Origin of the sequence: Streptomyces sp. NPDC090083, assembly GCF_044747445.1 — a bacterium.
GTDB lineage: Bacteria > Actinomycetota > Actinomycetes > Streptomycetales > Streptomycetaceae > Streptomyces.
Genome location: NZ_JBIVED010000011.1, coordinates 227,552 through 282,300 on the forward strand (window position 1 = coordinate 227,552; position 54,749 = coordinate 282,300).

Below are 54,749 nucleotides of genomic sequence, written 5' to 3' on the forward strand. Positions count from 1 at the left end.
CCGGGCACCGTGGACCGCTCGCGTCCGCCTGATGCGTTCTAGGCTCTATTGCATGACCGAAATGTCCAGTCCGCACATCTCCAGCCCGCGGATCATGGTGCTCAAGGTGCAGCCCGGTACCCCGCCGTTCCGCATCGTGGAGATCGACGGGGAGATGGTCGCCGAGGCCAGGGGGATCACCGACGTGCTCCAGGTCGCGGCCGTGTGCGGCATCACGGTCCGCGACCTGGACGACCCGGACGTGGTCCGCTGGGTCGGTGGGGACAAGTTCACCTGGTTGCCGCATTAGGACCTACGGAGTCAGCCGACGGTCCACTTCTGGTTGGCGGCGCCCGAGCAGGTCCAGATCTGCAGCGGGGTGCCGTTGGCGGAGGTGTTGCCGGTGACGTCCAGGCACTTGTTGGCCTGCGGGTTGACGATGTCGTTCGCCGAGCTGACGGCCCACTTCTGGGCGGCGCTGCCGTTGCAGTCGTAGAGCTGCACCTTGGTGCCGTCCGCGGTGCCGCCGGCGGTCACGTCCAGGCACTTGCCGAGGGCGCGGATCGTGCCGTCGGAGCCCACGGTCCACTGCTGGGCGGCCGTGCCGTTGCAGTCGTAGAGTTGTACGGCGGTCCCGTTGGCGGAGTTCGCGCCGTTGACGTCGACGCACTTGCCGGCCAGGCCCCTGATCGCCGCTCCGGTGGCCGTGCTGCTCGTGGTGACCGAGACCGAGTCCACCACCAGCTGGGCCGGGAAGGCCGTGGCGCTGTTCGGGTCGCCGGGCCAGTCGCCGCCGACCGCCAGGTTGAGGATCAGGAAGAACGGCTTGTTGAAGGCCCAGGTGTTGCCGCCCACGTCGGCGGGGGTGCGGGTCTCGTAGACGACCCCGTCCACCGACCACTTGATCGAGTTGGGCGCCCAGTCGACGGCGAAGGTGTGGAACGCGTCGGCGAAGGCCTGGCCGCCGGGCAGTGTGTAGCCGGCGCCGATCCCGTTGGCGCCGGAGTAGCCGGGGCCGTGGATGGTGCCGTGGACCGTGGAGGGCTCGAAGCCGACGTTCTCCATCACGTCGATCTCACCGGAGTTGGGCCAGCCGACCGAGCCGATGTCGGTGCCGAGCATCCAGAACGCGGGCCACATGCCCTGTCCGCGCGGGATCTTCATCCGCGCCTCGACGTGCCCGTACTGGGCGCTGAACTTGCCCGAGGTGTTCAGCCGGGCCGAGGTGTACTGGCATGTGCCGTACCAGCACTGGTAGTTGGCCGGGTTCTCCTTCTTGGCCGTGATCACCAGATGGCCCTGGCCGTCCAGGGCCGCGTTGTTGGTGCCGGACGTGTAGTACTCGCGTTCGTGGTTGTTGACGTTGTCGCCGGTCTCCTGCGTCCACCTGGAGGAGTTGACGGCCGAACCGGCCGCCCCGTCGAAGGTGTCGGAGAACGTGACGGCGTCGGCCTGGGCGGCCGACGTGGAAGCCGCCCGCGCCGGACCGATCGCGGCGGACGCGACCAGTGCGGCGGACAGGGCGGCGAACAGACATCTGCGGAGCATGCGCGGGGAGGCCACGGCATTCCCTTCTGTACGGCGGCAGTGGAGACCGGCACGCCGACTGAGGTGGGGGGTGAAAGCGTCGCCTCTTGATTTAAGAAGTGAGATAAGGGCAGCGTCAATACTTTGGTACGGACCAGTAGTTGACGGCTGCGGACCGGCGGGCGGAGGTCATGACGCGGCCTTCGGCGCTTTGGGTGCCTTCGCCGTCTTCTTGGACGCCCTCGACGCCTTCGACGCCCTCGTCGCCCTGGGCGTCCGCTCCGCCTTCTCCACGGGCTTCCGCGCGTGCACCGCCCGGCCCAGCCGACGGCCCAGCAGGACCCAGCCGACCAGCGCACCCGAGGTGTTGAGGATGACGTCGTCGATGTCGAAGGCCCGCCCGGTGATCAGCGCGCCCTGCGCGAACTCCACCAGGAGCATGACCGTCGCCGTCAGCAGCAGCACCCTCAGCATGCCGCGTGCCCGCGGCGCGAGCACGGGCACCAGCACCCCGAACGGGATCCCGAGGACCACGTTCCCGCCGATCTGCTTGACCGCGTCGCGCAGGGCCGGCTGGTCGAGGTACGCCTTCAGGGAGCGGCCCGGGTGCAGATTGGTGTGCACGAGGGCCTTGGACGCGGGGGACGGCTCCAGGGTGAGCTTGGCCAGTACGACGGCGAACGCCACCATGAGGACGAAGCCGAACAGCATCGCCAGCAGCCGCACGGGCAGCGACATCTGATGGCGTCCGCGGTCGGGTCGGACCGGCCTCGGCTCGGGTTCCGGCTTCGCCTTCTTGGCGGTGAGCAGGCGCGGAAGGGTGCGGGCCATGCGGTGGGCCTCCAGCTTTCGATGGTTCAGCAGCGTCCGGTCAGGAGCTGTACGAGATGTTGACGTCGGTGAAGCCGAGCGAGCCGAGCAGGCCCTTGAGCATGTTGGTCGTGTTGGTCTCGGCGCGGGAGGTCAGCCCACTGGTCTTGGCCGCCTCGCCGATGTGCTTCGACGCGAGCTTCTGCACGGCCTGCTCGCTGTTGGGGTTGTCGGAGAAGATGTCCCCGATGCGGTCGAGCAGACCCCGCTGCTTGGAGACCGTGTAGGAGTGGTCCGGGTCGAGCGCCGGCTTGCCGAGCGTGGCGTGCGGCAGCTTGATGCTGGCCGACGTGCGGTCGGCGTTGACCGTAACGTCCTGCTTGCCGAGCTTGCCCAGGTCGACATAGCCCTCGACGGTGCCCGCGCCGACGTACAGCGTGCGGGTGCCGCGGATGGCGTCCGGCAGGTACTTGGCGTCCTTCTCCAGGTCCACCACGACCTGGAAGTTGCCGGAGGCCGCGTCGTAACGGCTCATGTCCTGGATGGACTTGAGCAGGGCCGGGCCCGAGCGGTCGGTCGTCTCGGTGCCGAAGATGTCCCGCAGACCCGGGAGCACGGCGAGCCGGAGACCGGCGAACAGCACGGCGATCACGACGACGACGGCGGTGAGCACCTTCGCCCAGCCCGGCATACGCCGGTTTATACGGCTGATGGAAGTCGTCATGGGGACGGCCCTCCCTTCCTCGGTATGCGCATGCCCCCCAAATGCCCTGTCAGACAGACCTGTTGGCCGAACGGTCCATCTGCTGGGGGCACGGAGGGCGCACAGGGGTGAAAAAGCACTGTTCCGGCCGGTCGGGACTCCCGGCCGGCCGATGACAGCATTTCCCGGACGCCTGTTCCCATGCGTCCCGTGACCTTTCCGGAGCACGGTCCGTTCCGTGTCGTGACACTGGCCCCGGACACCCCGGCCCCACGGTCCGTTTCCTGCCCCCGAGGGCGTGAACACCCCTCAGTTGGAACGCAGTTCACGATCGCCCGACGGCCGCGACCACCACACTCCCTCACCGCGCGTGAGCCCGGGCAGGGCCACTTCCACCTCGCGCACCCGCCGGGCCGGCAGCTCCCCGGTGATCACCCAGGAGCCGACACCTCCCGTGGTCCCCGCGAACTCCGCGCGACAGGACGCGAGCCGCGCGGTCACCGGCGCGAGCGCGTCCACCGGGACCTCCGTCTCGAACACGACGTACGGCTCGTACAGCCGTGTCCGCGCCAGCCCGAGCGCCCGGCGCAGCACGATCGGGGTGAGACCGCGGAAGTCGGCTGCCGTGCTGAGCGGTGCCGCGTACCCGGAGCGGGTGAGGGTGACCCGGTAGTCCGTCACCGGTGCGCCGTGCAGACCGCTGAGCAGCGTCGTGTGGACCGTGTCCTCGATCGCCTGGTGCAACGCCCTGGGCAGCGCGCCGAGTTCGGTCTCGTAGGCGAAGACCCCGCCGGAGCCCCGGCCGCCCGGGTCGACGCGCAGCCCGATCGTCGCCCAGTAGTGGGTGTGGTCGTGCCACGGGAACTCCTCACAGGCCTCACCCGTCCCGGCCGGGCGTTCCAGGAACCGCACCCGGCTCGGCTCGAAGGCGGCCTCGATTCCGAAGTCCTGGACCAGCGTGGCCGCGACGACCTCCTTCTGGACCTCCCCGTACAGCAGCAGCACGGTCGCCCCGGACGCGGTGGGCCGCGCGTGCAGCAGCGGGTCCTGGTCGGCCAGCGCGAGCAGCGCGGACCGCAGCGCCGCCGCTCGTTCCGGCTGCCTCGCCCGGACCACGGTCTCCAGCGTCGGCGGCGCGAACTGCGGTGCCCGCTCGCTGAGTTCACCGAGCCGGTCACCGACCCGGATGTCCTTCGGGCCGGTCAGCGCCCCGATGTTCCCGGCGGTGAGCGGCCCGGCGCGGCCGATCACGTCGAGCCGCGTGACCCGCCCGGAGACCTCGGCCGTCCGCCCGTCCGCGCCGTGGCGGCGGAACGTGAGCCGCTGCTGCGGGGCCACCTCACCGGCGTAGAGCCGCAGATACGCCGTCCGTTCGCGGCCGGGGCCGGGGCGGACCGCGAAGACCGTGCCCCTCGGGGTGCCCGTGCCGGTGGGTGAGGGCGGGATCAACTGGACGATCCGCTGGACCAGTTGGGGGACACCCTGGCCGCCGAGCGCCGAGCCGTGCAGGAGGGGGTGGACCGAGCCGTCGGCGGTGCGGGTGACGAGAGACGCGGACAGGTCGTCCGGGGTGGGGCGGGGGCCGTCGACGAGGGCCCTGAGGATGTCCGGGTCGACATCCGCGAGCGCCTCGGCCAGGTCCGGGTCGCCGGGCGGCCTGAGCCGCACCCGGGCCGCGGGCGTGCCGGGGCCGGTCACGTCCGTGAGGGGCACGACGTGCGGGGTGAGCCGGCGTCTGACCTCCGCGACCAGGTCCTCGGCGCGGGCGCCCGCCCGGTCGATCTTGTTGACGAAGACGAGCGTGGGCAGCCGGAGCCGCCGCAGGGTCCGCATCAGGACCCGCGTCTGCGCCTGGACGCCCTCCACGGCGGAGAGCAGCAGGACCGCGCCGTCGAGCACCTCCAGGGCGCGCTCGACCTCCGCGATGAAGTCCGAGTGGCCCGGGGTGTCGATCAGGTTGATCTGGGTGTCGCCGGACGTGAACGCGGCGACGGCCGAGCGGATGGTGATCCCGCGCTGCCGCTCGATCGCGCCGTCGTCCGTACGGGTGTCGCCGGCGTCGACGCTGCCGAGCCGGTCGATGGCGCCGTGGTCGAACAGCAGCCGCTCGGTGAGGCTGGTCTTACCCGCGTCGACGTGGGCCAGAATGCCGATGTTCAGGGTGCGCATGTGTGGTCGAGTCCTCGAGAACCGTCGTCCAGTGGGGGAGCCGGTGGATTCCGAGGAGTCGGCGCATCTGAGGGTTCCTGACGGGAGAGGACACGGACCGCGCCATCATGCCGCCCGCCGCCCGGCCGTCCGCAACCGGTTTTCGGGGTCAGTAGCATGAGGCACGGCCGGGAATGATCATGCGAGGAGCGGATCGTGCGAGACATCGCCGTGTTCAGCGGGAGTGCCCACCCCGAGTTGGCGAAGGAGGTCTGCGCGCATCTCGGTGTTCCGCTCAGCCCGACCCGGGTCAGCCGGTTCGCCAACGACTGCCTTGAGGTGCAGCTCCAGGCCAACTGCCGGGAACGGGACGTCTTCCTGATCCAGCCGCTCGTCAAGCCGGTGCAGGAGAACCTCGTCGAGCTGCTGCTGATGTGCGACGCGGCGCGCGGCGCCTCCGCCGCGCGGATCACCGTCGTCATGCCGCACTACTCCTACGCGCGCTCCGACAAGAAGGACGCCCCGCGCATCTCGCTCGGCGGCCGGCTGGTCGCCGATCTGATGGTCGCGGCGGGCGCGAGCCGCGTCCTGGCGATGACCCTGCACTCGCCGCAGGTGCACGGCTTCTTCTCGGTGCCGGTCGACCATCTGCACGCCCTGCGCGAACTGGCCGCGCACTTCCGGCAGTACGACCTCTCCCGCACCACCGTCGTCTCCCCGGACCTCGGCAACGCCAAGGAGGCCGCCGCCTTCGCCCGGCTGATCGGCGCCCAGGTGGCCGCCGGTGCCAAGCAGCGGTACGCGGACGACCGGGTCGTCATCAGCTCCGTCATCGGCGACATCGCCGACCGGGACGTCATCGTCCTGGACGACGAGATCGCCAAGGGCAGCACCGTCCTCGAACTCCTGGACCGGCTGCGGGAGTTGGGGCCGCGCTCGATCCGGGTGGCCTGCACCCACGGCCTGTTCGCGGCGGGCGCGCTCAAGCGGATCGGGGAGCAGCCGGACGTACTGGAGATCGTCTGCACCAACACGGTGCCGGTGCCCGAGGCGGAGCGCACCGAGAAGCTGCGCATCCTGTCCATCGCCCCGGCGCTCGCCGAGGCCGTCCGCCGCATCCACAACGGCGAGTCCGTAAGCGCCCTGTTCGACGCGCCGCCGAACGAATAGACATGAGGGGACGGAGCAACGCTCGGCAGCACCGAGGCGATCAGGAGGACTCGCCGTGGCGAAGGCGAAGTTCGAGCGGACGAAACCCCATGTGAACGTCGGCACCATCGGTCACATCGACCACGGCAAGACCACCCTCACGGCGGCCATCACGAAGGTGCTGCACGACCGGTTCCCCGACCTCAACCCCTTCACGCCGTTCGACCAGATCGACAAGGCGCCCGAGGAACGGCAGCGCGGCATCACCATCTCGATCGCCCACGTCGAGTACCAGACCGAGCACCGGCACTACGCCCACGTCGACTGCCCCGGGCACGCCGACTACATCAAGAACATGATCACCGGCGCCGCCCAGATGGACGGCGCGATCCTCGTCGTCGCGGCCACCGACGGACCCATGCCGCAGACCAAGGAACACGTCCTGCTGGCCCGGCAGGTCGGGGTCCCGTACATCGTCGTCGCCCTCAACAAGACGGACATGGTCGACGACGAGGAGATCCTGGAACTCGTCGAGCTGGAGGTGCGGGAGCTGCTCACCGAGTACGAGTTCCCCGGCGACGAGCTCCCGGTCGTCAGGGTGTCCGCGCTGAAGGCCCTCGACGGCGACCCGGAGTGGACCGCGTCGGTGCTCGAACTCCTCGCCGCCGTCGACGAGTTCGTGCCCCAGCCGGTACGGGACGTGGACCGGCCCTTCCTGCTGCCGGTCGAGGACGTCTTCACCATCACCGGGCGCGGCACGGTCGTCACCGGCCGGATCGAGCGCGGGGTCCTCAAGGTCAACAACGAGGTCGAGATCATCGGCATCCACGAACAGAAGACGAGGACGACCGTCACCGGCATCGAGATGTTCCGCAAACTCCTCGACGAGGGCCGGGCGGGCGAGAACGTCGGACTGCTGCTGCGCGGGGTCAAGCGCGAGGACGTCGAGCGCGGCCAGGTCGTCATCAAGCCCGGATCGGTCACCCCGCACACGGAGTTCGAGGCCCGCGCCTACATCCTGTCCAAGGACGAGGGCGGCCGGCACACGCCCTTCCTCCACAACTACCGCCCGCAGTTCTACTTCCGCACGACCGACGTGACCGGAGTGGTGACCCTGCCGAAGGGCACCGAGATGGTCATGCCGGGCGACAACACGACCCTGCACGTCGAGCTGATCCAGCCCATCGCCATGGAGGAGGGGCTGAAGTTCGCGATCCGCGAGGGCGGCCGGACGGTGGGCGCGGGTCAGGTCACGAAGATCCTCAAGTAGTGTCCCGCGTACGGCTCATGACGTGCCGGACGCGGCCTCCGGCTGCTCCAGGGCCGCGTCCAGTGTGGGCTGCGGCGGCAGCAGCCGGTTGAGGCCGGTGACCCGCAGGATGCGCAGCGTCAGCGGGTGCGTGCAGACCAGGCGCAGCCGGCCGGCGCGCTCCAGCACCCGGTACCGCGCCCGGTACAGCAGGCGCAGCCCCGAGCAGTCGAAGAACTCGACCTGCCTCAGGTCGATCACGATCCGCGCGCGGGGCCGCGCCGTCACCCGGTCCAGGTACGGCAGGATCTCCGTCGCCGCGGCGATGTCGATCTCCCCGCGGAACTCCAGGACCGTGAACCCGCGGTCCGTGTGGATCCGCAGATGCCGGGTCAGCGGCGCGGGTTCCTGCTGCACGACCACATCGCCTCCAACCGGCCCTCGGTGAAGCGGGGCTGAGCGTAGAAGCGCTCCCCGCCCTGCAAGTTACCCTCGATGGAGTGAATTTGAGCATGTTCGATTGACATATGTCTTCGAATCGAGCCAGAGCTTTCTGTGATGTGCGCGGCAGTCACGGACCGGCGCACGCCCGGGCCTACGACAGGGCGTGCCACGCCTTGGACAGCGCCTGCCGGAACTGCTCGCTCTGATGTGCCGTGAGCTGCGCGACCATCCGCTCCTCCAGCTCCCGGACCGGTTCTGCGCAGTCCGCCAGCAGCGCGCGCCCCTCCCCGGTGAGCAGGATCAGCAGCTCGCGCCGGTTGTGCGGATTGCGCTCCCGGCGGATCAGTCCGCGTCCCTCCAGGGAGCGCACCAGATCGGCGATGGACTGCGCGGTGACGAAGGAGTCCCGAGCCAGCTGGGCGGCGGACAGGCCGTCGTGCCGCTCCAGGACGGTGAGCGCGGTGTACTGGAGCGCGGTGATCCCCTGCGGCCTGACCAGCTCGTCGAGCCGGGAGCGGACGACCAGCTCCACCTGCTTGACCATGTACAGCAGGGAGGGGGGTGCCTTGGTCGGGTGGGCGCCGACGAGAGATCCAGCCTGGGGTTCAGCCATGGATTCACCCTAGAGCATTGACAGGAAACCTGTCCGTAATGAGACTGCGGAACAGACGCTGAACCAACAGGAATCCTGTTTGTTGAAGTCTTAGCGACGAGAGTCCTGGCAACGATGCTGAGGAGTGGCGATGACCGCCTTCGAGACCGGACCCGGCCGCCTGTTCATCGGAGGCCAGTGGCGCGAGGCCGCCGACGGAGCGCGCACGGAGGTGGTCGACCCGTCCCGGGGCCGGGTGATCACCACGGTCGCCGAGGCGGGCCCCGCCGACGTGGACGCGGCCGTCCGTGCCGCCCGAGAGGCCTTCGACGGCGGCCACTGGTCCGGGCTCAGCGGCCGGGAACGCGGCCGGATCCTGCACCGCGTCGCCGAGCTGATCCGCGAGAACGCAAACGAACTGGCCGAGCTGGAGAGCCTCGACGTGGGCAAACCCATCACCCTGTGCCACGCCGTCGACGTCACGAACGCGGCCAACGACTACGAGCACTACGCCGCCCTCGCCTTCTCCCTGGACGGCTCGACCCGGGACACCCCCCTCAACGCGCTCGCCTACACCCGGCGCGAGCCGCTCGGGGTCGTGGCCGCGATCACGCCCTTCAACTTCCCGCTGATTCTGGCCGGTTCGAAACTCGCCCCCGCCCTCGCGGCCGGCAACACCGTGGTCCACAAGCCCGCCGACGAGACCCCGCTCAGCGCCCTCCACATGGCCGGGCTGCTCCAGCGGGCCGGAGTGCCGGACGGCGTCGTCAACGTCGTCACGGGCGCGGGGCCGGTCGCCGGCGAGGCCCTGCTGCGGCACACCGGCGTCGACAAGATCGCCTTCACCGGCTCCACCGCCGTCGGCCGGCACGCCGCGAGCGTCGCCGGCGAGAACCTCACACCCGTCACCATGGAACTCGGCGGCAACGCGGCCCACCTCGTCTTCGAGGACGCCGACCTGGAGAAGGCCGTCGCCGCGGTCATCAAGGGATTCGTCTTCAACAGCGGGCAGTTCTGCATGGGCGGCCCCCGCCTGCTGGTCGCACGCCCGGTCCACAACACCCTCCTCGGCATCCTCGCCGACGCCGTCCCCGGCGTCCCGGTCGGCGACCCGCGGCTGCCCGGGACCGTCGTCGGACCCATGGCGGGGGAGCGGCACCTGCGCAAGGTCGAGGAGTACGTCGACCTCGCCCGCAAGGAAGGCGCCCGCATCGTCTGCGGCGGCGAACGCCTCGACCTGGACGGCGGCTACTACTACAAGCCCACCGTCCTCGCCGACCTCGCCGCCGACTCCCGGGTGGTCCAGGAGGAGATCTTCGGCCCGGTCCTCACCGTGCAGCCCTTCGACACCGAGGACGAAGCCGTCGCGCTCGCCAACTCCACGCCCTACGGCCTCGCCGCGGGCGTCCAGACCGGCAACCTCGCCCGCGCCCACCGCGTCGCCGCCCGGCTCCAGGCGGGCATCGTCTGGATCAACGACTGGGCGATGCTCGACCCGAACGTCCCCTTCGGCGGCGTCAAGGCCTCCGGCTTCGGCCGCGAGTACGGCCCCGAGGGCCTCGCCGCGTACACCCGTACCAAGTCCGTCGTCGTCTCCCTCGACTGACCGGACACCTCGCACCGGCCGGCCGGGCCGGCCACCGCGACCATGGCAGCCCGTCACCTCAACTCACCACGCATACATAGGAGTTCGTACGATGCCCACCACCACGCGCGCGGCCGTCGTCGAGTCGGGCGGCGCGCCCTTCACCCTCGCCGCCGTCGAACTGGCCGAGCCGGGACCGCACGAGGTGCTCGTCCGGGTCGTCGCGACAGGGCTGTGCCACACGGACCTCGGCGTGGCGAGCGGCGGACTGCCCTTTCCGCTGCCGGGAGTTCTCGGCCACGAGGGCGCCGGTGTCGTCGAGGAGGTCGGTGCGGCCGTCACCCGGGTCGCGCCCGGCGACCATGTCGTCCTGTCGTTCACCTCGTGCGGCGACTGCCGCAACTGCCGTGGCGGGCACCCCGCCTACTGCGCGACCTGGCTCCCGCTGAACCTCGTCGGCGGTCGCCGCGCCGACGGCAGCAGCACCCTCAGCCGCGACGGCGAGCCGCTGGGTGGCCACTTCTTCGGCCAGTCCTCCTTCGCGGAGCGGGCGTTGGCCGACGAACGCGGCCTGGTGAAGGTCGACCCGGACGTGCCGCTGGAGTCGATCGCCCCGCTGGGCTGCGGAGTCCAGACGGGTGTCGGCGCCGTCTGGAACGTCCTGAAGCCCCGGCTCGGCGATGTGATCGTCGTGCTCGGCGCCGGAGCGGTCGGACTCTCGGCGGTGATGGCCGCGGCGCTCACCCCGGCCACCACGATCATCGCCGTCGACCGGGTCGCCGAACGGCTGCAACTGGCACGGGAGTTGGGCGCCACCCACACGGTCGACCCCGCCGAGGAGAGCCTTCCGGAGGTGCTGCGCGGCCTCACCGGGGACGCGGGAGCCGACGGCATCGTCGAGACGACCGGCAACGTCGGTGTCCTCCGTCAGGGCGCCGACGCGCTCGCCGCCCGGGGCACGCTGGTCGTCGTGGGGGCGCCGCCGTTCGGCAGCGAAGTCGCCCTGGACGTCAACGGGTTGCTCCCCGGGAGGCGGATCGTCGGCCTCACCCTCGGCGACAGCGAGACCCAGAGCTTCCTCCCCGCGCTGGTGCGCCTGGTGAAGGCGGGGCGGCTGCCGCTGCACCGCCTGATCACCACGTATCCGTTCGCGGAGATCGACCGGGCCGTGCGGGACATGAGCGCGGGCAGGGCGATCAAGCCGGTGCTGACCTTCTGACGTACCGGCCAGCACCGGCCCGCGCCGTCCTGGTGCGTCAGTCGACCGTCAGCACCAGCTTGCCCGCGGTGCGGCCGGTGGCGCCGAGCGCGTGTGCCTCGGCGGCCTCGGCCAGCGGGAACGTCCGCGCCACCGTCGCCCGCAGCTTGCCCGCCTCGACGAGTTCCGCGACCGACTCCATGTCGGCGCGGTCGGCGTCGACGAGCATCCTGACCGCCCGCACACCGAGCCGCTCGGCCTCCTCGGGGAACTCCGCCGAGCCGACCGGGATGATCGACACGACGACCCCGCCCGGCCGCAGCACGCGCAGCGACTTGACCGCCGTCTCGCCGCCGAGGGTGTCCAGGACGACGTCGATGTCCTTCACGGCCTCCGCGAAGTCGGTCTCCCGGTAGTCGATCGCCTCGTCGACGCCGAGTTCACGCAGGAAGTCGTGCTTGCCCGCGCTCGCCGTGCCGATCACGTGGGCGCCGTGCGCCTTCGCGATCTGCACGGCCACATGGCCGACCCCGCCGGCCGCCGCGTGGATCAGCACCCGCTGGCCCGGCTGGAGCCGGGCGTTCTCGACGAGTGCCTGCCACGCGGTCAGCGAGACCAGGGGCAGGGCGCCCGCCTGGACGTGGTCGATCCCGGCGGGCTTGTGGACGAAGGCGCGGGCCGGGGCGGCGACGTACTCGGCGTGGGAGCCGTGGCCCCACGGGTACGACAGCATCCCGAAGACCTCGTCGCCCGGCTGGAACCGGGCGACCCCGACGCCGACGGCCTCGACGACGCCGGAGACGTCCCAGCCGAGGACGAAGGGGGGCTCGCCGAGGAAGCCGCCGTTGGCCCGGTGCTTCCAGTCGGTGGGGTTGAGTCCGGCGGCGCGGACCCGGATCAGGATCTCGTTGGCGCGCGGCGCGGGCCGCTCGACCTGTGCTTCTTCCAGGACCTCGGGACCGCCGAGGACGTTCTGTGTGATGACGCGCATGGTGTTCACAGTGCTCATGGTCAGTCAGCCTGCCGGGTCCCGCACGACAAGAAAATGGCACGATGGCCAACATTCGATACGATCGTGCCATGCAGCGTGTGGAACGAGTCGTGGTCCTGGCGCTCGACGGCGTCTACCCCTTCGAGCTGGGCATCCCCAGCCGTATCTTCGGCGCGGCCGGCGGCCGCTACGAGGTGCTGACCTGCACGGTCGACGGCCGTCCGGTGCGCACCAACGCCGACTTCTCCGTCGCCGTGGAGCACGGACCCGAGATCCTGGAGACGGCGGACACGGTCGTGGTCGCCTCGATGGCCACCCCGGACATCCCGGCCGGGCTGCCCGCCGAGGTCGCCGCCGCCCTGGCCCGGATCCGCCCGGACGCGCGGATCGTGTCGATCTGCACGGCCGCGTTCGTGCTCGCCGCCGCCGGACTCCTCGACGGCCGCCGGGCCACCACCCACTGGCAGGTCGTCGACCGCTTCCGGGCGCTGTACCCGCAGGTCGACCTGGACCCGGACGTGCTGTTCGTGCGCGACGGCCGGATCCTCACCTCCGCGGGTGCGGCCTCCGGCGTGGACATCTGCCTGCACATCGTGCGCACGGACCACGGCAGCGAGGTCGCCAACGCGGTCGCCCGCAGCTGTGTCGTCCCGCCGTTCCGCGACGGCGGCCAGGCCCAGTACATCCAGCAGCCGGTGCCCGAACCCGGGGTCACCAGCACGGCCGCCACCCGCGACTGGGCCCTCACCCGGCTCGACGAACCGCTCGCCCTGTCCGACCTGGCCCGGCACGCCGGGATGAGCCTGCGCACCTTCGCCCGCCGCTTCAACGACGAGGTGGGCCTCAGCCCCGGCCGCTGGCTCATCCAGCAGCGGGTCGCCCGGGCCCGCGACCTCCTGGAGGCGAGCGACCTGTCGGTCGACCAGATCGCCGGCCGCGTCGGCTTCGCGACGGGCGCGTCCCTGCGGCAGCACCTGCACGCGGCGATCGGAGTGTCCCCGCAGGCGTACCGCCGTACGTTCCAGGAGGCCCGCTGACCGTCGGGCCCGCGTCACCGGCTCCTGTGCAGAGTGACCAGCAACTGCCAGACCTGGTCGGCGATTTCCTCCGGTGTGCCCTCCAGCAGCCCGTGCAGCCAGTCGGCGAGGACCCCGCCGAACGTGCCCGCGACGGCGGAGGCGACCAGCGGGGCGTCCGCCGCGCCCGCGAGTTCGCGCTCGCGCAGGCTGTAGGCGCGCAGGTCCCGGTGCAGCACCCGGCCGAGCGGGCCACCGCCGCCGGGGCTCAACAGGGCGCGGTACAGAGCCGCGTGGGGTTGCAGCCCGGCGAAGAACTCCGGCAGCGCGGGCGGCGCGTGCACCGGATCGGGCCGGCCGCGCCACGCGTGCAACGCCTCCACCGCCTCCCGTACGACATCCGCGCAGGCGTCGACCGCAAGCGCTTCCAGGCCGTCGTAGTGGACGTAGAACGTGGCCCGGCCGACCCCGGCCCGGCGTACCAGGGCGGCGACGCCGACCTCCGCCAGGGGGTGTTCGGCGCACTCGTCGAGGAGGGCCTGGCGCAGCCGTGCCCGGGTGCGGGCGGCCCGCCGGTCCTCGGGCTCGGCGCGGCTCACCGGGCGATCAGGACGGCGGCCAGGGCGACCGCGCCGGGCAGTGCCTGGGCGAAGAGGATGCGCCGGTTCGCCGTCGCCGCGCCGTAGACGCCCGCGATCACGACGCAGCCGAGGAAGAACACCTGGGCGCGGAAGCCCGTCGGGTCGGCGGCGATCAGGCCCCAGACGAGGCCCGCGGCGAGGAAGCCGTTGTACAGGCCCTGGTTGGCCGCCAGCGGCGCGGTGGCTCTCGCCATGTCGGCATCGAAGCCGTGCAGTCCGCGCCCGGGCTTCTTCGTCCACAGGAACATTTCCAGCACCAGGATGTAGACGTGCAGCGCGGCGACCAGTCCGACCAGTACGTTCGCGAGCGTTTCCATGATCGATCGACTCCTCGTAGTCTTGGACAGGTGTCCACTATAGCTGGACACCTGTCCATGTTCGGACTTCTCGGAGCGTGACGGAACCCTCACTTCCGCACGGCATCGAGGTTGATCTTTTGCTGTTCAAACCCGATAAGCTCCCCTGCGGCGCAGCGAGTTGACGTGATCGTGACCGGTCGGCTCGTGGTGCGTCCTCCTGAGTGCGTTCTGTCCTCGCACCCCCGTACGTTCGTGTCGCTTCGAAGGATGCAGATGGAACTCGCCACTCCGCCACCGGCGGCGCGGGCCCCTGTCGCCTGGTACGGCTGGTGGCTGATGCCGCTGGCCCTGGGCGGTGGGACGGTCGCCGCCACGTTCATGAGCCCGGAGCGGATCACCGCGACCGCGGCCGGAGCGGCGGCCACGGCGGCCAGTGCCGTCTGTGTACGACTTCTCGTCCGGAGCCAGGCTCGACTGCGCCGAACCGAAAGCGATTTCCGCACCGCGCAGGCCGAGCACTCCCGGCAGTGGCAACAGCATGTGACCGTCCTGGAGCGGAAGTTCAGCGCCGAGCGCGCCGCGCTGGAGGCGCAGCTGACCGAGCACTCCGGCGTGTACGAGGCGCGGATCGCCGACCGGTCCGGCGCCTACGAGACCCAACTCGCCGAACAGCAACGGGCGTACGAGGAGCGGCTGACCGACCAGGCCGCGTCCTACGAGGCGCAGCTCGCCGACCAGGCCGAGGTGTGGCAGGAACAGCTGGCCCACCAGCTCGCCGCCGTGGCCCGGCTCGCCGACGAACAACTCCCGGAAGCGCTGGTGCAGTTACGCGCCGGTGACGCCATCGACGACCTGCTGCCGGCTGCGAGTGGGTGCGCGAAGGTCGGCGCCGAACTCCAGGCCGAACTGCGCAAGGTGCTGCGGACCTCGCTCATCGGCGTCGAGGAGGAGTTCAACCGCTCCACCGCCGCCGAGCAGGCCGTCATCAGCATCGGCAACCGCATCCACGTACTGACCAGCAAGCTGCGCGGCCGGCTGCACGAACTCCAGGGCGAGCACGGGCGGTTGCCCGCCGTCGCCGGCGGTCTGATGGAACTGGACCAGGAGATCGGCCCCGCCGACTGCCTCGCCGCCAGCATCGGTGTCCTCGGCGGCTCGGACCGGCCCGGCCGGCAGTGGCAGGAACCGCAGCGGCTGCTGAGCGTGGTGCGCGGCGGCATCGGCCGCGTCAAGGACTTCCACCGCGTCGACGTACGCCATCTGCCCGAACTCGGCGTCGACGGCGGGCTGGTGGACCACCTCACCCTCATCTTCGCCCACCTCCTCGACAACGCGGCCCGCTACTCGCCGCCCACCGAGCCGGTCATCGTCTCCGGCAAGGAGGTCCCGAACGGCGTCGGCATCGAGATCCAGGACTCCGGCAAGGGCCTCAGCGAGGAGTCCCGGCGCGAGGCCGAGCAGGCCCTCGCGGGCACCGGTGCCGGACCCGGACTCGGCGGTGTCTCGGAGGACGCCAGCATCGGCCTGCGCGTCGTCGGCACCCTCGCCCGCCGCTACGGCATCCGCGTCACCTTCGCGGACTCGCCGTGGCTCGGCACCTCGGTGGTCGTCGTCGTACCGCACAAGTTCTTCAGCCGGCTGCCCCCGTCCGCCCCGACCGGAACCGCGCCGTCCCAGCCCGCCGGAACCGCCGCGACGACACGCGTACCGGGCGACGGGAGCCCGGCCGGGACCGCCGGGGCGGAGGACACCACACCCGGCGGGCTGCCCAGGCGCCGCAGCAGGCGCGGCGAGCCGACGCGGGCCCAACAGGCAGCGCGGACCGGGGAGATGGCCGTCTCCGTCGTGCCGCCGGACGCCTCCTTCGCCGGTCTGGCGGCCTTCGCCACGGCCGGCCGGGAGACCGCGGGGGAGGAACCGGCGTCCGCAGGCCGCGAGTTCACCGAGCACAGCACTGAAGAGAGCGACGAGTCCGCATGACGCAACAGGGAACCGACGTGAGCTGGGCACTCCGCGATCTGGTGGAGAGCATCCCGGAGATCCGCTTCGCCCTCGTGGCCTCCAGCGACGGCAAGGCGATCACCTCGTTCGGCGCGGAGGACCCCGACGACGTGGACCGCTTCGCGGCCGTGGTGGCCGGACTGCAGGCGCTGGCCCAGCCGGTCGCCGAGCAGTTCCCCACCTATGCCGGGCAGTTGCGGCTGGCGATGATCGAAGTCGACGGCGGCCATCTCTTCGTCGTCCGCGCCGGTGTGGAGACGTATCTCGGCGTCCTGGCGCGGGAGGGCCTCGACCAGGGCCTCCTCGGACACCAGATGCGGGACATGGCCCGCAGGATGGGTGAACTCCTCGGCACCACCGCGCGCCTGGACGAGCACTCTGGATGAGTGCTCCCCGCCCTCCGACCGATCCGTCCGGTCTGGAGCGTTACTACGTCCTCACCGGGGGACGCAGCGGACCGGGCGGCTCGGCGTCGAACCTCGACGTGGCGACCCTCATCGTCTCCCGCGCCACGCCCGTCCCGGGCATGCAGCACGAGCACGAGGAGATCCTCCGGCGCTGCCGCCAGCCGCTGTCGGTGGCCGAGCTCGGTGCCCACCTCGGGCTGCCCTTCAACATTCTCGCGGTGCTGCTGGCGGACCTGCTGGAGGCGGACCGCGTCGAGGCCCGCCACCCCGTCCCGGCGCACGACACCGGTGGCGGGCCCGCCCTCGCGCTCCTTGAGGAGGTACTCAGTGGACTTCAAAGGCTTTGACCGGCCCGGGTTCCCGGCCGGTGGCGGCACCCGCTCGGTGAAGGTGATGATCGCCGGCGGTTTCGGTACCGGGAAGACCACGATGGTCCGGTCGGTCAGTGACATCAAGCCGCTCACCACCGAGGAGACCCTCACCGAGGCGAGCGCGGGCGACGACCGGCTGATCGGGGTGGCCGACAAGGCGGAGACCACCGTCAGCCTCGACTTCGGCAAGATCGGCATCAGCGACGAACTCGTCCTCTACCTGTTCGGCACGCCGGGCCAGGAGCGGTTCTGGTTCCTGTGGAACGGCCTGTTCAAGGGCGCGCTCGGCGCGGTCGTCCTCGTCGACACCCGCCGGCTCGCGTCCAGTTTCCGGGCGATCGAGGAGATGGAGCGGCAGGACGTCCCGTTCGTCATCGCGCTGAACATCTTCCCGGACTCCCCGGAGTTCCCGGTCGACGAGATCCGGGACGCCCTCGACATCGCGCCGGACATCCCGGTCGTGGCCTTCGACGCCCGCGTCCGTTCCTCAAGCCGCGATGTACTCGTCGCGCTGATACGGCACTTGAAGGACCGCGCGGCCGTCGTCGCACTGGAGCCCCGATGACCGAGCAGGCTGTGAACGGCCCGGACGCCCCGCGCGGCTGCCCCGTCGCGCACGGCACGGGCGACGGCCTCACCCGGCTCTACGGGCCGGAGGCGGCGACCGATCCGCGCGCCATCTACGAGCGACTGCGCGAGGAACACGGCTCCGTGGCACCGGTGTTGCTGGAGGGCGACGTCCCGGCCTGGCTGGTCCTCGGGTACCGCGACAACCGGCGGGTGCTGGACACGCCCCGGCAGTTCACCCGGGACGCGCGGATCTGGCGGGACTGGCGGGAGGGACGGGTCGCGGACACCTCACCGATCATGCCGATGGTCGGCTGGCGGCCCGACTGCGTCTCCCAGGACGGGGAACCGCATCGCCGGCTGCGCGGTGCGGTGACCGACGGGCTGCTGGCGGCGTCCGGGCGGGGCGTGCGGCGGCACGCGACCTACTTCGCCAACAGGCAGATCGACGCGTTCGCGGACGCGGGCCGGGCCGATCTGGTCGCGGACTACGCCGAGTACCTGCCGATGCTCGTGCTGACCCGGATTCTGGGACTTCCGGCGGCGGACGGGAACCGGCTCGTCGAGTCCAGCGCGCAGGTGCTGAAGGGCGGGGAGGACGCCCTGCTGCACAACGACCGCATCATCGAGATCCTCGCCGGACTCGCCGAGCGCAAGCGGGCGGAGCCGGCCTCCGACTTCACCACCGCGCTGCTCCAGCACCCCGCGGGGCTCGACCCGGACGAGGTCGTCATGCATCTGCGGCTGGTGCTGATCGCCGCGCACACCACCACGAGCAATCTGCTGGCCCGGGTGCTGCAGCGGATCCTCACCGACACCTCACGGCTCTCCGGGCTGGTCAGCGGGCAGCTGACCGTGTCGGCGGTGGTGGAGGAAGTCATGTGGGACTCACCGCCGTTGGCCGTGCTGCCGGGGCGGTTCGCCACGGCGGATCTCGAACTCGGCGGGCATCGGATCGAGGAGGGGGATCTGCTCGTCCTCGGGCTCACCGCCGGGAACGTCGATCCCGAGGTGCGGCCCGACGCGGAGGTCTCCGTGCAGGGCAACCAGTCGCATCTGGCGTTCAGTTCGGGACCGCACGAGTGCCCGGGGCAGAGCATCGGGCAGGCGATCCTGGAGGTCGGAGTGGATGTGCTGCTGCACCGGCTGCCGGGGCTGCGGCTGGGCGTGCCGGTCGAGGAGCTGACCTCCACGGCGTCCACGTGGGAGTCCCGACTGGACTGTCTGCCGGTCGAGTTCGCGGTGTGAGCCGCCGGTCCGCCGCACTCCGAGAGAAGCGGCTGCCCGGCCCCCGGCCGGGCAGCGTGCCCTCGGATCAGACGGCCAGCAAGTCGTCCACCGAACCCCTGCCCGCCCGTTCGGCCGTTGCCGCCGGGCCCTCCTTCCCCGCCGTGTACCTGCCCGAGACCAGTGCCCATTCGTAGTTGCCGTTGATCCAGTGCTGGATGGCCTCCACACCCTGGCGGACCCGGACGCGCTCGTCCTGGGTGAGGCTCAACTCGTCGCACATCTGCGGGACTTGGGCCTCCAGCTCCAGGTACTCGGTGAGGCGGGCGTTCGTCATGCGGTAGGCCTCGTCGGCCGCCGCCTCCCAGGACAGGCCGCGCTCCCGGTGGAGCACGGCTATCAGGTTGTGGCCGTCCCCCCGGCGCCGCTCGCGCTCGAAGGAGTGGATGTCGTTCATGAAGCCGATGGTGTCGGCGGCCAGGTCACGCATGCGTTCCATCAGCGGGTGGGCCTGCACCTGGGCCGGGACCTCGAAGCCCCGGCTGCGTTCGCCGGCGTCGATGCTGTGGTGGATGCCGACCGTGCGGCGCCGGAACTCGGTGTACTCGGCGAGGTCCAGGGTGCCCGCGATGCCCCGTGCCGCGAGGTCGACCTCCTCGCAGTGGGCCACCAGGAACCGGCCCCAGGACGCGGCGAACCGGGTCTGCCAGGTCAGGGACATGCCATCCGAGAGGTGGTCCCACACCTGCGCCCAGGCCACGGTGATCGGGCAGACCACCCGGGGCCTGCTGCCCGTCGGACGCAACGGCGTGACGATCAGCTCCCGCGCCACCTCCAGCACGCGGTCGGCGCGGTCCGGCCGGCTCGCGTCGAACTGGTCGTCGAAGAGGAACGCCAGTGAGAACCAGTTCATCAGGACGACCATGTCCGCGGGCGACGCGTGCGGATAGGTGCGGGCCGCGGCCTGCGGGAGATCCCACGACCGGTACTCCTCGAACCCGGCCTGACTGCGCACCAGGCCCATGTCCCAGATCCAGCGCAGATGGCGGGCCCGGGCGTACTCCAGGTGATCGCTGACGGGGGTGTCGAAGGGGAGGTCGAAGGTGACGTCCTGGGGCATGCGCTTTCCTTTCGGGAGACGGAACACTGAGTCCCCCCTGCGAGCGGGCGGTCCTCTCGACCGCCCGCGCCCTCGAACTACGCCTCCTGGTGCGCGAGTTGGCTCCGCAAGCGGAACGAGACTGCCCAGAGCCTAGATGATCGACACCGCGTCCCGATCGTGATCCCCGTTACTGCTCACGCCTCCTGAGCTGCGTACACTTCTTCGCCGCCGACGTAGGTAAGCGCTACCCGCGTCGTGCCGATCTCCTCCGGCGGAACGTCGAACGGATCACGGTCCAGGACCACCAGATCCGCCAGCGCCCCCGCCGCGACCCGCCCGGTGTCGTCCAGGTGGTTCGCGTACGCCGAACCCGCCGTGTACGCGGTGAGCGCCGCCGCGAGGTCGACGCGCTCGCCCGGCAGGAACACAGGACCCGTGCCCCCGGGCTCGACCCGGTTGACCGCGACATGGATGCCCTGCAGCGGATCGGGGCTGCTCACCGGCCAGTCGCTGCCCGCCGCGAGCCGCGCCCCGGAGTGCAGCAGGGACGCGAACGGGTACTGCCACACGGCCCGTTCGGGCCCGAGGAACGGGATCGTCAGTTCGTCCATCTGCGGTTCGTGCGCGGCCCACAGCGGCTGGATGTTCGCCACCGCGCCGAGCCGCGCGAAGCGCGCCACGTCGTCCGGGTGCACCACTTGGAGGTGCGCGAGATGCGGCCGGGTGTCGCTGGGCCCGTTCGCCGCCCGTGCCGCCTCCACGGCGTCCAGCGCGTCCCGTACGGCCCGGTCGCCCAGCGCGTGGAAGTGGCACTGGAAGCCGAGCGCGTCCAACTCGGTCACATAGGAAGGGAGTTGCTTCGCGTCGATGAAGCTGGTTCCCCGGTTGGCGGTGGCGCAGCCGCACTTGTCCAGATAGGGGTCGAGCAGGGCGGCGGTGCCGGTCTCGGCCACCCCGTCGAGCATCAGCTTCACACTGCCCGCGCTGAACCGGCCGTGGCTCAACCGGGCCCGCCGCTCGACGAGTTCGGGGATCTGCTCGGCGCCGCGCTCCCGGTCCCACCACAGCGCGCCGACGACCCGCGCGGTGAGCGAGCCGTCCCGGGCGGCGGCGAGATACGCGTCCGAGGGATCGTCCATGCCCAGGAACTCCCCGACCAGCGCGTCCTGCCAGGCGGTGATGCCGAGCGCGTGCAGATGGCGCTGGGCGTGCAGGAGCGCGGCGAGCCGGTCGGCCGGTGTGGCCGGTGGGGTCAGGCGTCCCACCAGCTGCATCGCCCCTTCCTGGAGCGTCCCGGCCGGCTCGCCCGACGCGTCCCGCTCGATGCGTCCGTCCGCCGGGTCGGGCGTGTCCCGGGTGATGCCCGCGAGCCGGAGGGCCCGGCTGTTGACCCAGGCGCCGTGATGGTCGCGGTTGGGCAGATACACCGGGCGGTCCGGTACGGCCGAGTCCAGCAACTCCTTGGTGGGCGTGCCCCCTTCGAACGCCTCCATCGACCACCCGCCCCCGGTGATCCACTCCCGCTCGGGATGCGCGTCGGCGTAGGCCCGTACGGCGGCGATCGTCTCCTCGGCCGTCCTGGCCCGGGTCAGATCGCACTGGGTCAGCTCCAGTCCCGCCGGCACCGGGTGCACATGCGCGTCCTGGAACCCGGGCAGCAGCAGCCGCCCCGCCAGATCGACGACGTGGGTGTCCGGCCCGGCGACGTCGTGGACCTCGGCACGGCCCACGGCGGTGATCCGGTCGCCGGTGACGGCCACGGCGGTGGCGGTGCGGCCCTCGGGGGTGAGGACGGGGCCGCCGGTGAAGAGGAGATCTGCGTGCACGGTTCGAATCCTTGCGGGGTCAGCGGGAGGTGGCGAGGAGCTGCGGGGCGTCGGCGTCGGTGCCTCGGCCGGACTGGAAGTACGGGGACTTGCGGACCCACTTCGCCCAGGCGGCGGCCAGGAAGCCGGAGGCGACCATCGCCAGCGGGGTGAGCAGCAGGAACCAGCCGTTGTCCGCGCTGACTTCCAGGTGGTCGGTGGAGGTGTAGAAGGACCAGCCGAGATAACCGCCCAGTGCCAGCAGGGAGAGGGCGCTCAGCGTGGGCAGCACGACCGCGCGCAGGCCCTGCCGCCAGTCCTCCCGGAGGAGCGAGCGGAAGCGGACCGCGGCGGCCAGGGCGGTGAGGGCGTAGGAGAGGGCCACGACGATTCCCACGGCGTTCACCGTGGCCATGATCATGTCGGCCAGGCGCGGGATCACCAGGGCCAGGGCCGCGACCGCCGTCGCCAGCGCGCCGATCAGGAGGGTGCCGAGGGCCGGAGTGCCGTAGCGGGCGCTGACCTTCCCCCAGACCGGGCCGAGGGTGCGGTCGCGGCTCATCGCGAACATGCCCCGGGCGGTGGGGATGACACCGGCCTGGAGGGAGGCGACCGCCGAGAACATCAGGGCGACCAGGGGGAGCGCGGCCAGTGGCTGGGAGGCGAGGCGGTCACCGAAGTAGGCCAGGCCCTGGGCGCCGTGGCCGGCCAACTCGTCCTCGGACAGGACGCGTTGGAAGGCGATCGAACCGAGCAGGAACAGGCCCAGCATTGTCACGAGGGTGATCAGACCGGCCCGGGACGCGTCGCGTGGGTCGCGGACCTCCTCGTTCACCGTGAACGCGGCCTCGAATCCCCAGTAGCAGAACACCGACAGGAGCAGGCCCTGCGCGAGCGCCGACGCCGAGGGGATCGCGAACGGGTCGAACCAGCTCAGGCTGAAGGAGTGCGGGCCGGTCACGATGCCGTAGGCGCAGAAGCCGAGGAGGACGGCGTACTCGAAGATCAGCAGGCCGGTCTGGAGGCGGGCGGCGGTGCGGACGCCGGTGACGGCGGTGAGGGTGACGGCGATCAGGACCAGGATGCCCACGGCCGTCGTCTGGGCCGTCGAGCCCGGGTCGAGGGCGAGGCCGGCGACCCGGTGCACTCCGGCCTCTCCGGCCAGCTGGATCATCGCCGAGCCGGTGACCGCCGTGGTGTAGGCGAGGAACGCGATGGTGGCGACGATGTTCACCCAGCCGACCAGGAAGCCCAGCCACGGGGTGAGCGAACGGCCCACCCACACATAGCCGTTGCCCGCGTTCGGCTCGACCCGGTTGAGCCGGGAGTAGGCGCCCGCGATGCCCAGGATCGGCAGGAACGCGAGCAGCATGATGGCCGGCAGATGCAGCCCGACCACCCCGGCGGTCACGCCGAGACCGATGCCGATGCTGGTGGTCGCGGCGGTGCTGGACGCGGCGATGGCGACGCCGTCCAGCAGGCCGAGGGATTTGCGCAGTGCGGGCCCCGACGGGGGTGGCGTGTCGTTCATGGCGTGCTCTCCGCTCGCACCGGGGGGCCCGAACGGCCCCGGTGAACGCACATGAAACTGCCCGCGCATTTAACAGGTCAACGGTGTTGTCGTAAGGTGCGGGCACCCGGACGGACCATCGAGGAGGTGCCCCATGAGCGAGCGTGTCGTCCCGGCCGCCGCCCGGCAGCGCAGGCGTCCCACCAAGCAGGGCGTCGTCCTGTCCGAGGAACTCATCGTCGAGACCGCCCTCAGGCTCATCGAGGATCACGGGACCGAGGCCCTGTCCGTACGTCGGCTCGGGCGCGCCCTCGGCGCCGATCCCAGCTCCCTGTACCGCTATTTCCGGCACACCGACGAGCTGATGCTCGCCGTCGCCGACGAACTGATCGGCCGGACACTGCGCACCTGGCGGCCCACCGGCGACTGGCGCGCCGACCTGTGGGACCTGGGCCTGCGCATGCACGCCGGGGCGCTCGCACACCCCCGGGCCGCGGTGCTCAGCTCCCACCGGGTGACCGGGCGGGGATACGAGATCCAGGCCGTGGAGACGATCGTCGGGGTGCTGCGCGGGGCCGGGTTCCCCGACGCCGAGGCGGTGCGGATCTACCACGCCTACGTCGACCAGGCCCTCGCCTTCGGCGCCCTGGACTCCGCGAACACGGCGCTGCCGAAACCGGCCCGCGAGGCGGAGGCGGCCGTATGGCAGGCGACGTACGCGCGGCTGCCCGCCGACACGCACCCGCACATCGCGGCGACGTCCCGGCATCTCGTGTCCACCATGCGGTCCAGCTCCTACCCGGCCGCCCTCGACCTGCTGCTCGCCGCGGCGGCGGCACGCCTCGCCGAGATCCGCGCGGCGGCCGGGGACCGGACGGCAGACTGACGCCATGACTCCAGAGCCCGCACGCACCGCGAAGCAGCGCAAGCAGGACACCCTCCGCCGGCTCCAGGACGACGAGGACGCCTGGGTCGCCACCGCGGGGGAGGAGGGAGGAGCGCCCTATCTCGTACCGCTGTCGTTCGTGTGGGACGGCACCACCCTGCTGTTCGCGACCCCGGCCGCGAGTCCCACCGGCCGCAACCTCGCCTCGACCGGCGTCGCCCGGCTCGCCGTCGGACCGACCCGGGACGTCGTCCTGATCGAGGGCACGGTCGTGACGCTGACGGCGGCCGAACTGCCCGAGGAGGACGCCGAGGTCTTCGCCGCGAGGACCGGCTTCGATCCGCGCCAACTCACCACGCCCTACCTGTACTTCAGGATCCGACCGCAGCGTGTACAGGCCTGGCGGGAGGCGAACGAGCTGACCGGGCGGGACCTGATGCGCGACGGGCAGTGGCTGCCGGCCGCCGACTGAGCCCACTGCCGGCGAGAGGCATGGCCGCGCCGTCCGCGCACGTTCACCGATCGACCGTGGTTCTCGGCATCAACTGGCCGAAGCGGGATATCCGTTGGGTGCGTCGCAACCGGACTCGACCCTTGCGCGCCCCAATCCCCGGAGGAACACGATGGCACTGGTGAATGCGAGCTTCTTGGTGCTCGACGCGGTCGATCCCGAGAAACTCGCCGCGTTCTACACGGAGTTGCTGGACGGCGAGCAGACCGACATCAGTCTGGACCAGGTGGAGATACGCGGCGCCGACGGCACGCGGCTCGCGTTCCGCCGGGACCTGAGCGCCACCCCGCCGCTGTGGCCGCGCTCCGAGAGCAACCAGCAGCTCCACCTGGACTTCCTGGTGGAGGACCTGGACGAGGCCGAGCGCAGGATCATCGGCCTCGGCGGACGCCCGGTGGAGACCAAGGACATGCCGGGCCCGCACGAGGAACGCGTGTACGCGGACCCGGCCGGTCACACCTTCACCCTCCGCCCGGTGCCGCCCGCGGCCGCCGATCAGGGCTGAGCGGGCGGGCTCCGGGCGGCCGGCTCACTCCCGGCCGCTCTTGTCCTTCGCCGGCCAGACTCCGGTCGAGCGCTCGATCGCCTTCGCGCCGGTGCGGTCCGCAGCGCTGCGCGCCACCGCGAACAGGGCGCCCTGGAGCGCCGAGGCGAGCAGGATCTCGGCCCAGCCCCGGTCCCGGTCCAGTGGGTCGGGGGCGTTGTCCTCGTGCCGTATCGCCTTCCACGCGGACCGGAAGGCACGTCCCGCGAGGGCGCCGCTCACCAGTCCCAGGACGAGACCGACGGGCTGGTAGAGGAGGGGGAGTTTCATCTTCTTGGTCTTGGCCACCTGGATCTCCTTCTGCGGACGAGCGGACCGGCACCCCGACGGTGTCACCGAAAGCGGGCCTCCGGTAGAGGGTGTGGGCAGCACCTGCAGGGGCAGTCGGCGAAGATGAGCGACGCACCTGCCGACCAAGAGTCTGACCGCAAAAAGGATCACGAAACCGACGCATCGGCGGACCGGGAACCCGATGGCGCGAGCGACCGCAAGACCCGGGTCACCGTCCTCGTCGCGCTCGCCGCCAACCTGGTCATCGCGGCCGCCAAGGCCGTCGGCGGTCTGGTCGCGGGATCGCCCGCGCTGCTCTCCGAGGCCGCGCACTCCGTGGCCGACAGCCTCAACGAGGTCTTCCTCCTCGCGGCCCTGCGCCGCAGCCGGCGCCCCGCCGACGACCGGCACCCCTTCGGCTACGGCAAGGAGCGGTTCTTCTGGTCGCTGCTCGCGGCCGTCGGCATCTTCGTGATGGGCGGCTGCTTCTCCGTCTTCCAGGGCGTCGAGGCCCTGCGCGACGGCGCCGAGGAGACGTCCACGGGGTACGTCGTGGGCCTGGCCGTGCTCGTCGTGTCCCTGATCGTGGAGGGCGTCTCCCTGCTGCGAGCCCTGCACCAGGTGCGCGCCCAGGGCGGCGGCAGGGAGGCGCTGCGCGACCCCGCGCTGCGGACCGTCGTCGCCGAGGACGGCACCGCCGTGCTCGGCGTGACCCTCGCCATCATCGGCATGGCGTTGCACATGATCACCGGCCAGGTGGTGTGGGAGGCCTCCGCCTCGCTCGCGATCGGAGTGCTCCTCGGCTACGTCGCCTACCGGCTGGGCCGGGACGCCCGCGACCAGCTCATCGGCGAGGCCGTCGACCCCGAACTGGCCCACCGGATCCGGGAGTTGCTGGCCGCCGAGCCCGAGATCGACAGTGTGGAGGCGCTGTTCACGATGCGGATGGGCCTCGACTCGACGATGGTCGCCGCCCGGATCGACCTCGTCCCCGGCATGGACAGCGAGCGGGTCGAGGAGGTCTCCGTGCGCATCAAGAGGTCCCTCGGCCGGGCGGTGCCCGAGGCCGGCGAGATCTTCCTGGACATCACCGACCGGCCGGCGGAGAAGGAGGCACGGGAAAGCCCCGCCGCGACGGGGGAGCGCGGCGGGGCCTGACGGTCGGATGCCCGGCGGTCACGGCTTCATGCGCCCGGGACGGGAAAAGTTCGCCGGGTCCGGCCGGTCTCCGGGACTCAGCTGCCGTCGGGTGCTTCGAGGACGAACACGGGGATCTGCCGGTCCGTCTTCGTCTGGTACTCGGCGTACGGGGGATACGCGGCGACCGCCCGCTCCCACCAGGTGGCCTTCTCGTCGCCGGTGACCTCGCGGGCCGTGAGGTCCCACTTCCGGGGCCCGTCCTGGAGCTCGACGTGCGGGTCGGCCTGGACGTTGAAGTACCACACCGGGTGCTTGGGCGCGCCGCCCTGCGAGGCGACGACGGCGTAGACCCCGTCGTACTCGACCCGCATCAGCGGGGTCTTGCGGATCTTCCCGCTCTTGGCGCCGACCGTGGTCAGCAGGATGACGGGCATGCCCGTGTCCGCCAACGTCGTCCCCTTGGTGCCGCCGGAGCTCTCGTACAGCTCGACCTGGTCGCGCACCCACTGCGACGGGCTGGGTTCGTACTCGCCCTCAAGAGGCATGTGATTCGTCCCATCTCGCGTTCTACGGCTGTCTCGCACCGAGCGTCAACACCGGTCGGTGCGTGTTTCATCCTTACCTCGGCTCCCTTCGGCCATACCCCCTCCACCGGGTGACGACGTGTCCGGGCTCGGCGAGATCCGGCTGACCGGCGCGCCCACCGGACGGCCGTATCGAGCCAGGTTCGTTTCGATGACCGGCCGTCCGGGGCCCGCTGACCGTCCGTCATCGTGTGGCCAAGGGCGGCCGGGCCGGGGCGCCTGGCCTCCGCAGAGGCGGACGTCGGGACTCCGCTCACCGGCGCGCGACGCCCCGCCGCGCCGCGACGGGGAGCACCGATCAGGCCCGGACCATCAGGTTCGGCCAGATTGTAGGCACCACCGATCTGGCCGAACTTCCGGTGGCTCCATAGGTGCCTCGGGCATCTAATGAAGATCGGTACGACGCACCCTTCGTCTGCGAGGTCTTCCATGACGGATCTGACGGATCTGACGGAACCGAAGGACCGGACCGAACCCGTCGCCTTCCCCCAGGACCGCACCTGTCCCTACCAACCGCCCGCCGGCTACGACGCCCTGCGCGCCGACCGCCCCCTCTCCCGCGTCACCCTCTTCGACGGCCGCGAGACCTGGCTGGTCACCGGGCACGCCACCGCCCGAGCGCTGCTGGCCGACCAGCGGCTGTCCTCCGACCGCACCCACCCCGACTTCCCCGCGACCAACCCACGGTTCGCGGCGGTCCGGTACCGGCGGATCGCCCTGCTCGGCGAGAACGACCCCAAGCACCGCACCCAGCGGCGGATGATGATCCCCGCCTTCACCGTCAAGCGGGCCACGGTGATGCGCCCCGACATCCAGCGGATCGTCGACGAACGGCTCGACGCGATGATCGCGCAGGGCCCGACCGCCGACCTGGTGTCCGCGTTCGCGCTGCCCGTGCCGTCGATGGTGATCTGCGCGCTGCTCGGCGTCCCGTACGCCGACCACGAGTTCTTCGAGGCCCAGTCCCGGCGCCTGCTGCGCGGCCCGAGGGCCGAGGACAGCCAGGACGCACGCGACCGACTCGACGCGTATCTGGGTGCGTTGATCGACCGCAAGCAGCGGGAACCCGGCGACGGACTGCTGGACGAGCTGGTGCGCGAGCAGCTGAACGAAGGAGCCCTGGACCGCGCGGAGTTGATCTCCCTCGCGGTGATCCTCCTCGTCGCGGGCCACGAGACGACCGCCAACATGATCTCCCTCGGCACCTTCACACTGCTGCGGCACCCCGAGCGGCTGGCCGAACTCCGCGCGGATCCCGGCCTGGTGCCGGACGTGGTCGAGGAGCTGATGCGGTCGCTGTCCATCGTGGACGGGCTGATGCGGATCGCCCTGGAGGACATCGAGGTGGACGGCACGACGATCCGGGCGGGCGAAGGCGTGCTCTTCTCGACCGCGGTCATCAACCGGGACGAGGCCGTCTACACCGCCCCGGACGACCTGGACTGGCACCGGCCCACCCGGCACCACTTCTCCTTCGGCTTCGGCATCCACCAGTGCCTCGGCCAGAACCTGGCCCGCGCCGAACTGGAGATCGCCCTGCGCAGCCTCTTCGACCGGCTGCCCACGCTGCGACTGGCCGTTCCCGCGGAGGAGATCCCCTTCAAACCCGGCGACACGATCCAGGGGATGCTGGAACTCCCCGTGACCTGGTAAGAGGCTGCGCCCCATGCACACGGAAATCCACATCGACAAGGACGTCTGCATCGGGGCCGGCCAGTGCGCGCTGGCCGCCCCGGGCGTCTTCACCCAGGACGACGACGGCTACAGCATGGTGCTGCCGGGCAAGGAGGAGACCGACGACCCCATGCTCAAGGAGGCGGCACGGGCCTGCCCGGTGAGCGCGATCACGGTGGGCTGAGCGGGTCCGCCCCGCTCGGCGGGGGTGACCGGTCCGCCGGGCGCGGCCACCCCCGCCGCCCGCCCCGGTCACCCCAGCACCCCCACCGCGACCCCGCGCAACTCCTCCCGCCCCGCGACCACCTCGTACGCGGCGACCCGGCCGCCCTCGACCCGCACCCGGAGCGCGAGCAGCAGCCGTCCCCCGGGAGCGACCACGATGCCCACGTCCCCGTCGACCAGGGCCACGGCCGCGCAGCGCGTACGGTCCCGCAGCAGCACCGTCCCCTCGGCGACCGCCCGGGCACCACGCAGCTCGTCTGCCACGCCCGGCGGCAGCACGGCGGGGTCGGCGTGCCGGACGACGTCGGGGGCGAGCACGTCGAGCAGCGCTCCGAGGTCACCGCCCCGCGCGGCGGACAGGAACGCCTCGACGACCTCCCGGTGCCGGTCGAGTTCGGCGCCCGGCACCGCCGGCACGCCCCGCACCTTCTGCCGAGCCCGGCTGGCGAGCTTCTTCGCGGCGGGCCCCGAGCGGTCCAGGACCGCCGCGACGCGGTCGAACGGCACCGCGAACAGATCGTGCAGCACGAACGCGACCCGCTCCGCGGGCCCCAGCGTGTCCAGCACCACCAGCAGTGCGAGCCCCACCGAGTCGGCGAGCACGGCCTCGTCCTCGGGCAGCTCGCCGGCGGCCGGCTCCGGCAGCTCGTCGCCGTAGGGGTCCTCCCGCCGGGACGCGCGTGCGCGGAGCATGTCCAGGCAGACGCGGGAGACGACCGTGGTCAGCCAGGCGGTCAGGTTGTCGATGCCGTCGCCGCCGGTACGGCCGAGCCGCAGCCAGGCCTCCTGCACCGCGTCGTCCGCCTCGCCGGGCGAACCCAGCATCCGGTACGCCACCGCCCGCAGCCGCCCGCGCCGCTCCTCGAACCGCTCCGCCAGCTCGTCGTGCCCCCGCATGGGTCACCTTTCCTCGTCGTGCTCCGTCACCTGTCCGACGAACCGGAACCGACCGAGGTGACCACACCATGCTGCTCCACATCGACTCCAGCGCCGACCCGACCGCCGACTCCGTGACCAGGCGGCTCACCGAGAGCTTCGCCCGCGCGTGGCGGACCGCGCACGGCACGGCGGAGCACCGGCACCGCGACCTGACGGCGGACCCCGTGGCGCCGCTCGGCCCCGCGTACACCGCCCTCGGCCGCCGCGTGGAACGTGAGGGATTCGTCCCGCCCGCCAAGGTCCCCGCGCTGATCGAGACCGCGGACGAGCGACGGGAGTGGGCGCTGACCGTGCCACTGGTCACCGAACTCCTCGGCGCCGACACGTTGTTGCTCGGTGTCCCGATGTACAACTTCTCCGTGCCCGCAGCCCTGAAGGCCTGGATCGACCGCGTCACCTTCCCCGGCGCGCTCACCGACCCGGACACCGGCGAGAGCCTGCTGCGGGACACCCGGGTGATCGCGGTCATGGCACGCGGCGGCGGCTACGGCCCCGGCACCCCGCGCGAGCACTTCGACTTCCAGACGCCGTACCTGCGGGCCTACTTCGGCAATCTGGGCGTACCGCCGGAGCACCTCCACCTCGTCGCCGCCGAGCTGACCCGGGTCGACGTCATGCCTCAACTGGCCGGTCTGGAGGGGCTAGCGGCAGCCTCCTTGGACCGAGCCCGCGCCGTGCTCACGGAACTCGCCGCCGTCTGACCTCAGTCGGGACGCGACAGGGCGAGGGCCGCCTCGCGCGCCTCCGCCGCCGGCTCCGTGGTCCCGGTGATGCCCGCCGTGACCATGGCGCCCTCGGCCAGCAGGAACAGCTGTCCGGCGAGCGCCTCGGGCAGTCCCGCGTCCGCCACGAGACCGGCGAGGTAGGCGCGGAACGCCCGCTTGTGGGCGCGTACTTGGGCCACCACCCGCTCCGAGGTGGCGCCCAGCTCGCCGTACGCGTTGATCCAGGCGCAGCCGTGGAAGCCGGCCTCGCCGAACCACTCCTCCAGCCAGTCGAAGACGGCCGTGATCCGCTCCCGCGGATCGGTGTGCCGCTCGACGTGCTCGGCGAGGCGTCCACGCCAGCGCAGGTCCCGCCGTTCGAGGTAGGCCTCCACCAACTCCTCCTTGGCGGGGAAGAGCTGGTAGAGCCGCTTGAGGGAGAGTCCGGAGGCGGTGCGGACGGCGTCCATGCCGACGGCCTGGACGCCACGCCCGTAGAACAGCTCCTCGGCGGCGTCGAGCGCCCGCTCCCGGGCGACCGCGCTGTCCGTGACCGGCACCACTCGACACCACTCCTCGACCGACTGCTCCTTGACTGGAGAACGTGCGTTCTCTACGTTAGCAGCCACCTCGGAGAACGCACGTTCTCCGCCTGCTGGAACCGAGCCCCCGGAGACGACCATGGCCGACCGCCCGCCCCTTCCGCCCTTCACCCGGGAGACCGCCGCCCAGAAGGTCCAGGCCGCCGAGGACGCCTGGAACACCCGCGACCCGCAGCGGGTGGCGCTCGCCTACTCCGAGGACTCCGTCTGGCGCAACCGCGACACCTTCGTCACCGGCCGCGCGCAGATCGTCGAGTTCCTCACCGCGAAGTGGGCCCGCGAGCGCGCGTACGCCCTGCGCAAGGACCTGTGGGCCTTCGACGGCGACCGCATCGCCGTCCGCTTCCAGTACGAGTGCCAGGACACCGACGGGCAGTGGTGGCGCTCCTACGGCAACGAACTGTGGGAGTTCGACGGACACGGCCTGATGACCCGCCGCGAGGCCAGCATCAACGACCTCGCCATCCAGGAGCGGGACCGCCGGATCCTCGGGACCCGGCCCGAGGAGGAGCGCGGCCGGTCCTTCCCGCTTCAGTAGGCTCCCCGGATGACCGAACAGCGCCCGAGGCCCTTCCTCTACGTCGTCGTCTGCGCCGCCGGGATCGCCGCCGGCGTCGGCCGGCTGATCGCCGCCGCCCAGGAGGCGGGCTGGGAGGTCGGGGTGATCGCCACCCCGGTGGCCGCGTCCGGCTTCTTCGACGTCCCCGCCGTCGAGGCGCAGACCGGCCGCCCGATCCGGTCCGCCGCGCGCACCCCCGGCGATCCGCGCCCGTTCCCGCCCCCGGACGCCGTGCTCGTGGCCCCCGCCACCTTCAACACGATCAACAAATGGGCGGCCGGTACGGCGGACACCCTCGCGCTCGGCACCCTGTGCGAGGCGAGCGGCCTCGGGGTCCCGGTCGCCGTACTCCCGTGCGTGGGCGAGGCGTTGGCCGCCCATCCCGCCTACCGGGCCAGCCTGGTGCGGCTCGGCGGGATGGGCGTGAGGTTCGGGGACCCGTACTCCGGCGAGGTCCAGGAGGACGGCGGGCGGCCGGAGTTCGGCTGGGAGGCGGGGCTGGCCCTGCTCGACCGGGGCTGACCGCCGCCGTCAGTGTCCGAGCAGCGCCCGCAACTCCGGTTGCAGCAGCTCCCCGTGGGCCGTCACGAGGTCGTCGCACAGGTCCCAGATCCGCTCGACCGGCAGCGCCGCCGCCGTCGCCGGGTCGGCCATCGCTGCGTGCCGGATGTGGCGCGGGTCGCCCTCGGTGGCCGCGCGGACCACCAGGTCGGTGACGGAGACGTAGGCGCTGTTGAGGGCCGCGCACTGCGGGGGCAGGGCACCGATCCGGGTCGGCCGCACGCCCAACGCGTCGACCAGGCAGGGGACTTCGACGACCGAGTCGGCGGGGAGGTTGTCGATGAGACCGCGGTTCGGGACGTTGCCGTAGACCGTGCGGGGGGTGCCGGTGGTGATGCTGTGGATGATCTGCGGGGCGTACTCCAGGGTGCCTTCGACGGGGAGCGGGATGCCGGCGGCCAGGGCGTCGCGGGTGCGTTCGTAGCTCGCGGTGTTCTCCTCGATGATCTCCAGGTAGGCGCCGACCGGGATCCGCAGCCGCTCGATCTCCCCGGGGTGGTGCAGATACCAGGGGACGTACTCGGCGGAGTGCTCGCTCGTCTCGGTGGGGTAGTGGCCGAGCCTGCGGTACATGTCCACGCGGACGCGGCGCAGGAGTTCGGGGTCCTTCGCGACCGTCTCGTCGAGGAGCGGGTACAGGTTCCGCCCGGCCCGCTCGAAACGCAGCACCCACGCCTGGTGGTTGACGCCCGCGGCCAGGTAGGTCACCTCCTCGAAGGGGACGCCGATCAGCCGGGACAGGTCGTGCATCGTCCAGTACACCGAGTGGCACAGGCCCGTCGCCTTCAGGGCGGGGGCGATGCGGCTCAGGTAGAGCAGGTTCATCGCCATCGGGTTGGTGTAGTTCAACAGGTGGGCGTCCGGGCAGAGTTCGGCCATGTCCTCGGCCAGTGACCGGAGCAGCGGGAAGGTGCGCAGCGCGCGGAAGACGCCGCCGATGCCGAGCGTGTCGGCGATCGTCTGGCGCAGCCCGTAGCGGGCCGGGACCGCGAAGTCGGTGCGGGTGGCCTCGTTCATGCCGACCTGGACGATGTTGACGACGAAGTCGGCGTCCGCGAGCGCCGCCGCGCGGTCGAGGTGGGCGGTGATCCCCGGCTCGGCGCCTCGCACGCGGGCGATGTGACGGGCCGCGCCCTCCGCCGTCGCGAGGCGTTCCGGGTCGATGTCGTGCAACGCGATCCGGGCGTGGGCGAGTTCGGGGAAGGCGAACAGGTCGGCCAGCAGGCCCTGTGTGAACACCACACTGCCGGCGCCGATGAAGGCCACCTTCACAGCGCTGCCGTCTGTCATCAAGGTCCTTTCGCGGAAACGGAGTCGGAGAGGCGCGGCTCAGCCCTTGAGCCCGCTGGACGTCAGTGACTGGATGAACGTCTTCTGCGCGAGCAGGAACGCCACCAGGACCGGCAGCACCGTGATGACGTTGCCCGCCATCACCGCCGACCACTGGGTGTGGTGCTGTCCCTGGAACGTCGTCAGGCCCAACTGGAGTGTGTACCGGGTGTCGTGGTTGATGGCGATCAGCGGCCACGACAGGTCGTTCCAGGTGGACAGGAAGGTGAGGACGGCGACCGTGGCGAGCGCGGGCCGGGCCAGCGGCATCACGATGGAGAACAGCACACGCAGCCGCGAACACCCGTCGATCCAGGCGGCCTCCTCCATCTCCCGGGGCAGCGCGAGGAAGAACTGCCGGAACAGGAACACCGCGAACGGCGTCACCAGCGACGGCAGGATCAGCGCGCCCAGCGAGTCGATCAGCCCGAACCACTTCATCACCAGGAACGTCGGGATCATCGTCAGCTGGAACGGCACGACCATCGTCGCCAGCATCAGCCCCAGCAGCACCCGCGACCCGGCGAACCGCATCCGCGCGAACGCGTACCCGCCGAGCGACCCCAGCAGCAGATTCGACACCACCGCCACCGACGCCACGATCAGCGAGTTGGCGAACCAGCGCGGGAACATCGCGTTGCCCAGCACATACCGGTAGCCGCCGAGGTCGATCCCCCTGGGCCACAAGGCCGGTGGGAAGCGGTTGATCTCCGCGTCCGACATCACCGAGCTGAGCAGCAGCCACACGAACGGCAGCGCGAAGCACAACGCCAGCGGCGCCAGCACCAGATGCCACGCACTCGCCCGCCGCGCCGTCACCGGACCCCTCCTCCGGTACGGCCCTGCCGCCGCCGTACGACCCGCAGCGCGCCGCCCGCCACCAGCAGCGCCACCGCCAGGACGTACGCGGACGCGGCGCCGTAGCCCGCGGTGAACGTCTGGAAGGCCTGCTGCCAGACGAAGTAGACGATCACCGTCGTCGAGCCGAGCGGGCCGCCCTTGGTCGTCACGTAGATCAGGTCGAAGACCTGGAGCGAGGTGATGAGCTGCCACAGCAGCAGGAACACCGTCACCGGCGTCAGCGCGGGCAGGATCACGTGGCGCAGCACCTGCGCCCGGCCTGCGCCGTCGATGCGGGCGGCCTCGACGAGTTCGGGCGGCACGTCCTGGAGCGCGGCCAGATACACGACGACGCAGAAACCCACCCCGCTCCACAGCGAGATCAGCACCAGCAGGTACAGCGCCTGGTCCGGGTCGGACAGGAACCCCTGGGCGGAGACGCCGAGATGGTGCAGCAGCGCGTTGGCGACGCCGAACTCCGGGTCGAGGATGAAGGAGAACAGCACGCCCTGCGCGGTCGCCGACACCACGAACGGGATGAACACCAGCGTGCGGTACAGCCCGATGAGCCGGATCCGGCGGTTCAGCGCCAGCGCCAGCGCGAGGCCGCCGACCAGGCTCAGCGGCACGTACAGGGCCGCGTACAGCAGCGTGTTGCCCACCGCCGTACGGAAGGTGGGATCCTGGGCCAGGGCGCGGTAGTTGTCGAGGCCGACCCAGCGGCCGGGGGTGACCAGGTCGTCGGCGCGGAACGACAGCAGCAGCGACCAGACGACCGGCACGACACTCAGCCCGAGGATCACCACCACGGACGGGCCGACGAACGCCCAGGCGGTGGACCGCTCCCGACGGGCACGACGGCGGGCGGCGCGGCGCGCGGCCTCGGCGTTCGCGGTGGGCTGGGCGGGAAGGGTGAGAGCGCGGGGCAGTGCGGACATCGGGGTCTCCCGGAAGGAGGAGGTCACCTGGGGATCAGCAGGGCCGCGTCGGCCTTGTCGGCGCAGGAGCGGAGCGCCTTCTCGGGGGAGTCCCGGCCCAGCAGCACGGACACGATCGCCTCGCCCAACGCCTGCGAGATCTGCGGATACGCCGCGTGCACCGGCCGTACCCGGGCCGAGCGCAGGGAGTCGGTGAAGACGTCGAGCCCGGCCGTCCCCGCACTGTGCCGCCGCCACTCGGGCCGGGCCGCGCTCCCCGTGCTGAGCGGCAGCCCGCCCGCCGAGAGGTCCCAACGCACGTCCTGCGCGGGCGAGTTCATCCACTGCACGAACTCCACGGCCGCCCGGGACCGGGCCGAGCCGTTGTCGAAGACCGTCCAGGTGTCGGGCCCGGAGATGGTGACCGCGTGCCCGCTGTACGTCGGCAGCGGCACGACCCCGTAGTCGATCTTCGCGGTGATGATGTCGGGCAGCTCCCAGGGGCCGGTGGCGACCATGGCCATCCGGCTGTTGAGGAACACCTGGTAGAGCTGCTCGCTGCCGGGCTTGGTGTCGAGGTACACGCTCTTGTCCCGGCCGAGCCGGGCGAGCGTCCCGAGGGCCCGTACCCCCTGGTCGGCGAAGCCGATGTGCTTGCCGTCCGGGGCGACGACCTCGCCGCCGAGATCCCACAGCATCGGCCACACCCGCCACACCGTGTCCTCGTCGCCGACGGCCGGCCAGCCGGTGCCGAAGACACCCCGGCCGTGGTCGGTCAGCTTCCGCGCGGTGTCGGTGAACTGGTCCCAACTCCAGCCCGGCCGCGGGTAGTCGAGCCCGGCCTGCCGGAACAGTCTCTTGTTGTAGACCACGGCGAGCGAGTCCAGCACCGCGGGCGCGGCCCGCACCCGTCCGTTGACGGTGACCGCGTCCCGTACCGGTGTCCAGAAGGAGTTCCACGGCGTCGGCCCCTCGCGCATCGCGGACGTCAGGTCGACGACGCGCGGGCTGCGCGCCACGCTCGCGAGGTCCGAGCCGAAGATGTAGGCGATGTCCGGGTAGGACCCGGCGGCCAGCGAGGCGGTCACCTTCTGGAGCATCGCGTCGGCCAGCACCCCGCCGCCGCCCGCGTCCACACGGATCTTCGGATGGGTCCGGTTGAACTCGCCGACCAGCGCCTCCACCGCCTTGCGGCCCGTGTCGGACTGCCCGTGCCACAGCTCCACGGTCACCCGGCCGTCCGCCCCGACCCCGTCCCCGGCACCGCCCGCACACCCGCTCGCGGCCCCGATCGCGGCGGCCCCGAGCAGCAGCCCACGACGTGACATCCCGTTCACCGTCACGGCCTCCTCACCGCACCGTGCGCGGAGCGGAACCGGGGTACTCGACGGAGATGACCCGGTCGTCGAAGGCCCTGGCGTACGCCCCCGTGCCGGGCGCGGGGCGCGACGGGCTCCTCGGTGCCGGGCGTGACGGCCGTTGTGGCGCAGCAGTGGTCGAGGTTCCGCACGAGGTCGGGACCACGGCCGTCCCGGGACCTCCGACGCGGAAGACACCCTTGACGGGCATGTCCGCTCCATCAATCGCGGGTACGACCCCGCCTCGGACCGGATGGAGCCGAGGTCCTGGCGACTGTGGCCGGGCTTGGAACGCGTCCGCTACCGGCTGGGCGCACCTCTGCGTACCCCGCGGCGAGCGCGGGCACGTCCAGGATCAAAGCGCCCGGCCGCGCCACTCGTCAAGGGTGCGCGCACACGCGCCGCTTCGAGCACCCGCGAAGTCGTACGCTCCGAAGCGGTACCGAACTCGAAGGCAGGAGCAGCAACGATGCAGTACGTGAAGCTCGGTTCGACCGGTCTGGACGTCTCGCGGATCTCGCTGGGCTGCATGACCTACGGCCTCCCGGACCGCGGCACCCACGAGTGGACCCTCGACGAGGAGGCGTCGCGCCCGCTGATCCGGCAGGCGCTGGAGGCCGGGATCAACTTCCTCGACACGGCGAACGTCTACTCCGACGGCACCAGCGAGGAGATCACCGGCAGGGCGGTGAAGGACTTCGCCCGCCGTGACGAGGTCGTGCTCGCCACCAAGGTGCACGGCAGGACCCGCCCCGGACCCAACGGCGCCGGGCTCTCCCGCAAGGTGATCATGTCCGAGATCGACCACAGTCTGGAGCGGCTCGGCACCGACTACGTCGACCTCTACCAGATCCACCGCGCCGACCCGCACACCCCCGTCGAGGAGACGATGGAGGCGCTGCACGACCTGGTGAAGGCGGGCAAGGTGCGCTACATCGGGGCGAGTTCGATGTACGCGTGGCAGTTCGCCAAGCACCAGCACATCGCCGAGCGGCACGGCTGGACGAAGTTCGTGTCGATGCAGAACCACTACAACCTCCTCTACCGCGAGGAGGAGCGCGAGATGCTGCCGCTCTGCGCCGACCAGGGCGTGGGGGTGCTGCCGTGGAGCCCGCTGGCGCGCGGCCGGCTCACCCGGGACTGGGGCACCACCACCGAGCGCAGCAGCACCGACAACTTCGGCAACCGCCTCTACCAGGACGGCGACCGCGCGATCGTCGAGGCGGTCACACGGATCGCCGGCGACCGGGGCGTCCCGCGCGCCCAGGTGGCCCTCGCCTGGCTGCTGCACCAGGGCCCGGTGGCCGCACCGATCGTCGGCGCGGCCAAGCCGCGGCACATCGAGGACGCGGTGGCCGCCGTCGAACTGGAGCTGAGCGACAAGGAGGTGGAGGAGCTGGAGCGGCCCTACACCCCGCACGCGATCAGCGGGCACTCCTGACGCGGTGCGGCAAGGCGTCCTCCGGATCTCCTGACATCGTCCAACAGGGCTGTTCCTAGCGCTTCTTGACGATCCGTCAGTGCGGGCCGTGCGGTGCGAACTCCGTGCCGCACGGCCCCGCACCGACGCTCTCCGCGAGCGGCACCCGCTCCCCGCTCATCGACCTCGTGCGGTAGAAACTCCCGATGCGTTCGGCCGAGCGGCCCACGTAGTGCCCGATGAACGAACGGCGGAAGCGGTCCGCGCTGCGATTGGGCTGCGAACCGTGCACCAGGCTGCCGTTGAAGAACAGGACGTCTCCCGGCGACATGTCGACCGGCACGGCCGTGAGCCCCGGCGGCGGTGGCACGTACTCCCGCGCGAAGGACACACCGGCGTCCGCCTCCTCGGGACAGAACAGGTCCATGCGATGGGTGCCGGGCACGACCTCCAGGCCGCCGTTCTCCCGGTCGATCTCGTCGCAGGCGATCCACGCGGCCACACAGGTGCCCGGCTCGGCCCGCAGATAGAAGTTGTCCTGGTGCAGCGCCTGGCCGCGCGCCCCGGGCGGCTTGAAGTAGAACATGCTCTGCGCCGCCAGCACCTCCTCGCCGAACAGCCGCTCCAGGACGGTCCGCAGCCGCCGGTCCAGGAGGAACCGCAGGGCGAGTTCGCTGATCTCGTGCGGGTGCATCACCCGCGGATGGGTGCGGAGGGGATCGTCGGAAACGCTCGGCGCGAAGTGCCCGGGAACCGGGCCGGCCGCGTGCAGCGCCGTGAACTCCGCACAGAGCCGGTCGATTTCGTCGTACGTGAACAATCCGTGCGCGACCGTGAACCCGTCCTCCTCGAACGCGCCGATGTCCGTGGCCGTCATACGGGACCTCCTCGGTGAGATGTCACACCACGGTCTCAGGAGGAGAGGCGCGTGCCTATTGGTTCGGCATGAACTTCGCCATCGGTCGCGTTGTGGAAGTCGCCGGCCGCCGTGACCTCGCCGTCCCGTCCGGCAAAGCGCCGGGCGGCCGGAACATGACCTGGGAAAACCGGAAGAACGGCGTCCCGGTGCCCGTCGCGCGCGGTGGTCCCGGCGGCCCCCGGTCAATGGTTTCCGGATTTCCCGTGCGGATACGGTGGCAATCCCATTACGAGCCTGATTGACGATTCGTCAAATAGCGAGGCCCGGACCGCAATGCACAAAACCGAGGCAGACCTTGTTCCGCCTCGCTGACCTGTGCAAAGGTGTGCCTGTCGGCGCGCGGGCACATGGATGATTCCCCTCCGCGCGCTCGAGGCCGCTCCCGTACGTCACCCCCCTTGCTTCAAAAGAGCTGCCCCAGGCGGACGTCCGGGACGCCGTCAATCGGACGGGTGGACTTTGTCGACCTGTCGACGCGGTCGCATACCCGCCGGTATGGACCGAATTCCGCGTTTCACCTGGAGGAATGCAGCCGTGAAGGACCCAGGTCCCTCGAATTCCCCGAGTTCCCCGAGTTCCGCTCACCACTTCGAAGTGACGGACGAGCAGCTCAGCGCCGAGCTGAAGAAGTGGACGGGGACCACGCCCGCGCTGCAGCCTGTCGGTGAACTCCTGGACCGGCACTGGGAAGCGGCCTTCTCCTATGCGCGGCTGTGCACCGACGGACCGCACCACGCCGGAATGCTCACCACGGCCGCATTCACCCGGCTCTTCGGAGAATCCCTGCGGCAGTCGGGCCCGACCGCCGCCTGGCGTCCCCAAGTCCTCGTCACCGTGCGCCGGATCGCCGCGGAATGGGTCACCGACGGCCGGCAGGACATGCTCCACCCGGACCTGCGCTCGGCGGCCGGAGAGGGCGACCGGGTCGCCGCCCGGCTGCTGCCGGTGCCCGAACGGCGCCTGCTCTCCCGGGCGTTCCAGCGGCTGCCCCAGTCGGCCCGCACCCTGCTCTGGCACATCGAGGTCGAGTCCGAGCCGTTCGCGACACCCGCCGGGCTGCTCGGCCTGGACGAAGACGGCGCCGAGGTCGAACTCGGCCGCGCCCGGGGCCGGTTGCGCGAGGAGTGCCTCCAGGTCCACCGCGAACTCGCCCAGGACGACGAGTGCCAGCGCTACATCCGGCTGCTGGACGTCACCTTCCGGCGCGGCGGCGCGGAGGTCGACCCCGACCTCGCGATGCACCTCAGCGTCTGCAAGCACTGCCGGTACACCGCCGACCAGCTGAACCAGTTCAACGCCGGGCTCGGCATCGCACTCGCCGAAGCGGTCCTCGGCTGGGGCGCGCGCGCCTACCTGGAGGTCAGGGCGGGCAGCCGTCCGCTGCCCCCCGAGGCGCCGGACGCCTCCACCGAACTCGCGGTGCGCCCCGGCCCGCGGCGCGGCGAACTCAGATCGGCGCACAAGGCGGCCCGCCGGGTCCGCCGCCGCAACCTCGCCGTGGCCGTGCTGACCGTGAGCGGTCTCGTCGTCCTCCCGCTCGTGCTGTGGTCGTCCATCGGCGGCTCGGGCGGCGACAGGACCGGCACCGAGAGCAAGTCGGCGGGCGCCGTCGGCACCGGCAAGGAATCCGCCGACCCGTCCTGGGTCGGCAAGAACGACACCACACAGGGCACGCTCAGCGGCCGGCTGCACAACGTCGAGTCCGGTCTGTGCATCGGCGTCGCCGACAACAAACCCCGCCAGGGCGTCGAGGCCACGCTGCAGAAGTGTTCCTCGGCGGCCGGCCAGCAGTGGTCCTACGAGACGGACGGCCAGCTGCGCAGCACCGCCGACCCCGGTCTCTGCCTCGACTCGCACCTCGCCTTCGAGGTCCAACTCGCGCCCTGCACGGCCGCGTCCTCGGCCACCGCGAAGAACATCCGCTACGACTTCACGCTGCAGGGCATCCTCGTCCCGCGCTGGAACCAGGACCTGGCCCTGGCCCCCGCCTCCACCGACGGCGGCGGCGCGCTCGTCCTGAAGACGCGGGCGGACGGGTCGCCGCAGCGCTGGGTCTTCGACACGTCGAAGGCCGACCCGCAGATGCAGGTCGTCAACTGGGACACCGACAGCACCGGCTCGCCGACCCCCACCACCAAGTCGGCCCCGGCGCCCTCGAAGACCCCGACGGCCACGCCCACCCCGACACCGACCCCGACCGCGTCGACCCCGCGGTCCACGCCCACCACCGCGGCCCCGACCATGGACTACTGCGACTACTACCCGTCGTACTGCCAGGGGAACGGGCAGGGCGGCGGCCGAGGCGGTGGCTGGGGCGGCGGCGGATACGGCGGGCGCTGACCCTCAGTGGTGGTGGTGCGGCGGCGGTGGCGGCATCGTGGAGATACCGGGCGCCGCCTCCGGCCACACCAGCAGCACCGGACAGGGCGCGTGATCGACGGCGAACCGCACGGCGGGACCGAGACTGTGCGGGCCCAGCCGGGCCCGGTCGCCGTCGCGGGCCAGCACCAGCAGATCCGCGTCCCCGGCCGCGGCCACCACCTCGCGCTCGACCCGCCCGGCCCGCTCCATCCGGGTGCACGGCCGCCCCAGCCGCTCGGCGGCGGCCTCCAGCAGCTCCGCCGCCGACGTGCTGCCCAGGTCCTCCACCCGGGTCCCGGGATCCCGCGCCGGACCACCCCGGCCGAGCAGCCCGGCGAACGCCCCGTGCGCCACGCCGGGCACGTCCGGCCCGCTGACATGCAGCAGCACCACCTCGTCCGCCCCCGGCGCATGCGTCCGTACGGCGTCCACGCAGGCGGGCCATGTGCCCTCGACCAGCCAGGCGATCACACGCATTCGGCCTCCCTCGGTGTCAGAGAACCTGGAGCGACACCCACAGTGCCACCACCGCCGGGACGAGCGCCGACGGCACGGCGATCAGCCCCAGCTTCGTGAACTCCTTGAGATCCACGTCGTGTTCGTGCTGATGCACGATCCGCCGCCACAACAGCGTCGCGAGCGAACCGGCGTAGGTCAGGTTCGGCCCGATGTTCACCCCGAGCAGCACGGCGAGCACGGCCCCGGGCCCCGACTGCGCGGTCAGCGGCAGCAGGACCAGGACGGCCGGCAGGTTGTTGATGAGGTTCGCGAGCACGGCGGCCAGGGCGGCGATCGCGAGCAGGGCCGCGATGCCGGTGCCACCGGGCAGCAGGTGCCCGAGCGCGTCCGAGAGCCCGTTGTCGACCACGGCCCGCACGACGATGCCGAGCGCCAGCACGAACGCCAGGAAGGACGGGGCGGCCGCCCGCACCACCGTCATCGGGGTCGCCTGCCGCCGGAGCATCGCCCGCCCGGCGAGGACGAGCGCGCCCGCGAACGCGGCCCACGCGGGGTCGATGCCGACCGCCGAGGTCAGGACGAACCCGGCGAGGGTGCAGGCGACGGTCGCCAGCGCGAACACCGGCAGCTCGGGCTTGTCGCCGGAGACCGGTGCGGGCGCCGCCGTCGCGAGGTCGCGGGCGAAGAAGCGCCGGAACACCAGGTACTCGGCGCCGATCGCCACCAGCCAGGGCAGCACCATCAGCCCCGCGAAGCGGGTGAAGCTGAGGCCGCTCGCCGCGAAGGCGAGGAGGTTGGTGAGGTTCGAGACCGGCAGCAGCAGGGAGGCCGTGTTCGACAGGTGCGTGCAGGCGTAGACGTGCGGCTTGGGACGTACGCCCATCCGGGACGCCGTCGCGAACACGACCGGCGTCAGCAGCACGATGGTGGCGTCCAGGCTCAGCACGGCGGTGATCAGCGAGGCCAGCGCGAACACGGCCGCCAGCAGCCGGCTCGGACTGCCCTTCGCCGACTCCGCCATCCAGGCCCCGCAGGCCCTGAACAGGCCCTCCACATCACAGAAGTGGGCGAGCACGAGGACCGCGGCGAGGAAGCCGACGACCGGGCCGAGCTGCTCGGCCTCGGCCCGCGCGTGGTCCAGCGAGATGGCCCCGGTGGCCACGGCGATCCCGGCGGCCGGGACGGCCATCACCGCCTCCGGCCACCCGAAGGGACGGACGACGGCCCACACGAGGACGGCGACGAGCAGAACGACGGAGAGGGTCTCCGCCAGAGGGGTGTTCAGGACGGTCCTCCAGGACGCGATCAGTGGTGCACGCCCATGAAACCAGGCCGGACCACGAACTACGGGGTCAGGCGCCCGTCCCCGCGCTGAACACCGACAGCCGCACCGAGGATGCGTTGCCCGACACGGGCACCGTACCGTTCGTCCACTTCACCTTCAGCGGGTCCTTCTCGTCCGGCGGGGTGACCACCAGCGTGGCGGGGGTCGCCGTCTTCGCGCCGCTGATCTCCGGGTTGGAGAACGACAGCCCGGCCCAGGCGCTCTGGCCCGGCTTCAGCGTGACGGTGGTGACGGTCGTGCCCGTCGCGCGCTGCGGGTCCGGGCCCAGCTGCGCGCCGGACGCGCTCGCGAACGCGGCCCCGGGATAGCCGCGGACCGTGCAGGTACGGCCGGACGCGTTCGTCAGGACGATGGGGAAGTTCTCCTGCCCGGCGCCCGGGTCGTTGCCCCCGACCTTCGCGCTCAGCTCGGAGGTGTGGCACCGGCTGCTGCTCGGCGTGCCGGAGTTGGTGCTCGTACCGCCGGAACCGCCGGAGCTGCCGGAGCCGGAGGAACCGCCGGAGCCGGAGGAGGACGAGGTCGACGAACCCGAGGCGGCCGGGGCCGAACCGGTGGCGGAGCCGGTGCCGCTGGAGGTGGCGGCCGGTGTGCCGGACCCGTCGGCCGTGGTGTCGCCGCCCGCGGGCGCGGCCGTACCCGACTGGGTCTGCGGGCTGCTCACCGTGCCGCTGCCACCGCCACAGGCCGTCGTCAGGCCCAGGGCGGCGACGGCGCTCACGAGCAGGGCCGCCCGGCGCAGGGACGGGGACGAGTTAGCCATCTTCGACACTCCTGGAAGTTCATCGCTCAGCGCCTCGCGCGCTGTCATAGGGTCCGATGCGGGCACGCGCCGAAAAGTTCGCGGCACCACCGGAATCGTTCTCCGACAGTGATCAGGTGACCCGGAGCGAGCGGAGTATGCGTGCGGTCGCGTCACCGCTGTGCTGCCGGATCTGCACGTAGACCTGCGGCTGGGCCGCGCCGCCGACCTCGCGGAGCGCCGTCTCCGAGAGGGTGCCGGTGGAACCCGAGCAGTCGCTCCAGGTGCGGATCGTGCCGCGCCAGGTCGCGGTCGCGTAGGCGCGGCTGCCGTCGTAGCGGCACCCGGAGTGGGCGAGGCGGTCCACCTGCGTCGTCACGCTGCCGTGCTCGCTCAGGCCGATGAACACGCCGTTCACGTCCGACGACAGGTCCGACCAGCCGGACAGGTCGTCGGCGACGGCCAGCCCCGGTTCGTGCCCCGCCTGCAGACCGAGGGCGTGCGGATCCCAGCCCGAGTCGCGCAGCTGACGGCCCCAGGAGGCGGGCACCTCGGCGGAGACCCGGCCCGTGGTGTCCTTGACCCGCAGCCCGGAACTCCCCGACGAGGACGAGGGAAGGTTCAGCACCGCGACGCCCGCGCCCACGGCCACCACGACGAACAGCCCCGTCATCAGCGCGACCCCGCGGTGCCGGCCGCGCGGCCTGGGCGCCGGCACCTCCCCGGCCAGCCGCTCCAGCTCCTCCGCGAACGCCCGCGCCGTCGGCCAGCGCCGCTCCCGGTCCGGCTCCAGCGCGCGCAGCACCGCCCGCTGCACCTCCGGGGACACCTCGGGCCGCAGCCGGTCCGGCCGGACGACCTGGCCGGGCGCGCCCGGGACCGTGCCGGTGAGCAGTTCGTAGGCGACCGCGCCCAGGCTGTACACGTCGGCGCGCTCGTCGATGCCCGAGCCGGGCTGGGCCTGCTCCGGCGGCTGGTAGCCCGCAGACCCCGCGGCCAGCGTGAGGCCCGACGCGTGCGCCAGGCTCTTGGCCAGCCCCAGGTCGGCGAGGAGGACCCGGCCGGTGCCGTCCGGGGCGGTGCGCAGCAGCACGTTGGTCGGCTTGATGTCCCGGTGCACGATCCCCGCCTCGTGCAGCGCGGCGGCGCCCCGGGCGGCCAGCGCGGTCAGCCGCAGCGCCTCGGCCACGGGCAGCGGACCCGAGGCGAGCAGATCGGCGAAGGTGCCGGCGTCGGCGTACTCCATCACGAAGTACGGCCGTCCGTCGTCCAGCTCTCCGATGTCGTACACCTGGACGACCCTGTTCGAGTCGGCCCTGCGCAGCAGGCGGGCCTCGGAGAGGAAGCGTTCGACGATGTCGAGACGGTGCGCCCAGTTGTCGGCGAGGACCTTCACGGCCACCGGGGCCTCCAGGACATCGTCGTGCGCGAGCCAGACCGTGCCGAACGCACCGGTGCCGAGGCGGCGTTCAAGGCGGTAGCGGCCGATCTGTTCGACGGAGTGCATAGGACTATCATGCCTGCTCGGAGATCGAGGCGGAGGAGTGGATCCAGTGCGTGAAGCGGCGCTGACCGAAGACCTGGCCAGGCGTGCCGCGGCCGGTGACCCGGTGGCACTGGACGAACTGCTGCGGACGATCCAGCCGGAGGTCGTACGGCGCTGCGGGCGCTTCCTGCCGTGCCGGGAGGACGCCGAGGAGGCGGCCCAGGACGTGCTGCTCCAGGTCGCCCGGAAGATCGGCACGTTCGAGGGACGCAGCCTCTTCAGCACCTGGCTCTACACGGTGGTCGCCAACGGCGCCCGGCAGAAGTACCGCGAGCTGAAGCGCCGGGCCGCCGAGCAGCCCGCCGTGATCGACGTCAGCCAGCATGTCGACCCGCGCACCACGAGCGTGATCGCCGGATCGAAGATCGACCTCCTGGAGGCGCTGGAGCGCCTGGAGCGCGAGCAGCCGAACCTCGTCGCGCCGCTGGTGTACCGGGACATCTGCAGCCTGGAGTACGCCGACATCGCCGAGCGCCTCGGCATCCCGCTCGGCACCCTCAAGTCCCGGCTGCACGAGGCGCGCCGCCAGGTCAGGCCCTGGCTGACCTGACCTTGCTCGACCTGACCCGGCCCTTCGCGACCTGTTCCGGGCCGGCTCACCCCTCGTCGAAGAGGGACAGCTCCGCCCAGATCGTCTTGCCGTCGGCGGTGTGCCGGCTGCCCCAGCGCTGGGTGAGCTGGGCGACCAGCAGCAGGCCGCGCCCGCCCTCGTCCCAGGTCTTGGCCCGGCGCAGGTGCGGGGCCGTGTGGTTGGTGTCGGAGACCTCGCAGATCAGCGTGGCCGCGTCATGGATCAGCCGGAGCCGGATCGGGTGGGCGCCGTAGCGGATGGCGTTGGTGACCAGTTCGCTCACCACCAGCTCGGCCGTGAACCCGGCCTCGCTCAGGTTCCAGGCGTCGAGCTGCTCGACGACCTGCTTGCGGATCGGGGCGACGAGCGACGGGTCGGCGGGGATGTCCCAGGTCGCCACCTGCTCGGCGGGCAGCCCCTGCGTGCGGGCCACGAGCAGCGCCACGTCGTCGGCCGCGCCGCCCGGCGGGAGCACGGCGTGCAGGATGCGGTCGCAGGTCTCGTCCAGGGAGTCCGAGGGCGCGAACAGGGCGTCGAACAGCAGCCGGCGACTGTCGTCGAGGTCCCGGTCGCGGTTCTCGATCAGCCCGTCGGTGTAGAGCGCGAGCACGGTCCCCTCGGGCAGCTCCACCTCGGCGGACTCGAAGGGGAGGCCGCCCAGACCGAGCGGCGGCCCCGCGGGCAGGTCGACATGCTCGGGCGGGCCGCCCGGCCGGATCATGATGGGCGGCGGATGCCCGGCGCGGGCCAGGGTGCAGCGACGGGACACCGGGTCGTACACCGCGTACAGACAGGTCGCGCCGACCTCGCCGGGACTGCCCTCGCCGCCGGACTCCGCGGACAGCCGTACGACGAGGTCGTCGAGGTGGGTGAGCAGTTCGTCCGGGGCGAGGTCGATGTCGGCGAGGGTGCGGACCGCCGTGCGCAGCCGGCCCATCGTCGCGGAGGCCTGGATGCCGTGGCCGACGACGTCCCCGACGACCATGGCGACCCGCATCCCGGACAGCGGGATCACGTCGAACCAGTCGCCGCCGACCCCGGCCCGCGCGGCCGGCAGATAGCGCGAGGCGGCCTCCAGGGCGGCCGTGGGCGGGAGTTTGCGGGGGAGCAGGCTGCGCTGGAGGGCGAGGGCGGTCTCACGCTCGCGGGAGAAGCGCCGGGCGTTGTCGATGCAGACGGCGGCGCGGGCCGTGACCTCCTCGGCGAGCAGGACGTCGTCCTCGGTGAAGGGGTCGTGGCGCCGGTACCGGGTGAGGACCGCCACGCCGAGGGTGACGCCGCGGGCCTGGATCGGTACGGCCATCGAGGAGTGGATGCCGTACTCCTGGACGCGTTGTGCGCGGGTCCTGTCCCAGGAGAGCCAGCGTTGCAGGGCCCGGCCGGAGGCGACGAGGGTGCGGCCCGCGACCAGCGCGTCGGCCTGCGGGGAGTGCTCCGGGTACAGGTTGAGCTGGCCGGGTTTCGCGACGGCCTCGGGGCTGCCCTCCTGCACCGACTGGTGGGCCGCCCGGCGGAGCCTGACGGGTGCGGTGAGCGCCGCCGGGGGCTCGCCGCCGTGCTCCTGCGGGTCCAGCAGGTCGATGCTGACGAAGTCGGCGAGCGCCGGCGCGCAGACATCCGCCAGCTCCTGGGCCGTACGGGTGACGTCGAGGGTGGTGCCGATGCGGACGCTCGCCTCGTTGACGAGTTGCAGGCGCTCCCGCGCGAGGTAGTTCTCGGTGAAGTCGTGCGCGGCCAGGCAGACGCCCCGCACCCGGCCCTCGGCGTCGGTGATCGGCGCCATCCGGGCCAGCCACGCGTGCGCCGTGTCCTCGCCGCCGGTGCGCATGTAGATCTGGAAGTCCTCGGCGGTGCCGGAGGTGAGCACGCGCAGCATGTACTGCTCCAGCTCCGAGCTTTGCGGCTGCCCGCCGATCTCGGTGATCCGCAGCCCCTGGACGCGCTCCTCGGGCAGCCCGATCACGTCGGCCATCGCGTCGTTGAACCGGCTCAGCCGCAGCCGCTCGTCGTAGACCGCGATGGCGCACGGCGACTGGGTCAGCGCGGCCGTCGCGAGCGGATCCTCGGCGGCGCGGGGGCCGCCGCCCTCCAGGGGGGTCACGACCAGCCAGTCGCCCGGGCCGCCGCCCGGGGGGCGCCGGTGGTGGGCCAGCAGCCAGGCGGGCAGCGTACGGCCGTCGCGGTGCCGCAGGGCGACCGTGCCGTCCCAGCGGGCGTCCTTGGTCCCGGGCAGCGCCTCGGTGCCACCGGCCAGCAGCCGCGCGGCCGGGCGGCCGACGACCTCGTCCGCGGTGTGGCCGAGGAGGCGCCGGGCGCCCTCGCTCCACTGCGTCAGAGTTCCGGCATCGTCGATGACAGCCCGCGCCGTCGCGGCATCGTCGAACGGGTAGACCGGACTCATCGTCGCCACTCCATCGCGCACACTCACAGTGAACAGACCCGTCACTTGTGTTCCAGCCTAGTGCGTCACGGTGCCGCGCGGACGAGAACCCCCAGGGCCGGGGAGCCCGGTCGGGCACGGGGGAAAACCGGCCGAAGCGACCGAGAGAGCACCTGTCCGCGGCGGCCCCCTTGACGGTCCCGCATGGCTCCCCGTCAGAATCTGTTCGGTCACGATCAGTTGTGAGTACTTCTGGGCCCTGATGAGGGAGAGCCGCCATGACGGTCACTCGCAGATCGGTTTTGATCGCTTCCACGGCCGCGCCGACGGCCGCGTCACTCCTGCCCGCGCAGGCCGCGCAGGCGGCCCCGCCGGGCGCCGTCGGCCGCCGCACGGTCCCGCTGCGGGACGGCTGGCGCTTCGCGCTGGTCGACCCCGGCGGGATCACCGACCCGACCGGCGCCTACGCCGAGGCCGCCGCACCGGACCACGACGACTCGGCCTGGCGCGAGGTAGCCGTCCCGCACGACTGGAGCATCGAGCAGACCCCCACCACGGCGAACGGCACCACCAGCGGCACCGGCTTCTTCCCCGGCGGCCTCGGCTGGTACCGCCTCGCCTTCACCCTGCCGCCCGCCGTCGCGGGCAAGCGGATCTCGGTCGAGTTCGACGGCGTCTACATGGACTCGTACATCTACTGCAACGGCACCGAGGCCGGCCGCCACCCCTACGGCTACACCGGCTTCGCCCTCGACCTCACCGGCCTGGTGCACACCGACGGCACCACCGAGAACGTCCTCGCGGTCAAGGTGCAGAACCAGCTCCCCAGCAGCCGCTGGTACTCGGGCAGCGGCATCTACCGCGAGGTCCGCCTCGTCCTCACCGAGCCGGTGCACGTCGAACGCCGGGGCACGTACGTCACGACCCCGGACATCACCGCCGCGCGGGCCGTCGTACGGGTGCGCACGACCGTGCTGAACGAGTCGGGCACCGCGAGCCAGGTCGAGGTCAGGTCACGGGTCGTCGACCCCGGCGGCCGGACAGTGGCCCGCGCCCACTCCCCTGCGAGCGTGACCGACCGCGCCACCGAGACCCATGAACTCACCGTCCCCGCGCCCAAGTTGTGGGACATCGCAACCCCGGACCACCGCTACGCCCTGGAGACCGAGCTACGGGTGGCCGGCAGAACGGTCGACACGTACAGCACGCCCTTCGGCATCCGCAGCTACCGCTTCGACCCGGACGAGGGCTTCTCCCTCAACGGGACCCCGGCCAAGATCAAGGGCGTCGACCTCCATCACGACCAGGGCGCCCTGGGCTCCGCGATCAGCCTTGACGCCGTGCGCCGCCAGCTGGCCGTCATGAAGTCGATGGGCGTCAACGCCTTCCGCACCTCCCACAACCCGCCCTCCCCGCAGATCGTCCAGGCCTGCGAGGAACTGGGCATCGTGATGATGGTCGAGGCCTTCGACTGCTGGCACACCGGCAAGACGACCTACGACTACCACCGGTTCTTCGATGACTGGTGCGAGAAGGACGCCACCGAGATGGTCCTCGCCGCCCGCAACTCGCCCGCCGTGGTGCTCTGGTCCATCGGCAACGAGATCCCCGACTCCACCTCCACCGCGGGCCTCGCCATGGCCGACCGCATCATCGGCGCCATCAAGGCGGCCGACGACAGCAGACCCGTCGTCATCGGCTCCGACAAGTACCGCTCCGTACCGGCCAAGGGCTCCGCCGCCGACCTCATGCTCGCCAAGCTGGACGGGCTCGGCCTCAACTACAACACCGCCAAGTCGGTCGACGCCCTGCACGCCGCCTACCCGCACCTGTTCCTCTTCGAGTCGGAGTCCTCCTCCGAGACCTCGACCCGGTCCACGTACCAGGAGCCGGAGCACCTCAACACCGGCGAGAACCACACCCCGGGCCGCCGCGCGACCTCGTCCTACGACAACAACCTCTCCTCCTGGACGATGAGCGGCGAGTACGGCCACAAGAAGGACCGGGACCGGAAGTGGTTCGCGGGCCAGTTCCTGTGGTCCGGCATCGACTACATCGGGGAACCCACGCCGTACAACGTGTTCCCGGTCAAGGCGTCGTTCTTCGGCGCCGTCGACACGGCCTGCTTCCCGAAGGACATGTACCACCTCTTCCGCAGCCAGTGGACCGACGAGCCCATGGTCCACCTGGTGCCGATGAGCTGGAACCACGAGCCGGGGGCCACCGTCGAGGTCCGGGCCTACGCCAACGTCGGCACCGTCGAGCTGTTCCTCAACGGAAAGTCCCTCGGGACAAGGGAGTTCGACACCAAGACGACCACCGACGGCCGCACCTACCTGGAGACCACCGAGGCCACCGGCGACGACAGGACCTTCACCACCGGCCCCTACCCCGGCAGCTACACCAGCCCGAACGGCAGCGCGGGCAAGCTCCACCTGACCTGGCACGTCCCTTACGAGCCGGGCGAGTTGAGGGCGGTCGCGAGCCGCGGCGGGAAGAAGGTGGCGACGGACGTCCTGCGCACCGCCGGGCCCGCCCACGCCGTACGCCTCACCGCCGACCGCGGATCCCTTGCCGCGGACGGCCGTTCGCTCGTCTTCGTGACCGCCGAGGTCGTCGACGCGCACGGTGTCGTCGCGCCCGACGCCGAGGACCTGATCGCCTTCGACGTGAGGGGCGGCTCCCTCGCCGGCCTCGACAACGGACGCGAGGAGAGCGCCGAGCGCTACCAGGCGAGCACCCGGACGGCCTTCCACGGCAAGGCACTCGCGATCGTCCGGTCCGGTACGGCGCCGGGCGCGCTGACGGTGACGGCGCGTGCGGAGGGGCTGCGCACCGGCACGGTAACCGTCCGCACGACACGTGCGCGCGACGTGGCCCTCACCCCGGCCCCGCGCTTCGAGGCCGACCGTCCCGCCCCGCTCGGCCACCCCCGCGCCGACGCGAGTTACTCGGGCCGCCCCGACACCCTCCCGGCCGCCATGCTCGACGGCGACGCGGCCACCGGCTGGTCCAACGCCTTCGCCAAGTCGGCCACGGCACTGCTGCCCGCCTTCAGCGGGGCGCGCGGCGCGGACTGGGTGTCGGTGGACTGGGGGAGGAGCCGGTCCTTCGACCGGGTGGAGGTGTCGTTCACGGTGGACGCGACGCACAGTCTGCCCGCGGCGGTCGCGGTCGCGGTGTGGGACGGGCGGGTGTGGGTGCCCGTCGAGGGGGCCGCCGTGGACTGGGCCACGGCGTCGGACGCGCCGACCGTCGTCACCTTCCGTGCCGTGCGCGGATCACGGGTCCGGCTGACGCTGACGAGCAGCAGTCCCGGCACGGCTCAAGGGGCCCTGCGCATCAGCAAGATGGAGGTACCGGCCGGATAGCCGGTAGCCCGACGGGCCGGGCAGGGAGGCGTGGACGGTCGGGTCGAGCGGCCGGTGCCGGGGACAGAGGAGAGCCGAGGACTCGGGTGGGTCGTGGTCACTCGCCCTGCTCACCCTGGCCGCCCTGCTCATCTGTCTCGTCCTGCTCGTCCTGCTCGTCTTTCTCGTCCTTGTGCACGTGCGTGAGCTTCTCGGGGTTGGTCACGATGTAGACCCCGGACACCTGGTCGCCCTCGGGGGTGAGGTCCATGACCATCACCGCGTACGGCGCGTCGCCCTCGAACAGCACGGCGGCGTCGTCGCCGTTGACGCGCCGGTAGGTCAGCTCCAGGTCCTGCCGACCGTGCCGCCGGTCCGCGAACGAGTTGATGAGACGGACGGCCTTGTCCCGCCCGCGCACCGGGCGCAGCCCCGCCGGTTTCCGGTTGCCTCCGCTGTCGGTCCACACCGTGACGTCCGGCGCGAGGATCTCCATCAGCGCGGCGATGTCCCCGCCGACGGCGGCCCGCACGAAGCGCTCCGTCGCCTCCCGGCGCACCCGGGGATGCGCCTCGTACAGCGGCCGGCGCGCGTGCACATGGCCCCGCGCCCGGTGCGCGAGCTGCCGTACGGCCGCCGGAGTGCGGTCGATGATGTCCGCGATCTCCGTGTGGGCGTACCCGAACACCTCGTTGAGGACGAAGACCGCGCGCTCCAGCGGTGTCAGTGACTCCAGGACGACCAGCATGGCCAGCGACACCGACTCGGCGCGCAGGGCGGGGTCCTCGGGGTCGCCGTCGGCGCTCTGGTCGACCAGCGGTTCCGGCAGCCAGGGGCCCACGTACGTCTCGCGGCGGCGGCTGACCGTGGCACGGCGCTGGAGCGCGTGGTTGACGGCGATACGGACGAGATAGGCGCGCGGGTTGGTGACGGTGCCGAGAGGGGTGCGCCTGATGCGGGCCGTCCAGGACAGCCAGGCCTCCTGGAGGACGTCGTCGGTGTCGGCGACGCTGCCCAGCATGTTGTAGACGAGGGCGAACAACAGCTCGCGGTGGTCCATGAAGACAGTGGTCGCCGCGTTGTCGACGGCGGTCCCGGACGTCTCGGACATGAATGCGCCTCCCCAGTGACGTGCTCACCACTGCGAGGGGTGGCGGGGCACGGAATGTGACACGCGACGGCCCGAATGTGACGTACGTCTCGGGAAATCGGGGCCGTGTCACACCCGTCGACGGCCCGGCCCTCTTGAACGCGAGTCCGGTGCGCGGCCGGACGCGCCGTCGGACCTAAGGAGTCGACATCGTGTTCAAGAAGTGGCACGGCAACCCCTGGGCGATCCTCGTCACGCTCTCGCTCGGGTTCTTCATGACCCTCCTCGACCTGACGATCGTGAACATCGCGATCCCGCGGCTCGGCGAGGACCTCGACGCGTCCCTGGACGAGATCCTGTGGGTCGTCAACGCCTACACACTGGCGCTGGCCGTCCTGCTGATCACCGGCGGACGCCTCGGCGACCTGCGCGGCAAACGCACCCTGTTCGCCGCCGGAGTCACCGTCTTCACGCTGGCGAGCCTCGCCTGCGGCCTCGCACAGGACCCCGCCCAGCTGATCGGGTTCCGCGCGGTGCAGGGGCTGGGCGCGGCGCTGCTCATGCCGCAGACCCTGTCGATCATCGCGGAGGTGTTCCCGGCCGACCGGCGCGGTGTCGCGATGGGCATCTGGGGCGCGGTGGCCGGGGTGTCCGGCGCGCTCGGCCCGATCCTCGGCGGGGTGCTGATCACCCATCTGTCCTGGCGCTGGATCTTCTTCGTCAACCTGCCGATGGGCGCGCTGGTACTGGTCCTCACCCTGGCGGTCATCCCCGGCTCCGGGCGCACGGTACGCCGTCGCTTCGGCACCCTCGGCGTCACCCTCGCCTCAACCGCCCTGTTCTGCCTGGCTTTCGGGCTGACCGAGGGGCAGCGCTACGACTGGAACGCCTGGATCTGGGGCCTGTTGGGCGCGGCCGGTGTCCTCTTCGCCGCGTTCCTGCTGCACGAGCGCGGCCAGCAGGACGGTGAACCCCTGGTCCCCTTCTCGCTGTTCAAGGACCGCGACTTCAGCCTCATCAACTTCGTCGGCGTCACCGTGTCGTTCGGTGTGGTCGGGATGTTCCTGCCGCTGACGATCTACCTCCAGTCCGTGCTCGGCTTCAGCGCGCAGAAGGCGGGGCTCGTGCTGCTGCCCGTCGCGCTCGGCTCGTTCGTGATGGCCGGGCCCGCCGGGGCGCTCGCGGACAAGGTCGGCGGCAAGGTCATCCTGATGGGCGGGCTGCTCGCCTGGGCGGGCGGTCTGGTCTGGTTCGTCGGGGTCGCGGACGTCGGCACGGGCTGGCCGACCGTCGCGTTCCCGCTGTTCCTGACGGGGCTGGGCGTCGGCTGCACCTTCGCGCCCATGGCCACGGAAGTCATGCGCAATGTTCCGCCCCGGCTCGCGGGCGCCGCGTCCGGTGTCACCAACGCGCTCCGGCAGGTCGGTTCGGTGCTCGCCGGTGCGGTGATCGGGGCGGTGCTCCAGGCGCGGCTGGCCTCCTCCCTGACCGGGCAGGCCCGGGACCGGGCCGGTCAACTCCCCGCCGCCTACCGGGAATCGTTCGTCACCGCGTTCTCGAAGGCCGAGTCCGACGTCGGCGCGGGGCAGCGGGGCGGCGCGCCGG

General features: G+C 71.7%; 53 protein-coding genes (1 of these 53 cut by a window edge). 26 read left to right on the forward strand and 27 right to left on the reverse strand.

Translation table 11 applies throughout. The features are described 5' to 3' along the window. Window positions 1-52: 52 nt before the first annotated feature. Complete coding sequence (locus ACIPTO_RS33030) at window positions 53-289, forward strand: hypothetical protein (protein ID WP_317771483.1); 237 nt, start codon at window positions 53-55, stop codon at window positions 287-289. 11 nt (window positions 290-300) lie between these two features. On the opposite strand, the gene ACIPTO_RS33035 is transcribed toward ACIPTO_RS33030, so the two are convergent. The 4 genes from ACIPTO_RS33035 to otr(A) form a co-directional block, all read right to left on the reverse strand. Further along, window positions 301-1,542, reverse strand: coding sequence for a lectin (locus tag ACIPTO_RS33035; RefSeq protein WP_366324212.1), 1,242 nt, complete (start codon window positions 1,540-1,542; stop codon window positions 301-303). Between the two features lie 153 nt (window positions 1,543-1,695). Beyond that, window positions 1,696-2,244, reverse strand: a complete 549-nt coding sequence (locus tag ACIPTO_RS33040; protein WP_401198416.1) for a VanZ family protein — start codon at window positions 2,242-2,244, stop codon at window positions 1,696-1,698. Between the two features lie 133 nt (window positions 2,245-2,377). After that, a complete protein-coding gene (locus ACIPTO_RS33045; protein ID WP_366324214.1) occupies window positions 2,378-3,040 on the reverse strand; it encodes a DUF4230 domain-containing protein in 663 nt (220 codons plus the stop codon). A 288-nt stretch (window positions 3,041-3,328) separates the two neighbouring features. Continuing rightward, entirely contained in the window at window positions 3,329-5,188 is a 1,860-nt protein-coding gene (gene otr(A), locus ACIPTO_RS33050) for a tetracycline resistance ribosomal protection protein Otr(A) (RefSeq protein ID WP_401198263.1), read from the reverse strand. A 195-nt stretch (window positions 5,189-5,383) separates the two neighbouring features. Here otr(A) and ACIPTO_RS33055 point away from each other — a divergent pair, with 195 nt between their 5' ends. Then, window positions 5,384-6,337, forward strand: coding sequence for a ribose-phosphate pyrophosphokinase (locus tag ACIPTO_RS33055; protein WP_366324218.1), 954 nt, complete (start codon window positions 5,384-5,386; stop codon window positions 6,335-6,337). A 55-nt stretch (window positions 6,338-6,392) separates the two neighbouring features. Then, window positions 6,393-7,586, forward strand: coding sequence for an elongation factor Tu (gene tuf, locus ACIPTO_RS33060; RefSeq protein WP_401198265.1), 1,194 nt, complete (start codon window positions 6,393-6,395; stop codon window positions 7,584-7,586). 15 nt (window positions 7,587-7,601) lie between these two features. On the opposite strand, the gene ACIPTO_RS33065 is transcribed toward tuf, so the two are convergent. Both ACIPTO_RS33065 and ACIPTO_RS33070 read right to left on the reverse strand, forming a co-directional pair. After that, on the reverse strand, window positions 7,602-7,982 hold the full coding sequence (locus tag ACIPTO_RS33065) for an anti-sigma factor antagonist (protein ID WP_366324221.1): 381 nt from the start codon (window positions 7,980-7,982) through the stop codon (window positions 7,602-7,604). A 178-nt stretch (window positions 7,983-8,160) separates the two neighbouring features. After that, entirely contained in the window at window positions 8,161-8,622 is a 462-nt protein-coding gene (locus ACIPTO_RS33070; RefSeq protein ID WP_401198267.1) for a MarR family winged helix-turn-helix transcriptional regulator, read from the reverse strand. Between the two features lie 130 nt (window positions 8,623-8,752). Here ACIPTO_RS33070 and ACIPTO_RS33075 point away from each other — a divergent pair, with 130 nt between their 5' ends. After that, complete coding sequence (locus tag ACIPTO_RS33075; RefSeq protein ID WP_401198269.1) at window positions 8,753-10,207, forward strand: aldehyde dehydrogenase family protein; 1,455 nt, start codon at window positions 8,753-8,755, stop codon at window positions 10,205-10,207. 91 nt (window positions 10,208-10,298) lie between these two features. Then, window positions 10,299-11,405 carry an NAD(P)-dependent alcohol dehydrogenase gene (locus tag ACIPTO_RS33080; protein WP_401198271.1) on the forward strand — a complete coding sequence of 369 codons (1,107 nt, stop codon included), beginning with the start codon at window positions 10,299-10,301 and terminating at the stop codon, window positions 11,403-11,405. Window positions 11,406-11,442: 37 nt separating this feature from the next. Here the strand turns inward: ACIPTO_RS33080 and ACIPTO_RS33085 are convergent, their stop codons facing one another. Next, window positions 11,443-12,393 carry an NADP-dependent oxidoreductase gene (locus ACIPTO_RS33085; protein WP_366324228.1) on the reverse strand — a complete coding sequence of 317 codons (951 nt, stop codon included), beginning with the start codon at window positions 12,391-12,393 and terminating at the stop codon, window positions 11,443-11,445. A 71-nt stretch (window positions 12,394-12,464) separates the two neighbouring features. On the opposite strand from ACIPTO_RS33085, the gene ACIPTO_RS33090 reads away from it, so the two are divergent. After that, window positions 12,465-13,412, forward strand: coding sequence for a helix-turn-helix domain-containing protein (locus tag ACIPTO_RS33090; protein WP_366324230.1), 948 nt, complete (start codon window positions 12,465-12,467; stop codon window positions 13,410-13,412). A 14-nt stretch (window positions 13,413-13,426) separates the two neighbouring features. Here the strand turns inward: ACIPTO_RS33090 and ACIPTO_RS33095 are convergent, their stop codons facing one another. Beyond that, window positions 13,427-13,990, reverse strand: coding sequence for a TetR/AcrR family transcriptional regulator (locus ACIPTO_RS33095; RefSeq protein WP_401198273.1), 564 nt, complete (start codon window positions 13,988-13,990; stop codon window positions 13,427-13,429). After that, window positions 13,987-14,349 (reverse strand): DUF1304 domain-containing protein, encoded by a 363-nt coding sequence (locus tag ACIPTO_RS33100; protein WP_366324234.1) that lies wholly within the window; start codon window positions 14,347-14,349, stop codon window positions 13,987-13,989. The genes ACIPTO_RS33095 and ACIPTO_RS33100 overlap by 4 nt, the downstream gene beginning before the upstream one ends. Window positions 14,350-14,604: 255 nt before the next feature. On the opposite strand from ACIPTO_RS33100, the gene ACIPTO_RS33105 reads away from it, so the two are divergent. The 5 genes from ACIPTO_RS33105 to ACIPTO_RS33125 are packed head-to-tail and all read left to right on the forward strand — an operon-like array spanning window position 14,605 to window position 18,925. Beyond that, complete coding sequence (locus ACIPTO_RS33105; RefSeq protein ID WP_401198275.1) at window positions 14,605-16,311, forward strand: ATP-binding protein; 1,707 nt, start codon at window positions 14,605-14,607, stop codon at window positions 16,309-16,311. Further along, complete coding sequence (locus tag ACIPTO_RS33110) at window positions 16,308-16,718, forward strand: roadblock/LC7 domain-containing protein (protein ID WP_366324238.1); 411 nt, start codon at window positions 16,308-16,310, stop codon at window positions 16,716-16,718. The genes ACIPTO_RS33105 and ACIPTO_RS33110 overlap by 4 nt, the downstream gene beginning before the upstream one ends. Beyond that, window positions 16,715-17,086 carry a DUF742 domain-containing protein gene (locus ACIPTO_RS33115; RefSeq protein WP_366324240.1) on the forward strand — a complete coding sequence of 124 codons (372 nt, stop codon included), beginning with the start codon at window positions 16,715-16,717 and terminating at the stop codon, window positions 17,084-17,086. Before ACIPTO_RS33110 ends, ACIPTO_RS33115 begins: the two co-directional genes overlap by 4 nt. Next, the gene (locus tag ACIPTO_RS33120) at window positions 17,067-17,675 is read left to right on the forward strand and encodes an ATP/GTP-binding protein (protein ID WP_366324241.1); all 609 of its coding nucleotides are present in this window, start codon (window positions 17,067-17,069) and stop codon (window positions 17,673-17,675) included. Before ACIPTO_RS33115 ends, ACIPTO_RS33120 begins: the two co-directional genes overlap by 20 nt. Further along, window positions 17,672-18,925 (forward strand): cytochrome P450, encoded by a 1,254-nt coding sequence (locus tag ACIPTO_RS33125; RefSeq protein ID WP_401198278.1) that lies wholly within the window; start codon window positions 17,672-17,674, stop codon window positions 18,923-18,925. The genes ACIPTO_RS33120 and ACIPTO_RS33125 overlap by 4 nt, the downstream gene beginning before the upstream one ends. Window positions 18,926-18,992: 67 nt before the next feature. Here ACIPTO_RS33125 and ACIPTO_RS33130 read toward each other — a convergent pair whose 3' ends face one another. From ACIPTO_RS33130 to ACIPTO_RS33140, 3 genes are all read right to left on the reverse strand, one after another. After that, complete coding sequence (locus ACIPTO_RS33130; RefSeq protein WP_366324245.1) at window positions 18,993-20,024, reverse strand: 7-epi-alpha-eudesmol synthase; 1,032 nt, start codon at window positions 20,022-20,024, stop codon at window positions 18,993-18,995. Between the two features lie 176 nt (window positions 20,025-20,200). Further along, window positions 20,201-21,832: an amidohydrolase gene (locus ACIPTO_RS33135; protein ID WP_401198280.1), complete on the reverse strand. Its 1,632-nt coding sequence runs from the start codon at window positions 21,830-21,832 to the stop codon at window positions 20,201-20,203. Window positions 21,833-21,851: 19 nt separating this feature from the next. Then, window positions 21,852-23,342: an APC family permease gene (locus ACIPTO_RS33140; RefSeq protein ID WP_366324249.1), complete on the reverse strand. Its 1,491-nt coding sequence runs from the start codon at window positions 23,340-23,342 to the stop codon at window positions 21,852-21,854. Between the two features lie 133 nt (window positions 23,343-23,475). Here ACIPTO_RS33140 and ACIPTO_RS33145 point away from each other — a divergent pair, with 133 nt between their 5' ends. From ACIPTO_RS33145 to ACIPTO_RS33155, 3 genes are all read left to right on the forward strand, one after another. After that, window positions 23,476-24,207, forward strand: coding sequence for a helix-turn-helix domain-containing protein (locus ACIPTO_RS33145; RefSeq protein ID WP_401198283.1), 732 nt, complete (start codon window positions 23,476-23,478; stop codon window positions 24,205-24,207). A gap of 4 nt (window positions 24,208-24,211) precedes the next feature. Then, window positions 24,212-24,679: a pyridoxamine 5'-phosphate oxidase family protein gene (locus tag ACIPTO_RS33150; RefSeq protein ID WP_401198285.1), complete on the forward strand. Its 468-nt coding sequence runs from the start codon at window positions 24,212-24,214 to the stop codon at window positions 24,677-24,679. Window positions 24,680-24,830: 151 nt separating this feature from the next. Further along, on the forward strand, window positions 24,831-25,223 hold the full coding sequence (locus ACIPTO_RS33155; RefSeq protein ID WP_366324255.1) for a VOC family protein: 393 nt from the start codon (window positions 24,831-24,833) through the stop codon (window positions 25,221-25,223). A gap of 24 nt (window positions 25,224-25,247) precedes the next feature. On the opposite strand, the gene ACIPTO_RS33160 is transcribed toward ACIPTO_RS33155, so the two are convergent. Further along, on the reverse strand, window positions 25,248-25,550 hold the full coding sequence (locus ACIPTO_RS33160) for a DUF4235 domain-containing protein (protein ID WP_366324257.1): 303 nt from the start codon (window positions 25,548-25,550) through the stop codon (window positions 25,248-25,250). A 105-nt stretch (window positions 25,551-25,655) separates the two neighbouring features. Between ACIPTO_RS33160 and ACIPTO_RS33165 the strand changes: the two genes are divergently transcribed. After that, the gene (locus ACIPTO_RS33165; RefSeq protein WP_401198288.1) at window positions 25,656-26,690 is read left to right on the forward strand and encodes a cation diffusion facilitator family transporter; all 1,035 of its coding nucleotides are present in this window, start codon (window positions 25,656-25,658) and stop codon (window positions 26,688-26,690) included. 77 nt (window positions 26,691-26,767) lie between these two features. Here the strand turns inward: ACIPTO_RS33165 and ACIPTO_RS33170 are convergent, their stop codons facing one another. Beyond that, a complete protein-coding gene (locus ACIPTO_RS33170; protein WP_401198290.1) occupies window positions 26,768-27,217 on the reverse strand; it encodes a nitroreductase family deazaflavin-dependent oxidoreductase in 450 nt (149 codons plus the stop codon). Between the two features lie 468 nt (window positions 27,218-27,685). Here ACIPTO_RS33170 and ACIPTO_RS33175 point away from each other — a divergent pair, with 468 nt between their 5' ends. Together ACIPTO_RS33175 and ACIPTO_RS33180 are read left to right on the forward strand one after the other, a co-directional pair. After that, window positions 27,686-28,909 (forward strand): cytochrome P450, encoded by a 1,224-nt coding sequence (locus tag ACIPTO_RS33175; RefSeq protein ID WP_401198292.1) that lies wholly within the window; start codon window positions 27,686-27,688, stop codon window positions 28,907-28,909. Between the two features lie 13 nt (window positions 28,910-28,922). Then, window positions 28,923-29,114, forward strand: a complete 192-nt coding sequence (locus ACIPTO_RS33180; RefSeq protein WP_401198294.1) for a ferredoxin — start codon at window positions 28,923-28,925, stop codon at window positions 29,112-29,114. A gap of 68 nt (window positions 29,115-29,182) precedes the next feature. Here ACIPTO_RS33180 and ACIPTO_RS33185 read toward each other — a convergent pair whose 3' ends face one another. Then, window positions 29,183-30,052, reverse strand: a complete 870-nt coding sequence (locus tag ACIPTO_RS33185; RefSeq protein ID WP_401198296.1) for a sigma-70 family RNA polymerase sigma factor — start codon at window positions 30,050-30,052, stop codon at window positions 29,183-29,185. 68 nt (window positions 30,053-30,120) lie between these two features. Here ACIPTO_RS33185 and ACIPTO_RS33190 point away from each other — a divergent pair, with 68 nt between their 5' ends. Then, on the forward strand, window positions 30,121-30,795 hold the full coding sequence (locus tag ACIPTO_RS33190) for an FMN-dependent NADH-azoreductase (protein WP_401198298.1): 675 nt from the start codon (window positions 30,121-30,123) through the stop codon (window positions 30,793-30,795). Between the two features lie 2 nt (window positions 30,796-30,797). Here the strand turns inward: ACIPTO_RS33190 and ACIPTO_RS33195 are convergent, their stop codons facing one another. Continuing rightward, complete coding sequence (locus tag ACIPTO_RS33195) at window positions 30,798-31,361, reverse strand: TetR/AcrR family transcriptional regulator (protein ID WP_401198300.1); 564 nt, start codon at window positions 31,359-31,361, stop codon at window positions 30,798-30,800. 118 nt (window positions 31,362-31,479) lie between these two features. Here ACIPTO_RS33195 and ACIPTO_RS33200 point away from each other — a divergent pair, with 118 nt between their 5' ends. Continuing rightward, on the forward strand, window positions 31,480-31,938 hold the full coding sequence (locus ACIPTO_RS33200; protein WP_401198302.1) for a nuclear transport factor 2 family protein: 459 nt from the start codon (window positions 31,480-31,482) through the stop codon (window positions 31,936-31,938). A 9-nt stretch (window positions 31,939-31,947) separates the two neighbouring features. Then, window positions 31,948-32,481: a flavoprotein gene (locus ACIPTO_RS33205; RefSeq protein ID WP_401198304.1), complete on the forward strand. Its 534-nt coding sequence runs from the start codon at window positions 31,948-31,950 to the stop codon at window positions 32,479-32,481. Window positions 32,482-32,490: 9 nt separating this feature from the next. Here ACIPTO_RS33205 and melA read toward each other — a convergent pair whose 3' ends face one another. Genes melA through ACIPTO_RS33225 form a run of 4 tightly spaced genes read right to left on the reverse strand, consistent with a single transcriptional unit; the run spans window position 32,491 to window position 36,934 of the window. Then, the gene (gene melA / locus ACIPTO_RS33210; RefSeq protein ID WP_401198306.1) at window positions 32,491-33,810 is read right to left on the reverse strand and encodes an alpha-galactosidase; all 1,320 of its coding nucleotides are present in this window, start codon (window positions 33,808-33,810) and stop codon (window positions 32,491-32,493) included. Between the two features lie 39 nt (window positions 33,811-33,849). After that, the gene (locus ACIPTO_RS33215) at window positions 33,850-34,668 is read right to left on the reverse strand and encodes a carbohydrate ABC transporter permease (protein ID WP_401198308.1); all 819 of its coding nucleotides are present in this window, start codon (window positions 34,666-34,668) and stop codon (window positions 33,850-33,852) included. Continuing rightward, entirely contained in the window at window positions 34,665-35,627 is a 963-nt protein-coding gene (locus ACIPTO_RS33220; protein ID WP_401198310.1) for a carbohydrate ABC transporter permease, read from the reverse strand. Before ACIPTO_RS33220 ends, ACIPTO_RS33215 begins: the two co-directional genes overlap by 4 nt. Window positions 35,628-35,650: 23 nt before the next feature. Further along, on the reverse strand, window positions 35,651-36,934 hold the full coding sequence (locus tag ACIPTO_RS33225; RefSeq protein WP_401198312.1) for an ABC transporter substrate-binding protein: 1,284 nt from the start codon (window positions 36,932-36,934) through the stop codon (window positions 35,651-35,653). A gap of 499 nt (window positions 36,935-37,433) precedes the next feature. Here ACIPTO_RS33225 and ACIPTO_RS33230 point away from each other — a divergent pair, with 499 nt between their 5' ends. Further along, entirely contained in the window at window positions 37,434-38,405 is a 972-nt protein-coding gene (locus ACIPTO_RS33230) for an aldo/keto reductase (RefSeq protein WP_401198314.1), read from the forward strand. Between the two features lie 76 nt (window positions 38,406-38,481). On the opposite strand, the gene ACIPTO_RS33235 is transcribed toward ACIPTO_RS33230, so the two are convergent. Continuing rightward, a complete protein-coding gene (locus tag ACIPTO_RS33235; protein ID WP_401198316.1) occupies window positions 38,482-39,261 on the reverse strand; it encodes a phytanoyl-CoA dioxygenase family protein in 780 nt (259 codons plus the stop codon). Window positions 39,262-39,329: 68 nt separating this feature from the next. Between ACIPTO_RS33235 and ACIPTO_RS33240 the strand changes: the two genes are divergently transcribed. After that, window positions 39,330-39,545, forward strand: a complete 216-nt coding sequence (locus tag ACIPTO_RS33240) for a hypothetical protein (protein WP_401198318.1) — start codon at window positions 39,330-39,332, stop codon at window positions 39,543-39,545. 292 nt (window positions 39,546-39,837) lie between these two features. Next, on the forward strand, window positions 39,838-41,643 hold the full coding sequence (locus tag ACIPTO_RS33245) for a ricin-type beta-trefoil lectin domain protein (protein WP_401198320.1): 1,806 nt from the start codon (window positions 39,838-39,840) through the stop codon (window positions 41,641-41,643). 3 nt (window positions 41,644-41,646) lie between these two features. Here the strand turns inward: ACIPTO_RS33245 and ACIPTO_RS33250 are convergent, their stop codons facing one another. From ACIPTO_RS33250 to ACIPTO_RS33265, 4 genes are all read right to left on the reverse strand, one after another. Next, window positions 41,647-42,141, reverse strand: a complete 495-nt coding sequence (locus tag ACIPTO_RS33250) for a universal stress protein (RefSeq protein ID WP_401198322.1) — start codon at window positions 42,139-42,141, stop codon at window positions 41,647-41,649. Between the two features lie 16 nt (window positions 42,142-42,157). After that, window positions 42,158-43,408, reverse strand: coding sequence for an arsenic transporter (locus tag ACIPTO_RS33255; RefSeq protein ID WP_366324379.1), 1,251 nt, complete (start codon window positions 43,406-43,408; stop codon window positions 42,158-42,160). A gap of 67 nt (window positions 43,409-43,475) precedes the next feature. Next, on the reverse strand, window positions 43,476-44,228 hold the full coding sequence (locus ACIPTO_RS33260) for a DUF4232 domain-containing protein (RefSeq protein ID WP_401198324.1): 753 nt from the start codon (window positions 44,226-44,228) through the stop codon (window positions 43,476-43,478). Window positions 44,229-44,340: 112 nt separating this feature from the next. After that, window positions 44,341-45,714 (reverse strand): serine/threonine-protein kinase, encoded by a 1,374-nt coding sequence (locus tag ACIPTO_RS33265; RefSeq protein ID WP_401198326.1) that lies wholly within the window; start codon window positions 45,712-45,714, stop codon window positions 44,341-44,343. A gap of 46 nt (window positions 45,715-45,760) precedes the next feature. Between ACIPTO_RS33265 and ACIPTO_RS33270 the strand changes: the two genes are divergently transcribed. After that, window positions 45,761-46,303, forward strand: coding sequence for a sigma-70 family RNA polymerase sigma factor (locus tag ACIPTO_RS33270; protein WP_366324297.1), 543 nt, complete (start codon window positions 45,761-45,763; stop codon window positions 46,301-46,303). A 46-nt stretch (window positions 46,304-46,349) separates the two neighbouring features. Here ACIPTO_RS33270 and ACIPTO_RS33275 read toward each other — a convergent pair whose 3' ends face one another. Continuing rightward, window positions 46,350-48,725 (reverse strand): SpoIIE family protein phosphatase, encoded by a 2,376-nt coding sequence (locus ACIPTO_RS33275; RefSeq protein ID WP_401198329.1) that lies wholly within the window; start codon window positions 48,723-48,725, stop codon window positions 46,350-46,352. A gap of 257 nt (window positions 48,726-48,982) precedes the next feature. Here ACIPTO_RS33275 and ACIPTO_RS33280 point away from each other — a divergent pair, with 257 nt between their 5' ends. Next, the gene (locus tag ACIPTO_RS33280; protein WP_401198331.1) at window positions 48,983-52,075 is read left to right on the forward strand and encodes a glycoside hydrolase family 2 TIM barrel-domain containing protein; all 3,093 of its coding nucleotides are present in this window, start codon (window positions 48,983-48,985) and stop codon (window positions 52,073-52,075) included. A gap of 97 nt (window positions 52,076-52,172) precedes the next feature. Here ACIPTO_RS33280 and sigJ read toward each other — a convergent pair whose 3' ends face one another. Further along, window positions 52,173-53,165, reverse strand: coding sequence for an RNA polymerase sigma factor SigJ (sigJ, locus tag ACIPTO_RS33285; protein WP_401198333.1), 993 nt, complete (start codon window positions 53,163-53,165; stop codon window positions 52,173-52,175). Between the two features lie 191 nt (window positions 53,166-53,356). On the opposite strand from sigJ, the gene ACIPTO_RS33290 reads away from it, so the two are divergent. Continuing rightward, window positions 53,357-54,749 carry the 5' portion of a DHA2 family efflux MFS transporter permease subunit gene (locus ACIPTO_RS33290; protein ID WP_401198335.1) on the forward strand. Its footprint extends 221 nt past the window's final position, so only the first 1,393 of its 1,614 coding nucleotides appear in the window; it begins with the start codon at window positions 53,357-53,359; its stop codon lies beyond the right edge, outside the window.

Excerpts from the sequence above, each read along its gene's own strand:
- ACIPTO_RS33030 (WP_317771483.1), top strand. The coding sequence starts at position 53 with ATGACCGAAATGTCCAGTCCGCACATCTCCAGCCCGCGGATCATGGTG.
- ACIPTO_RS33040 (WP_401198416.1), bottom strand. The coding sequence starts at position 2,244 with ATGTCGCTGCCCGTGCGGCTGCTGGCGATGCTGTTCGGCTTCGTCCTC.
- ACIPTO_RS33045 (WP_366324214.1), bottom strand. The coding sequence starts at position 3,040 with ATGACGACTTCCATCAGCCGTATAAACCGGCGTATGCCGGGCTGGGCG.
- ACIPTO_RS33070 (WP_401198267.1), bottom strand. The coding sequence starts at position 8,622 with ATGGCTGAACCCCAGGCTGGATCTCTCGTCGGCGCCCACCCGACCAAG.
- ACIPTO_RS33075 (WP_401198269.1), top strand. The coding sequence starts at position 8,753 with ATGACCGCCTTCGAGACCGGACCCGGCCGCCTGTTCATCGGAGGCCAG.
- ACIPTO_RS33080 (WP_401198271.1), top strand. The coding sequence starts at position 10,299 with ATGCCCACCACCACGCGCGCGGCCGTCGTCGAGTCGGGCGGCGCGCCC.
- ACIPTO_RS33085 (WP_366324228.1), bottom strand. The coding sequence starts at position 12,393 with ATGAGCACTGTGAACACCATGCGCGTCATCACACAGAACGTCCTCGGC.
- ACIPTO_RS33090 (WP_366324230.1), top strand. The coding sequence starts at position 12,465 with ATGCAGCGTGTGGAACGAGTCGTGGTCCTGGCGCTCGACGGCGTCTAC.
- ACIPTO_RS33100 (WP_366324234.1), bottom strand. The coding sequence starts at position 14,349 with ATGGAAACGCTCGCGAACGTACTGGTCGGACTGGTCGCCGCGCTGCAC.
- ACIPTO_RS33105 (WP_401198275.1), top strand. The coding sequence starts at position 14,605 with ATGGAACTCGCCACTCCGCCACCGGCGGCGCGGGCCCCTGTCGCCTGG.
- ACIPTO_RS33110 (WP_366324238.1), top strand. The coding sequence starts at position 16,308 with ATGACGCAACAGGGAACCGACGTGAGCTGGGCACTCCGCGATCTGGTG.
- ACIPTO_RS33115 (WP_366324240.1), top strand. The coding sequence starts at position 16,715 with ATGAGTGCTCCCCGCCCTCCGACCGATCCGTCCGGTCTGGAGCGTTAC.
- ACIPTO_RS33125 (WP_401198278.1), top strand. The coding sequence starts at position 17,672 with ATGACCGAGCAGGCTGTGAACGGCCCGGACGCCCCGCGCGGCTGCCCC.
- ACIPTO_RS33130 (WP_366324245.1), bottom strand. The coding sequence starts at position 20,024 with ATGCCCCAGGACGTCACCTTCGACCTCCCCTTCGACACCCCCGTCAGC.
- ACIPTO_RS33140 (WP_366324249.1), bottom strand. The coding sequence starts at position 23,342 with ATGAACGACACGCCACCCCCGTCGGGGCCCGCACTGCGCAAATCCCTC.
- ACIPTO_RS33145 (WP_401198283.1), top strand. The coding sequence starts at position 23,476 with ATGAGCGAGCGTGTCGTCCCGGCCGCCGCCCGGCAGCGCAGGCGTCCC.
- ACIPTO_RS33150 (WP_401198285.1), top strand. The coding sequence starts at position 24,212 with ATGACTCCAGAGCCCGCACGCACCGCGAAGCAGCGCAAGCAGGACACC.
- ACIPTO_RS33155 (WP_366324255.1), top strand. The coding sequence starts at position 24,831 with ATGGCACTGGTGAATGCGAGCTTCTTGGTGCTCGACGCGGTCGATCCC.
- ACIPTO_RS33165 (WP_401198288.1), top strand. The coding sequence starts at position 25,656 with ATGAGCGACGCACCTGCCGACCAAGAGTCTGACCGCAAAAAGGATCAC.
- ACIPTO_RS33170 (WP_401198290.1), bottom strand. The coding sequence starts at position 27,217 with ATGCCTCTTGAGGGCGAGTACGAACCCAGCCCGTCGCAGTGGGTGCGC.
- ACIPTO_RS33175 (WP_401198292.1), top strand. The coding sequence starts at position 27,686 with ATGACGGATCTGACGGATCTGACGGAACCGAAGGACCGGACCGAACCC.
- ACIPTO_RS33180 (WP_401198294.1), top strand. The coding sequence starts at position 28,923 with ATGCACACGGAAATCCACATCGACAAGGACGTCTGCATCGGGGCCGGC.
- ACIPTO_RS33185 (WP_401198296.1), bottom strand. The coding sequence starts at position 30,052 with ATGCGGGGGCACGACGAGCTGGCGGAGCGGTTCGAGGAGCGGCGCGGG.
- ACIPTO_RS33190 (WP_401198298.1), top strand. The coding sequence starts at position 30,121 with ATGCTGCTCCACATCGACTCCAGCGCCGACCCGACCGCCGACTCCGTG.
- ACIPTO_RS33200 (WP_401198302.1), top strand. The coding sequence starts at position 31,480 with ATGGCCGACCGCCCGCCCCTTCCGCCCTTCACCCGGGAGACCGCCGCC.
- ACIPTO_RS33205 (WP_401198304.1), top strand. The coding sequence starts at position 31,948 with ATGACCGAACAGCGCCCGAGGCCCTTCCTCTACGTCGTCGTCTGCGCC.
- melA (WP_401198306.1), bottom strand. The coding sequence starts at position 33,810 with ATGACAGACGGCAGCGCTGTGAAGGTGGCCTTCATCGGCGCCGGCAGT.
- ACIPTO_RS33220 (WP_401198310.1), bottom strand. The coding sequence starts at position 35,627 with ATGTCCGCACTGCCCCGCGCTCTCACCCTTCCCGCCCAGCCCACCGCG.
- ACIPTO_RS33225 (WP_401198312.1), bottom strand. The coding sequence starts at position 36,934 with ATGTCACGTCGTGGGCTGCTGCTCGGGGCCGCCGCGATCGGGGCCGCG.
- ACIPTO_RS33230 (WP_401198314.1), top strand. The coding sequence starts at position 37,434 with ATGCAGTACGTGAAGCTCGGTTCGACCGGTCTGGACGTCTCGCGGATC.
- ACIPTO_RS33235 (WP_401198316.1), bottom strand. The coding sequence starts at position 39,261 with ATGACGGCCACGGACATCGGCGCGTTCGAGGAGGACGGGTTCACGGTC.
- ACIPTO_RS33240 (WP_401198318.1), top strand. The coding sequence starts at position 39,330 with ATGAACTTCGCCATCGGTCGCGTTGTGGAAGTCGCCGGCCGCCGTGAC.
- ACIPTO_RS33250 (WP_401198322.1), bottom strand. The coding sequence starts at position 42,141 with ATGCGTGTGATCGCCTGGCTGGTCGAGGGCACATGGCCCGCCTGCGTG.
- ACIPTO_RS33260 (WP_401198324.1), bottom strand. The coding sequence starts at position 44,228 with ATGGCTAACTCGTCCCCGTCCCTGCGCCGGGCGGCCCTGCTCGTGAGC.
- ACIPTO_RS33265 (WP_401198326.1), bottom strand. The coding sequence starts at position 45,714 with ATGCACTCCGTCGAACAGATCGGCCGCTACCGCCTTGAACGCCGCCTC.
- ACIPTO_RS33275 (WP_401198329.1), bottom strand. The coding sequence starts at position 48,725 with ATGAGTCCGGTCTACCCGTTCGACGATGCCGCGACGGCGCGGGCTGTC.
- ACIPTO_RS33280 (WP_401198331.1), top strand. The coding sequence starts at position 48,983 with ATGACGGTCACTCGCAGATCGGTTTTGATCGCTTCCACGGCCGCGCCG.
- sigJ (WP_401198333.1), bottom strand. The coding sequence starts at position 53,165 with ATGTCCGAGACGTCCGGGACCGCCGTCGACAACGCGGCGACCACTGTC.